This window comes from Streptococcus sp. KCJ4932, assembly GCF_004352745.1.
Classification (GTDB): domain Bacteria; phylum Bacillota; class Bacilli; order Lactobacillales; family Streptococcaceae; genus Streptococcus; species Streptococcus ruminicola.
The window spans coordinates 114,932-172,602 of record NZ_SJWW01000001.1; the positions used below are offsets into that span (position 1 = coordinate 114,932).

The following is a 57,671-nucleotide window of genomic DNA, read 5'->3' on the forward strand; positions in this document are numbered from 1 at the left end:
ACCCAGATTGAATTGTGACAAGTCAGCACCTGTTAAAAGATAAAGCCCTGATAAAACAATCAAAATCGCTATTATCGTTTTTATATCAGGCATTTTTCGAGTGACAATAGCACGTAAGGTAGGAACAATCACCACTGTCGTCGAAGCCAGAAAACCAGCCGTCGAAGCTGACGTATCAATGACCCCAACAATCAAAAAATAAAAAACAGCAAATAATAATATTCCTGCAAAAGCACTATAAGCCATCAATTTCCAAGAAAATGTTTCTTTCAAATGGCGATAAAAAATTAATACTAAAGCCAAAAAAGCTAACCCACAACGCAGAGCTACTAATTCAATGGCTGGAATTTCAGAAGCCCCAAGCGCCATAAATAGATAAGACATCCCCCACGCAAGAGGAACGGTCACTGAAAAAAGTTTAGCATGTTTTTGAACCATGAATTTCACCTCTCACTTCCTAATATCTTGTTTTATTATAAGGTGATATTGGATATAAGTAAAATTAAAGTATATAATAGAAACATAAGTTTTACTTATTGAAAGGTATCAATATGATTTCAAAATATGCTATTTTCTGCTCAGTTATCGAATTAGGGTCATTCACTAAAACCGCACAGCAATTAAACTACTCACAAAGTGCCGTTAGTCAGACCATCAAAAATCTTGAAAAAGAAATTGGGACTTGCTTATTAACACGTGGTCACGAGGGCGTCAATTTGACCAAAGACGGTCAAGCTCTCTATCCCTACTTCCAGCAAATTGTTCAGGGGGAAAAGCAGCTAACCAAAAAAATCGAGGAATTACAAGGGCTCAATAAAGCTGAAATCCGCATTGGCATCTTCACCTCTGCTAGTCGAAATTTTATTTTACCCTTTATTAAAGACTTCAAAGCCAAACATCCTGCAGTCAATTTCGTTCTTAAGCAAGGGGATTATACCAGCATTCACCAATGGCTAGATACAGGACAAGTTGATTTAGGTTTCACGCATATCGATTATGTCGGACAATTACAATCCCAAGTCCTTTACCAAGATTGTCTTTACGCTGTACTGCCTAGCAAACACCCTCTAGCAAAACAAGATAACGTTTCGCTGGCTGACTTAGCTAAGACAGAATTGATTCTACTTGACGAAGGGGAAAACAGCCTAACACGCGCTGCCTTTGCCAAGGCTAACATCACGCCAAATTTCACTTATGAAATTTATGATGACTACACTATTTTGGAGATGATTCGACAAGATTTAGGGGCTAGTCTTCTTTACGAAAATTTTCTCGATGGCTTGACACTTGATGATTTAACCATTCGTCACATTAGCGAAAAGCCATTTCGGACTATTGTGCTTGCTTGGAAAAATTGGCAAACTCTTCCTTTGGCAGCTCAGGAATTCGCTAAAACCATTTCAAGTAAAATGAACGATTAATTTGACTAAAAAGAAAAGGCTTGTGTTCCTAAACTGGAACGCAAACCTTTTTTTATTAAGCCTTTAACTTATTATTTTGTACCAAACAAACGGTCACCAGCGTCACCAAGACCTGGTACGATGTAACCATTTTCGTTAAGTTTTTCATCAAGAGCAGCTGTGTAGATATCGATATCTGGGTGAGCTTCTTGAAGAGCTTTAACACCTTCTGGAGCAGCTACTAGACAGATAAATTTGATATTAGCTGCACCGCGTTTTTTAAGAGAGTCAACTGCCAAGATTGCAGAACCACCAGTTGCAAGCATTGGGTCTACAACAAAGATTTGACGTTGATCGATATCTTCTGGTAATTTCACAAGATATTCAACGGGTTGCAAAGTTTCTTCGTCACGGTACATACCAATGTGACCAACTTTAGCCGCTGGAATAAGGCTCAAGAAACCATCAACCATACCGATACCAGCACGTAGGATAGGAACAATTGCCAATTTTTTACCAGTCAATTGTTTTTGAGTTGTTTTTGTGATAGGTGTTTCAATTTCAACATCTTCCAAAGGAAGGTCGCGAGACACTTCATAACCCATAAGCATTGCGATTTCGTTAACCAATTCGCGGAAATCTTTAGTTGAAGTTGTTGTGCGACGTAAAATTGACAATTTGTGTTGGATTAGCGGATGTGAGATAACTTGGAATTTTCCCATGATTGTACTCCTTTATACTGAATTTAGTCTAACCTTACCAATTATAGCAGAAAATAAGGAAATTTGCTAAAAATTTATGACGAATGTCACATTTTTATCCAAAATTGCCAAAAACATCACAAAAAAAGCAGGCTTCAGCCCGCTTTTCTTATTTTCCAAAGACTTCAGCAATACGCTTGCTAGCTTCCTTAATGGTTTCAAAAGGCGTCGCAGCATTCAAGCGTGCAAATGTCTTTCCTTCTTTACCAAAATGCGCCCCATCATTTAAGACCACTTTGGCTTCTTTTTGCAATTTTTCCCCAAGTTCAGGTTGCTTAATGTCATAGGCAGAGAAATCTAACCAGACCAAATAGGTTCCTTCTGGCTTCATGACCTTGATTTTAGTATGCTTTTCGAGATAATCTGTCAGATAATCTACATTTTCTTCAATCACTTTTTTGAGTTCTTCTAACCAAGGTTTACCATATCTAAAAGCTGTTTCAGTAGTAATCATACCAATGGTTGGAACTTCGTGCTGGTTATTTGCCAACTGCACACGCTGAAATTTTCGACGAAGGTCTGGATTTTGGATAATCGCAAAGCTGTTTTTAGTTCCAGCAATGTTAAAAGTTTTTGTAGCTGAGGCCAAAACAATGGCAAAATCTTTGAAAGAGTCATCAACAGTATTGAAGGAATGATGCTTGTGACCAAAGAGCGCTAAATCTTGGTGAATCTCATCCGAAATTAAAATCACACCGTGTTTGCGACAGAGGTCTCCAAGTTTTTGCAACTCATCACTTGACCAAACGCGTCCGCCAGGATTATGTGGACTACAAAAAACATAAAGTTTAACTTGATTTTCTACGATGTCTTTTTCCAGTTGATCAAAATCAATCTCAAAATGCTCATTTTTAATCTGCAAAGAATTTTCAACTAATTTACGATCATTAAGACGAATGGTTCTGGCAAAAGGATAATAAACTGGCGAATTAATCAAAACTGCATCACCTTTTTCAGTAAATGCCTGAATGGCTACCGAAATGGCAGGTACAACACCATCAATAAACGAAATATCTTCTTTATTAATTGCATAGCCGTGCTCTTCTTTTTCCCAATCAATGACAGCTTGGTAAAGAGAATCTTTAAAATAATTATAGCCAAAAATGTGTTCTTGACCGTAATCAATGATAGCTTGTTTGATTTCTGGAACTGGCAAGAAATCCATATCTGCCACCCATAACTGAAGCAAATCGGGATTGTTTTCTGAGCTCTGCCATTTGTAAGTAAATTGTTTCAAACGATTTGGTCTAGTTGTAAAATCATATTTTCCCATACTATCCCTCCAAAGCATTTTTTAAGTCGTCAATCAAATCCTCAACATCTTCGATACCGATTGACAAGCGCAGCAAATCATTCGTCAAACCATAAGATAAGCGAACATCCTCTGGAATATCGGCATGGGTTTGTGTTCTTGGATAAGTAATCAAGCTTTCCACACCACCAAGACTTTCTGCAAAGGTAATGATTTGAAGGTTATTGATGATGTGAGGAATTTTTTCTTCATCAACTACTTTAAAAGAAATCATACCACCTTTTCCAGTATAAAGCACTTCTTTAACAGCTGGTGAGTTTTTCAAATACTTCACAATAGCATGAGCATTCTCAGTAGCTTTTTCCATGCGAAGTTTGAGCGTCTTAAGTCCTCGCATCAGCATGTAAGAATCAAAAGGAGATAGGGTTGGTCCTGTCGTATTAAGGTTATAAAAGAGCTTATCATAAATGACTTGATCGCTGGTAATCACCACACCAGCCAATACGTCATTATGCCCTGCTAAATATTTCGTCGCTGAATGCACCACGATATCCGCACCAAGAGCAATCGGATTTTGGTAAATCGGACTATAAAAGGTGTTATCTACCACTAACTTAGCACCATTTGCATGAGCAACTTCAGCAACTTTAGCGATATCAAATTCAATCATCAAGGGATTGGTTGGTGTTTCAAGATAAACAATATCTGTCTCTTCGGTGATTGCATCTAGAAGCTCCGCTTGAGTATTAGCATAAGAAAAAACAAAGCGTCCTTCTTTTTCTTTGTCATTAAACCAGCGAAAAGAACCGCCATACAAATCACGCGCGGCAACCACTTTTGCTCCTACTGGAAAAATTTCAAGCGCTAAAACAATGGCACTCATACCTGATGACGTCGCTAAAGCATAATCAGCTTTTTCAATTGCTGCAAGGGTCTTTTCAAGGGTTGCACGGGTTGGATTTTTAGTTCTCGTGTAATCAAAGCCCGTTGATTTTCCAAACTCTGGGTGCTGATAGGTGGTTGAAAAATGAATCGGTGCTGCAAGAGCTCCCGTTGCTTCATCCGACTTAATACCAGCATGGGCTAAAATAGTAGCCAATCGACAGTCACTTTTCATAATAATTCCCCTTCTCATCTCAAAACATAACGTTCATTCAAAATTTATAGACTATATTCTAACATTTATTCTCAAAAATTAGTGTGCTTTTGCTATTCTAATTCCTGATAGTTAGCTATAAGAAAAAACTATAACTTATTGAATGAAAAACAGCCCAATGGGCTTGATTCGCTCCTCTATTTCTAGGCTCATGAAAAAACAGCCTACTGGGTTTAATTCGCTCCTCTATTTCTAGGCTCATGAAAAAACAGCCCACTGGGCTGTTTTTTTATTCTAAATGGAGTTTTTTACGTAGTGTTTTTGCTTTATTACCGATTAATTTATCAAGTAAATGTGTTGCTAAGGCTAAGAATCCATAGACAGCAACTCCAAGTGCTCCCATAAGAACAAGGTAAATCACACTACCAAGACGAGTGGTTGGACTGATGATAAAGTGAAGTCCAAATGTTCCTAGTGCAACAACAATTCCCATGATAGCCGTCAAAATGCAAACTAATAGAATGCCACGCCACAAGGCTTTACGATTAAACTGTGTTACAGCATGAATTTGATTGAACATCAAAATAATTGGAATCATCAAGCCAATTGCTGTTGATAAAAGTGGTCCATATGCTTTGAATAAAAAGATAAACGGCACTTGTAAAACAATCTTAACTACCAAACCATAAGCAAAATAATTGATGGCTTTGCGATTTTCAAAAAGAGCTTGTAGCATTGGTGCAAGCAAACTATAAAGAGCTAAGAAAATAACTTGAATCAAAGCTACAACAAATAGCCATAGGGCATCATTATTTGGTGCACCATAGAAAAGAGTGTAAAGTGGCTGTGCCAAAATAATAGCTCCCATCATTGCCGGCAAAAGCACCATGCACAACATCTGCAAACTATTAATCACCAAATGAGCAGCAGCTTTTTTATCTTTATTAACAAAATTCTCTGTCAAAAGCGGAATTCCTGCACCACCGATAGCAGTCGCAAGCGAGATTAAAATCATTGTTACCTTGTTTGGGTTACTTGATAAGTAAGCATACAAGATTTGCAATTCTTTCAAACTATGTGAAGTGAAAAGTTTCATTGAGTTAATGAAAGACCATTGGTCAACCAATTGGAATAATTGGATGGCTGCACCCGTAATGATAAATGGGATAGCTTCTTTTACGGTTTCAATGATAATGGCATTAGCATCAATGTCAATTTCCTCAGTTTCCTTCGCTAAAATAGCTTGAAGTTTTCCTTCCTTCCAAAGGAAGAAAATCAAAACCATGACGCTGGCAATCATTCCAATGAAAGCTGCAAATGTTGATTGAACAACCGCTGAAACGTAATCTCCAGAACCAATTTTCATAATCATGAAGGCTGTCAATAACATCCAAATCACGCGGATGACTTGTTCAGCGATTTGGCTCATGGCATACGGTTTTAAATTATTAAACCCTTGGAAGAAACCACGAAGCACACTCATTGATGGAAAAAGTAAAACTGCCCAAGACAGACTCTTCATGACGCGAATCAAATCGTCGCCACCACCACTCCAAGCAGCTTGAATTGGTGCTCCAAGATACATAATAGCCGCAAAAATAAAGCCGAGTACCAAGGTTAATTTTAAAATTTTACGTAAGAGATAATAGCTTGTCTCTTCCTGACCAAGCGTATTATACTTAGACACTTGCTTAGCTATTGCCACGGGAATCCCTGCTGTTGAAATAAGTAGGAATACCGCATAAATATTGTAGCCCATTCCAAAAAGTGCATTGGCTTGTTCAGCATGAGTCCCCATCCAAGCATACCAAGGAATAATGTAGAAGGCACCCAAGAGACGACTGATGAAGTTTGAAGCTGTTAACCAAGCAGCTCCACGCACCATCTGCTGTTGCTGTGTCACGTTTGTTTTGTTTTCAGACATAGTATTCTTCCTAATTTTAAAAATAAGCGTTACATTTTATTATAAACTTTTGCTTGTGACTTGTAAAACATAGACATTAAGTCTAAAATAGAGTGTATGATTACACTTGAAAAAACCCTCGAAATTCTGAAAAAAGACCATAATTTCCGCGAAATCATCTTCCACAATCAATACAGCCTGACTTGGAAAGAAAATCCTAGCTTTTCAAAAATCAGTTTTGACAGTCGTGATGTCGACAGTTCAACACTTTTCTTTGCTAAAGGGGCAACTTTTAAAAAAGAATACCTTGAACAAGCTATCCAAAAAGGCTTACCTTTTTATGTCAGCCAAGTTGATTACGAACTTGATATTCCTGCGATTATCGTAACAGATATCAAAAAAGCCATGAGCCTGATTGCTATGGAATTCTACGGTCACCCCGAAGAAAAACTAAAAATCATTGCCTTTACTGGAACTAAAGGGAAAACAACTGCGGCTTACTTTACTTACAACATTTTGAAACAAAGCCACAAACCAGCCATGTTTTCAACAATGAACACAACGCTTGATGGTAAGACATTCTTCAAATCAAAATTAACCACACCTGAAAGTCTTGACCTCTTCAAGATGATGGCAACTGCTGTTGATAATGGCATGACTCACCTCATCATGGAAGTATCTAGCCAAGCTTATCTTGTTGATCGTGTTTACGGCTTAACTTTTGATGTAGGAGCATTTCTCAATATCAGCCCAGACCACATTGGACCGATTGAACACCCAACATTTGAAGATTACTTCTATCACAAACGTCTGTTGATGGCAAATAGCAAAGCTGTTGTTGTCAATGCTGGTATGGATCATTTTAAAGTCGTTGCTGAGCAAGTGGCTGACCTTCCACATGATTTTTACGGTAAGGATTCTGATAATACTATCGAAAATGGCAGAGCTTTTGACTTTGACGTGACAGGAAAACTGGCTGGACACTATGACATCCAACTCATTGGTTCCTTTAACCAAGAAAATGCACTAGCTGCAGGTCTTGCTTGTCTTCGTTTAGGAACAAGCCCTGAAGACATCAAAAAAGGAATCGCTGAGACAAGCGTACCAGGTCGTATGGAAGTCATTACTCAGGCAAATGGCGCTAAAGTTTTCGTTGACTACGCTCACAACGGTGATAGCCTTGAAAAATTATTATCTGTTGTTGAAGAACATCAAACTGGAAATCTTCACCTCATTCTTGGCGCTACTGGTAATAAAGGTGAAAGTCGTCGTGCAGATTTTGCGCGTGTTATCAATGCTCATCAAAATCTCAATGTCATCTTAACAGCTGACGACCCGAACTACGAAGACCCACAAGCTATTGCAGACGAGATTGCCAGCCAAGTCAATCGACCACTTGAAATCGAAGTCGACCGTGAAAAAGCTATCGCAAAAGCTATGTCACTCACTCAAACCGCTGATGATGCGGTTATCATTGCTGGTAAAGGTGCTGATGCTTACCAAATCGTTAACGGTGAACGCACAGCTTATGCTGGTGATATGAACATCGCCAAAAAATACCTTAATTAAAACGATTACAATTACTATTTAGAATTATTCTAATTAATTAAAATTTTATAAAAATATTTTTAAAAAAGGCTTTTCAGAGGCCTTTTTTCTTGTTACAATGAAAAAACAATTCTCGATTTTTTTGAGACTTGTAACTACATTCATTTTTTCGAGAAAGGAGGCCACCATGTCAGAAATTCGTGCTAAACATATCTCTATCGCTTATGATGATAAAACGATTATTCAGGATTTATCAACCAAGATAGCTGACGGGAAAATCACTACAATCATCGGGGCAAATGGCTGCGGTAAATCAACCTTACTAAAGGCTTTGACGCGGATTCAAGCGGTAAAAACTGGGCAAATCTTAATTGACGGCAAAGCCATCGCTGACTTGCCAACCCAAGAAATTGCAAAGCAAATTGCCCTGCTCCCACAAATGCTTGAAGCTACTGAAGGCATTAGCGTCTATGAACTCGTATCCTATGGACGTTTTCCTCACCAAAGTTATTTTGGGCAATTAACCGATGAAGACAAGGCTAAGATCAAGTGGGCAATGGAAATGACCAAAATCACTGACCTTGCTAATAAAAAAGTCGATGCTTTATCAGGTGGGCAACGCCAACGTGTCTGGATTGCCATGGCATTAGCTCAAGATACTGAGACGATTTTTCTTGATGAACCGACAACTTACCTAGATATGAATCATCAATTGGAAATTTTGGAATTGCTGAAAAAACTTAACCAAAAAGCCCATAAAACCATCATCATGGTTTTGCACGATTTGAATTTATCAGCGCGTTTTTCTGATAACTTAATTGCCATGAAAAACGGTGCTATTTGCTATCACGGTCAGGTTGAAGAGGTTATGACAACTGACATTTTAAGAGATATTTTTAGCATCGAGGCACGGATCGTTCGAGATCCGATTCATAACTGTCCTATTTTGCTGACTTATCAGCTCACATAAATTTCAGGAGACCTTAGACATGAAAAAGTTTTTTGTCGCTTTAACAACATTTCTAGCAACGCTTATGCTGGTTGCTTGTCAAAATAACTCATCAACTTCAGATAGTACTGAACTATCAAGCATGCCTAAAATCACAGGATTTTCTTATCAAGGCGATATTCCTAAAAATCCTAAAACAGTCGTTAACTTTGCTTACTCTTACACTGGCTACCTTCTTGAACTAGGTGTCAATGTCTCAAGTTACTCACTAGATTTGGAGAAAAATAGCCCTGCTTTTGGAAACAAATTAGCTGACGCGGTGAAATTAACCTCAGATGATACCGAAGCAATTGCTGCGCAAGAACCAGACCTTATCATTGCTTTTTCAACTGATGAACACCTCAAGGAGTTAAAAGATATTGCTCCCGTCTTAGTCATTGAATATGGTAAGAGCGATTATCTTGAAATGATGACTAACCTTGGAAAAGTCTTTGACAAAGAAGACAAAGCTCAAAAATGGCTTGATAATTGGAAAACAAAAACCGCTAAAGCTAAAGAAGAGCTTGCACCATACCTTGATGCCTCAACAAGCTTCACTGTTATGGATTTTTATGACAAAGCTATCTACCTCTATGGTAATAACTGGGGACGTGGAGGCGAATTGATTTACGATTCACTTGGCTTTTCTGCTCCTGAAACTGTTAAAAAAGATGTCTTCTCAGCTGGTTGGTTTGGTATTTCACAAGAAGTACTTGCCGATTATGTCGGTGACTACCTTGTGCTTAATGTCAGCCAAGATACCAAAGACGCTGCTGCTTCCTTAAAAGAAAGTGATGTTTGGAAAAATATTCCAGCGGTTAAAAATCAAAAAGTACTTGAAGTTGATGAAAATCTCTTCTACTTCTCTGACCCAATGTCACTTGATAAACAATTAGAAACTTTCACAGCAGCCATTAAAAAAGCCAACAGCTGATGATTATGACTCCCTTCTCTGAAAAAGGAAATCTCATGAAAGAAGCTAACTTTCTTATTCAGAAAAATAAGCCAAGTCGTCCTTGGCTTGTTTTTTTCAGCATTGCAATACTTTTTATTCTGGGCTGTTATTTAAGCCTGCGTTTTGGGGCGGTTGCTTACACTAATCAGCAAGTCCTCAGTGTTTTAAGAGCACCGTTAACTGATTCAAGCCTCCAAGACGTCATTTTTGATTTGCGTTTACCAAGAATCTTTGCAGCAATATTAGTTGGGGCAGCTATGGCTCAAGCTGGCAGTATCATTCAAGGTGTGACAAGAAATCCCATTGCTGACCCTGGGCTTCTTGGAATTAATGCAGGAGCTGGGCTAGCCTTGATTGCTGGTTATGCCATTTTTGGTAGCATGCACTACAGCATGACACTCTTTCTTTGTCTGATTGGTGCTAGTCTTTCAGCTTGCTTGATTTTTGGGATTAGTTACCATCCTCAAAAAGGCTACCAACAAACCCGACTCATTTTAGCGGGAGCTATGATTTCGACTCTCTTTTCATCTTTAGGTCAAGCTTTCAGCTTGTATTTTGATTTGTCAAAAGCTGTGATTGGCTGGCAAGCTGGTGGACTCGCTCAGACCAATTGGAAAATGCTTGCCATCATTGCTCCTTTTATCCTAATTGGTCTGGTCTTAGCGCAGCTAATGGCTCATCAATTGACCATTCTCTGCCTTGATGAAACCGTCGCTAAAGCTTTAGGACAAAAAACGCTAGCTACTACCATTAGTCTGCTCAGCATTGTTCTTATTCTATCAGCAGCTGCTGTTGCTTTGGTGGGAAGTCTTGCATTTCTTGGTTTGATTATCCCTCATTTTTTAAAACTCTTTGTCGCTAAAGATTATCGTGTCATTCTTCCACTCACAGCATTTGCTGGCGCGACTTTCATGGTTTGGGTTGATTTGCTTAGTCGAGTCATCAATCCTCCAGCCGAAACACCTCTTAGCGCCATTATCAGCATTGTTGGGCTTCCTTGCTTTCTTTGGTTGGTCAGAAAGGGGGAAAATCTATGACGTCTAAGCAAAAACGAACAAGCCAATTACTTCTCCTTCTTCTTTGCTTGCTAATTGTTTTCCTGCTTTCTTTATCCATTGGTTACGTTAACACATCCTTTTTCAAAGTTCTTCAAGTCTTTTTAGGGCAAGCTGATACCACAATGTCTTTGATTGTTTTCAAAATCAGGCTTCCTCGTATCTTAGCTTGTATGCTTGGTGGGGCTTCTCTTGCCATGTCAGGAGTCTTGTTGCAAACCCTAACTAAAAATCCTCTGGCTGATTCTGGAATTTTGGGAATTAATGCGGGAGCTGGCTTAGTCATTGCTATGATGGTTGGCGTGCTAGATATCACAAATCTTACTAACCTAACACTCATGCCTTTCTTAGCCATGCTTGGTGGTTTCTTAACAATCAGCATTGTCTACGCCGTTTCTCACCGTAAAAATCAGCCAATTCAACCAACTCGCTTAATCATTTCAGGTGTAGGGATATCAAGTTTGCTTTCAGGTGTTATGGTGTCTGTCGTTGCCAATCTTGATATCGGGAAAACCGATTATGTTGTCTCATGGTTAAGTGGCAAAGTAAGCGGTGGAAACTGGCAATTACTGGCTATCATGTCACCTCTTCTAGGGATTATTTGGGGAGTGACTTTATGGCGCAGCTACCGTCTAAACATGATGATGTTTAGCCAAGAAACGAGCATCACTCTCGGTCTTGACCTAAAAAAAGAACGACTTTGGGCTCTTACGCTCTCAACATCTTTAGCCGCATTTAGCGTTGTGCTGGTGGGGAACATTACTTTTGTCGGCTTGCTTTCTGGTCACATCACGCGCCGCTTATTTGGAAATGACCACCGAATCGTCCTACCTGCTAGCATGCTGATTGGTATGATTTTAATGCTGATTGCAGATACCATCGGACGAAGCCTACTTGTCGGGACAGGTATTCCAACAGGACTGATTATTTCAGTAATTGGAGCCCCTTATTTCCTTTATCTCATGATAAAAACAGCAACATAAAAATCTGGGAACTCCCCAGATTTTTTTTGCTTTATTTACTTGTAAAAATCAACGTCTCTTTATCAAATGTCATGTTCAATTGGTATTTGCCTTGATCATTTTTGCGAATGTAATCCATTTTTTCCAAAGCTTCCACAAAAATATCTGGTCGTTTTTGAGCGACTTCGTCTTTTCTTGCAAATTTCAATAGAAAAGTAGTCATGTATTTCAAAGCGTATTGCGGATTAACATCTCCAAGCAAATCAAACAGAACTTCTTGTGCTTTTGACATTGGCAAATTCTCAGCTAGTTTGAAAAAGTAGTTAGAAAGCGTCAATTCATCTCGAACAATGCTTGTTTTTTCAACAAGAACCAAGTCATTTGTCTCATTGTCTAGACGTGTTTCAAAAGAAAGTTTCTTCAACTCAGCATATATTTGGCTCTCATCATCCACAAAAATCTGACTGTCTAAACTGATATTTTCAAGAGAGTTAAGCAATTCAAAACCAATTGTATAGCGTTTGTTATCACGGATAATATAACCTGCTTGGACATATTCCTCAATCAAACGATCAATTTTTGGCACTTCTTGAAATTTAGCTTTGATTTGACGCAAGGTCACATCATCTGTCTGATACAAAAAGTTAACTAAATCCTTAAAAAAAGTTTGTCGTGTTAATTTATCTGGATTAAAAATGATAATCATGTAATTCTCCTAAATATTGTAAATCCTCTGATTGCGATAGCTGGCTGGGATTGGTTCCTGCTTGATTTAAAGGCACAGCAAGTCCCAATTTATCGTAATAGGTCTGCCAAAAGTCTGAAATCACGTGCTGGTCATCCCCAAATTGCATGGGAATGGTCTTAAAAATTGGCAGAATTTCTGCAATATATTGCGAACAATAATAAGTGCCATTATCTGGATAAAAACTATCATTATAAGGTTTTCCAAGTAAAGCCTTGGCTGCCACCAGAACTTGGTCTGGATTGATTTTGGGATAGCGATAAACCGAAACAAGCTGTTCATGTGTAAGCAAAAACTCTCTAAGATTTTCTCTGACAACACCTTTATCTCTTGTCGCATGGTAAATCATTTGATTAAAATAAATCGCAACATGGCTGTACTGTCCTGTCGCCTGCTGGATTGCCTGGGACATGGCTTGATTATCGCGCATAAAAAGCAAGTCACCAGCTTGCAAGTCTTGTAGTTTCATATGTTAATTGTAACAAAAAACAAAGTGTCCTGCTATAAGAAGATTTGCTACGACATTTATGAGGACTTATCTTTAAAGAAATTTTTAAGTCTGTGCTATAATGCCAGTATGAAATTACTTATCCCTAACGCTAAAGAATTAAATACTAATCAAGACGCTTTTGCCAACCAAAACTTAGAATCAAAAAGCAGAGACATTCTTGAGACCATGCTAGATTACTCTGTAGAAGATTTGGCTAATTTTTACAAAATCAATCCAGTCAAGGCTGACCAGGAATGGCTGCGCTGGCAACGAATTGCTAACAAAGATGCCAGATATTACCCAGCTTGGATGCTTTACGACGGACTCATGTACCGTTACTTAAAGCGTCAAAATGTCAGCCAGACTGAGAAAGATTATCTCGATAAGCACCTTCGCATTGCAACAGCTTTTTACGGTCTAATCAAACCGACAGAACTGATTGCACCACACCGACTTGACTTTCAAGGCAATCTCAAAATCAACAATACCTCATTAAAACAATTCTGGCGAGAAGATTATGACAAAGACGTTCAAGATGATGACCTTATCATCTCACTTCTATCATCAGAATTCGAGCAGGTCTTTTCACCAAACATCCGTAAGCGCATGATAAAAGTTATCTTTATGGAAAATCGATCTGGCAAACTCAAAATCCACTCAACCATTTCTAAAAAAGGACGAGGACGCTTGGTTTCACTCATGGCTGAAAAGCAAATTGAAACACTTGATGACCTCAAAAAATTAACTTTCGACGGTTTCTCATTTGCCAAAGACCATTCAGATGACAAAACCATCACCTTTATCCGAGAGGAAGAATAAAAAGCAGACAAGAGAACTTGTTTGCTTTTTGTTTTGCTATTTTCTATAATAATATGCTTCTGCAGGAAAATCGACAAATTGTTGCCCAGCAATCAACCTTGATTGGGAAGAATCCGAATGATCTCCTTTGGGATTTTTGACACCAGTAGGGTAAACTTCAATAGCAAATCCACCGGGTGCACCGTTAGCTGCACCACATGCTAAGGTAACTGTTCCATAAGAACTTTCTCGTGGCGAACTAATATTCATTCCTTCAAGCATTCCTTCATCATTAAATTCAAAAGTTTGCCCTCTACCATTTTCCCATGTTCCAGCTAATGATGTATAATCTCCATTAAGTATCTGATTAACATCTAAATCATCAGAATTTGCTTGTTCAGATACTAATGGTTGCCAATCAAGTACACTAAAATTAAATGTCTCTTTATTTTTTACATCAAAGTAATCCGTTAATTCTACATCTTTACCAATCGGTACATTAGTACTTTTTACAATATCAACACCACTATTATCTCTTCTTAATTGATACTGGGTATCTTCCATTTCTGTTCCTGTTGACGTCCACTTAGCAGTAATAATCGTTCCATCTGTGTAAATATTTGCAGCTTCTCGATAACCACCACTTGATGCAACATAACTTTGTGCCAAATAGTCAGCTACTCCGTTATTATCATAATAAAGAGCCGCAAATTCAACTGTTTCCGTAGACTCCCAGTATCGTCCAGAAAATAGTTCATCCTGACCATTCCCATCGATATCATAATAAGCGTAATGCGTCGCTGGAGTATCACTTGTATCATTTCTAAGTTTTTCTAACACAACATCATAAATGCTATTATCACTAACTCTTTTTTTATCAGATGCCGAAGTAGATGAAGATGAGCCAGTATACCAATTTCCTGGTACTTTCTGATTACTATTTTTCTTAGAACATGCACCTAAAACTAATAAAGTAATAACAATTAATAGAATTCTCTTTTTCATTTATAATTTCCTTCCATGTTATTGACGATAATAATAGTAATCATTAGATAAATGATAAACACCATTCTGAGTTGGTACAATTCGTGCTTTAGAAATATCAGACTTATCTCCTGATGGATTTTTAAACCCAACTTTAAATAGTGCCAATAAACCACCAGTGAAACCATTCCCCATTCCTATATAAGGAATGCCATCATTTTCATATCTAAAAACACCTTGCAAGCTTTCTTCACCTGTGTTCCCATTTACTGTACTAGTAACAGATCCATCAGCTCGAATAACAAGAGTATCACCTTTTCCGTTACGCCATGTTCCGGCAAGCGATTCGTAGTTTTCATCCTTTATCTCTTCCAAATTAATATCATTGGCTGATTCTAGCTCAGCATCATAAGCTAATTGAGTTTTTAGAGCACCAGACCAAGCATAACATTTCTGACCATCAATATTAACTTCCCACCAAGTTGAGTTATCATCAACTGATTCTCCACTAACATAATCTAATACTTGAAGAATATCACCCTTTTGTTTTTTAGTAACAACATCAGCTGATAAGCTTGGTTTTAAACGTAAGTTCAATACATCTACACTAACAACGTAGTTAGCTTTTTCAGGTTTAGCATGAAAATAAACTTGTAATGCTGATTTTACCTCTTCATCTGTTGTTAATACTTTATTACCATCATCATTAGTATAACCATAAAGCACTACCTTGGTTTCATCTTTTACAGAATTAACGTTGCCATTAACACGTTGAAGTTCTTGAACAGGAATATCTATCGTGATTTTAACACTTGGAACAAGTTCTACTCGACTAGGTTCTTCTCCATTTACAGTCATATTTCCTGATGTAACATAAGTTTGTACAGTATTAGAATCCTCATAATCTTCGATTGTATACTGTCCTTTTAAAGGATTTCCAGCATTAAATGCCATCAATTCTGCGCCAGCTCTACATAAAGTTGCAGTACCATCATTATTCAAGACTATCCCACATGTCATCAAGGTTGAAGCATTTGATGCAACATAATAATAACGATAATTTAAAAACCAATCAGAATAATCTTTTTTCTCTTTTGTTACATTCTTAGACTCGACAACTTCTCTTGTGCCATGGCTTGTTTTTCCTTTACTATCATTTGATTGTTGATGACACCCAATTAAAATAAAGCAACAAAATAAAAAGATGACTTTTTTCATATTAATATCTTTAATTTTTTATCTCCTCAATATACAAAGCATACAAAAAGGCGACTTACATCGCCCTTTTGTTATCCTATCACTTTTGATTAAGCGTTAAAGCTTTCTGTCAATTGTGGAACAACTTGTTTTTTACGTGAAACTGCACCAGCAAGGAATGCGTGGTTGTTTTCAAGTTTGAAGTTGAAGGCAGCTTCAACTTTATCCATATTAGCACCAAGTGCCAAAATTTCTGAGTTTGAGTTAAGGATATCAGTAATCATAAGAACAAAGTCAGAGTAACCGTTAGCAGAGATAGCAGCAGTCATTGCAGCTTCGATTTCTGCTTGACGTTCAAGAACTTCGTTGATATCAACTGTGTTAACTTGTGCAACACGAACTTGGTTTCCGTTAAGTTCGAATGATTTAGCATCGATGTCGATCAATTCTTCAGCAGATTTTGTTGCCAAGTTTGTACCAGCTTTAAGCAATGCCAAACCGTATTCTTCAAGGTTAACACCTGCGATTTCTGCCAAGTCAGCAGCAACAGCTGGGTCAGTTGCGTGAGTTGTTGGTGATTTAAGAAGAAGTGTATCTGAAATCAAACCAGACAAAAGCAAACCAGCCATTTCTTTAGGAATAGCAACACCGTTTTCTTTGTAGAGACGGTAAACGATTGATGAAGCTGAACCAACTGGTTCTAAACGCATGTAAAGTGGGTTAGCAGTTTCAAAGTTAGAAACACGGTGGTGGTCAATAACTTCAACAACTTCAACATCGCGGATATCTGAGATTGATTGTTGGAATTCGTTGTGGTCTGTCAAAATAACTTGGTCAGCACCTTCAGCTTTTGCTGATTCGACAACGCGTGGTGCTTCTACACCAAAGTAGTTCAATGCAAAAGTTGTTTCTTCGTTTGGAGTTCCAAGAGCAACAGCTTCAGCATCTACACCAAGTTCACGTTTCAAGTATGCGTATGCGATTGATGAACCAAGCGCATCAGAGTCTGGATTTTGGTGACCAAAAACTAAAATTTTAGACATGTTTTTTACCTCATAATAATTATTTATTCTTATTTTAGCAAAATTTAAAGGAGATAGCAAAGCTAGCAGGCTCTTTTAAGCCATTATTCCAACAAAAAAGCACCTTTATCAACAAGCTCTAGTACTTAATGATAAAAATGCTTTCATTTTTAGTCTATTTCTTTCGTTTCTTTTACAGAATCTTCCTGAGTATTTTCTGAATCTGTCGTAAGAGTTTCTGATGTTTTTTCAGAAACATGGTCTTTTTTATCTAACTTTTCCTGTTCTAAAGCAAGACGTAAAAGACGTTCTTCTTCCTCACGATTTTCTTGATTGCGAATAGCTTCTTGGCGTTTGCGGTAAGCCATATATTTTCGGCTATTATCCACAATGTGCAAATTCTTAATGCCTTTAACTAGTAAGCGCCAGATAACAGAAATCAAGGATTCTAGTAAAAGTAATAATTCAATCACAACCACACCAAGCAAACTCCATGCCATAAAAAGTGTGACCAAAAGTTGTGAAAAAATCTTCTTTAGATTTCCTAAGTCGTTATTATGAATGGATAAAGTTTCCAAGAAAAGATTAAGAATGCCTTGTAAAAGCCCAGACTTAACAGATTTATCACTACTTATATCCATTTCTCCTTGGCTTGGCATCACTAAGACAATATCACCATCTTGGATATAATCAACTCTATCCCCTAGTGCGATATCAAAATCAAATAAGTCACGCGCTAATTTTTTAATCTTGCCATCTTGCGTTAAATAAACGAAGTGATCGTCAAATTTTAAAACTTTGTAACTGTTCATAGTGTCCACCTTGTGATAGAGCTTATCAAAGATTCATCCCAATGTCAATAGTCAACCTGTCTAGTGATGAATGCGTTTCATGTAGTCTGTGTAAGACTCCGTGTGCATAAGCTTTTTGGCATTTTGGACACGTTCTCTAGTCGGTGGTTTAACTCCTTCAAGGGTATAAGGAATTCCCAATTCACGCCACTTGAATTCACCTAGAGTATGGTAAGGCAAAATTTCAAATTTATCCACATTTTTTAGCGTTGCTACAAATTTTCCTAGCTCAATTAAGTCTTCATCAAAATCGGTCAATCCTGGAACCAAGACATGACGAATCCAGACTGGGACACCTTTATCAGACAAATAGCGTGCAAAAGCTAGAATATTAGTATTGGGTTGACGTGTTACAACAATGTGTTGTTTAGGATTGATTTCTTTTAAATCTAAAAGAACTAAATCCGTCACAGCTAGTAACTTATCCACAATTTCGTGATATTCAGGCGTATCTCGGAATGTAAACCCACACGTATCAAGCGTGCAATGAATTCCTAATTCTTTAGCTTTGGTAAAAAGGGCTGTTACAAACTCAATTTGCAACATGGCTTCACCACCTGAAACGGTAATCCCACCATTTTCACCCCAGAAGTGTCGGTAACGCAAGGCTTCTGCCAAAACATCGTCAACAGTGCGTTCACGAGAATTATTCGTCTCTAATGCCCAAGTATCTGGATTGTGACAATATTGGCAACGCATCTTGCAGCCTTGCATAAAAATGACAAAGCGAACACCAGGACCATCCACAGAACCAAAACTTTCTGTTGAATGAATCATTCCTGTCACTTTTCCGTAATCTATTTCAGTCATTTTCTATCATCCTTTGTAACCGTTTTTCTAATTTTCATTATACCATTTTCCAGAGAAAAGATGGTGATAAAAAAGCCAGTAAAACAGCTCTTATATATCAGTTTTTTAAGTCAATCAAGGCGTTAAGCCATCACATCAATCTATTGAAAAAAGACTAAGCTAAAAGCTCAGTCTTCCTCAGGAGTCTGTTCTATATCAGAAATCACAACTTTCAATTTCGTCACACGACCATCTTTTACTTTATCATTTGTTAAAACAAGGTGTTTTTCTTTTGAATCAACTTCAAAGCTTTCACGACTATCCTGACTTGGAATGTTACCAACCCCTGTCAAATAGAATCCAGCAATAGTATCGACATCATCACTGTCTAAATCAAGGTCAAAGTAATCATTGAAATCATTCAAGGTCATTGTTCCAAGGACAATATACGTATCCTCACCAATTTCACGAACACATTGTTCTGCTTTATCTGTCTCATCGTCAATTTCACCGACAATTTCTTCAAGCAAATCTTCAAGGGTTACAATCCCAGCAACACCACCGTATTCATCAAGCAAGATTGCCATTTGATTTTGAGTGTTTCGCAATTGACGCAACAAATCATCAACGAAAATCGTTTCAGGAACAAACAAAGGTTCTTGCAAGATTTTACGCAAGACAATATTGTCAAATCCTTCGCTGAAACCAGCAGCTAACAAACGTTTTGTGTGAAGGACACCAATAATCTTATCCTTGTCATCATCATAGACGGGAATACGTGAAAAATGTCTTTTCAGAATTTCTTGAATGTTTTCTTGCGTGTCATCATTGATGTCAATCATGAAAGCATCTGTACGTGGTACCATAACTTCACGCGCCATCAATTCATCAAGTGAGAAGACACCTTGAAGCATTTCAATTTCTTCTGCATCCAAAGTCTCTTCACTATTTGTCAGCATGTATTCAATCTCGTCACGTGTCATTTTTTCATCGGCATCGTCAAATGTCATTGGTGTGATACGTGACAAAAGATTGGTTGAGGCTGATAATAACCAGACAAATGGGCTAACCAATTTCCCAATAAGGATAATGACTGGAGCTGAAATAACCGCCAAGTTTTCCTTAAGGTTCATGGCAATACGTTTTGGGTAAAGTTCCCCAAGAACGATCGAAATATAAGTCAAAAAGACAAGTGAAATCACGCTACCAGCTGTTTTTGCCCAGACATAATTTCCAAACCAAGAGGCAATCACGCCACCAAGTGATGCTGACAAACTAGCCCCTTGCAACAGCCCAATAAAAGTAATCCCAACCTGAATCGTTGATAAAAAGTTATTTGGTTTTTCTAGGACAGACAAAAGACGGATATATTTTTTATTTCCTTCTTCTGCTTTTTGTTCAACACGTGAACGATTTAAAGACACTAAAGCCATCTCAGAAGCTGAGAAAAAGGCGTTTAATAAGGTCAAAATTAACAATAAAACAAATTGCAATACTAAATTCTGACTCGGGTCTTCCATATAAATCTTACTCCTCTTCTATCTCAAATAGGTTTTAATCACCTATATTCTATTCTTAATACAGTGACTACATTATAGCATATTTTCGAATTAAAGTACCAAACAAATACTGCAAGCATCGACTATCTTTCTTCTATATAAAAAACCCAGTTACATAAACTGAGTCCTTTTCATATTTCCTTAGTTCAAGGTCAACACATCATCACCAGCTTGTACGGTTGTACCAGCAGGAGCTTTCATCACAAAGTCATTAAAGACATGTGAATTTGTGACAGTGACAATAACCGTATCATCAAGTCCAGCTTTTTTGATTGCTGGATCCCAGAATTCAATCAATTTATCACCTTTTTTAACATGGTCTCCTTCAACCACATAAGAGACAAATCCTGTTCCTTTTAGTTTCACGGTTCCAATACCAATGTGAATCAACAAGACAATACCATCTTCAGAAACCAAACCAACAGCGTGACGAGTGGTAAAGACTTGACGAACCATTGCATCAAAAGGCGCATAAACACAACCATCGCTTGGTTTAATGGCAAATCCTTTACCAAGCCCTTCTTTGGCAAAGATTGGGTCATCTACATCTGATAAGTCAATCAATTGACCTGCAATTGGAGCTGAGATGTTAAGACCACCATCTGTTTCGACCTCGTCTTCGATGTATTCATGTCCCCAAGTACGTTCAAGTTCTTCAACAATTTCAGCGTGTTTTTCTTCAGTTAATTTAACACGGAAGAAGAAAACCAAACTACTTAAAATAATCAAAGCAAATGGTAAAGCAAAGACATGAAGTTTGAAAGAAATGATTCCTGCTTTTGTAATGGAATCAGCTGTCGCACCCGTTGTCATCCCAGCAGCAACCGCTGCTGCACCAATGACAAGGTTTGAAATAGCCCCGCCAAATTTATCCAACAAAGGACGAACTGACAAGGTCAAAGCTTCATCACGGTGACCAAGTTTCCATTGACCATATTCCACACAGTCTGTGATAATCATCAAGACCACTAGAAAAACAAGAGGTTGGGGAATAAAGAATAATTCAGCAGCAAGTAAAACAAGAGCTAGTGATGTTCCAGCTACTGAAAAGAGCCCAATACCACAAAGCATCACAGCGATACAAGCAAAGAACAAATTACGACGATTCAATTTTCCAGCTAATTGTGGGAAAAGAGAAACGGAAAGCAAACCGACAACTGTATTAATCGTACCTAAGATTGAAAATTGAGCGGCGTGTCCCATGATGTAAGTGAAGTAATACAATTCAGACGCATTTAAAATACTAATCCCAGTTGTATACAAAACATATGACAAAGCAATCGCCATTAATTGGTCGTTTTTAGTTAAGACTTTAAGAACATCTTTAAAGCTTGTTTTTTCGGTATTTTTACGAAGGTCAGACTCGATTTCATGTGTACCAAAGGCTACGGCAAGTACTGTCAAAACACCCAGCAAAGCCACAATAAAGGCAAACCAGAACCAACCACGGTTATCTCCCGCACCACCATTACGATGAAGTGAGAAGAAAAGAACGATTGGCATAATCACAACACCGACAATATTAGCACCGATTGTTGAACCAATACGAGCAAAAGTTGCTGTTTTTTCACGTTCTTCAGAGCTAAATGATAGTGCTGGAACCATTGACCAAAAACCAATATCTTTAAAAGAATAAAAAATATCCATCGTGATATAGATGAAAGCAAAAATAATCAAGTAAAGCACTGGATTTGTCTTGTTAAGTCCACCCATATCAGTAAATAAAATCAATAAAGCAAGTGAGCTGATTGTACCACCAGCTACTACCCATGGTTTAAATTTTCCCCAGCGTGTCTTTGTATTGTCAATCATATTTCCAATAAAAGGGTCAATAATCAATTCAACAATACGCAAACCTGCGATAATCTGAGTGATATACAAAACCATGCGATTATTTTGTGCTGCATCACCTGTATTAAATAAGTGTGAGGTAATAAAAGTGATGAAGTATGTTGACAAGGTCGCATAAAAAATATCGTGACCAAATGCCCCAAAAGCATATGAAATGCGTGAAGTAGCTGCAGATTTTTTCAAATCTTTGCTTGCATGAGTCGTTTGATTCATAGAACTCTCCTTCTTCTAACAACTTTGTTTTTTGATTACATGATTATAGTAAACGCTTTCCTAAACAAAGTCAATAAGTTTTAGTAAAGTTTTACTAATTTTTAGTTTTATTTATCAAACTATTTCAGAAATAAATATCTAAATTTTCTGAAAAATGATATAATAACTATCAAATACTTGACGGAGGTTCTCCTATGATTCAACTTTCTTTAACCAATGTTAGTCTAGAACGACAGAATAAAAAACTCTTGAATAATGTCACTTGGCAAGTCAACAAGGGCGAACACTGGGCAATTCTTGGACTTAACGGCTCTGGCAAAACATCCCTTCTAAAACTCATCACAGCAGAATATTGGACCAGCCAGGGAAATGTGGAAGTTCTTGGAAATCAATTTGGCGGCACAGATATCAGTAATATGCGTACCAAAATTGGTATCGTTGGCTCTTTCATCGCCGAACGACTCTCCCCACACATGCTAGCTGAAAAAATCGTCCTAACCGGAAAATACAAATCAAGCATTCTCTACACAGAATACGGCGAAAAAGAACTTGAAGAAGCTAGACAAATGCTCATCTCAATCGGAGGTGAACATCTGCTTGGACGTATTTACGCAAGCCTTTCACAAGGTGAAAAGCAACTTCTTCTCATTGCTCGCAGCCTTATGGAAGAACCTGAGATTTTAATTCTCGATGAAGCAACCAGTGGACTTGACCTTTTTGCACGCGAAAAATTGCTGACGCAAATTGAGCAAATCACTAGTTTGCCAAATGCGCCAACTATTATCTATGTTACTCACCATGCTGAAGAAATCACACGTTCTTTTACCCACGTTCTTCTCCTCAAAAAAGGAAACATCATCGCCAAAGGACCAAAAAATGAAGTTCTGACTGAAAAGATTTTATCTGATTTTTATGACCAACCAGTCTCAATCGTACCGCTCGGTGATGACCGCATTTACATCAAACCTGAATTTAAGTAGTGAAAAACCTCTATGAGTAATCATAGAGGCTTTATTTATTAACGTAATTTTTCAACCATTACCAAAAATGGTGGTTGGTGAATTTGGTTAAGAGGTTTGTAAAGCATGGTTGCAAACTCTTTTTGGTCGAGCGCTGAAATAAACTCTAGCACTGCGTCTTTTTCCATGTCTCCACCTTCGTGACCATAATAAATCATGATGGCTAAACGCCCACCGATTTCAAGACGTTCTAAGATTTTTTCAATCGCTACAAGCGTCGTATCTGGTTTGGTAATCACTGTTTTATCAGCACTTGGCAAATAGCCCAGATTGAAAATCGCTGCGCGGATAGGCTCACCAACGTACTTGTCAAGATTTTGATGCCCATCAAGAATCAACTGTGCATTTGAAATAGCTTGTTTTTCTAAGCGTTCTTTGGTACTTTTTAAAGCTTGTTCTTGCACATCAAAAGCATAAACCTTTTTAGCATGCTGGGCTAAAAAAGCTGTGTCATTACCATTTCCCATTGTCGCATCGACAGCCACGGCACTAGTATCTAGCACTTCTGCCAAAAAATCATGCGACAAATGTAAAGGTCGTTTAATCATGATTTAGACTCCTCTTCTACCTTACAGCCTTGATAAGAGCCACGGCGTTCCATTTCTTTATCAATGGCATTCAAGACTTCCCATTTTTTGAGACTCCACATTGGACCAATCAACATATCACGCGGAGCATCTCCAGTAATACGGTGAATCACGATATTTTTCGGAATAATCTCCAATTGGTCACAAATGATGTTAACGTACTCGTCCATACTGAGCAATTTCAAACGCCCTTCATGGTAATCACGTTGCATTTTCGTACTTGTCATCAAATGAAGCAAATGAAGTTTGATACCGTCAATCTCGTTATCAGTCACACAACGTCGGACATTTTCAACCATCATCTCATGTGTTTCCCCTGGAAGTCCATTAATCAAGTGAGAAACAATCTCAACCTTAGGAGCCAATTCACGAAGACGTTTCACCGTTTTAACGTAAAGCTCATAAGTATGAGCACGGTTAATGATTTTAGACGTTTCATCATAAGTAGTCTGCAAACCAAGTTCGACAGTCACATGCATACGCTCAGACAACTCAGCAATGTAGGCAATGGTTTCATCTGGCAGACAGTCGGGACGTGTCCCGATATTAATCCCAACAACACCAGGTTCGTTAATAGCTTGTTCATAGCGTTCACGAATCACATCAACCGTGTCATGGGTGTTGGTGAAGTTTTGGAAATAAACCAAGTATTTCTTAACTTCTGGCCATTTGCGGTGCATGAAATCTATTTCTTTATAAAATTGGTCACGAATTGGAGCGTCTGGAGCCACGATAGCATCACCAGAACCTGATACCGTACAGAAAGTACAGCCACCATGCGCTACCGTTCCATCACGGTTTGGGCAGTCAAATCCTGCATCAATAGGAACTTTAAATATTTTTTCTCCAAAAATCTCGCGATAGTAATCATTTAGAGTATTGTAACGTTTTTTCATAGCTTTTATTATAACACTTTCTAAGCACGAGACAAACTCAAGTCACCTTAAAAAGACGACCTATCGGTCGCCTCTTTAATACTTAATCTTGCTTTCCTTGGAAACGCCATTCAAAACGCTTCTTATCATAAATTGGGTATACAGCTAGAGAGATAGCAAGAGCTAGCAACCAGCCACCCAAAATATCTGTTGGGTAATGGACACCTAAGTAGATACGAGAAACAGCTGTTAAAAGAGCAAGTACAACAACCAATACTTGTAGCAGACGCTTAGCCACTATTTTTGTCAAATGTTGCTCGATAATAATCATCAAACTAATAGCCACAATCATACTGGATGCCGCATGCCAACTTGGGAACGATGGCCCCATTGGTCGTTTAACCAAGAATTCCAAACTTGGTCTTGGACGATTATAAAGATACTTAAAGACTGTTGAAAAAGCCCCCATTAAAACCAAATTGCCAGCTAAAAGAAGGCCTTCCGTTTTCCAATTTTTTCGGAAATAGAAAAAGGCTGCAATGGCAAATGTATAGACAAAGACAAGCGCTTCATGACCAAAATTTGTGATGACTTTAAAGAAAGCAGTCAGATGAGCTGGTAAATCTCCACGAACGCTTAATTGAATACTTGAATCAAGTCCTGTTACAGCTTCAGGATAAAATTTTACAACATAGCCCAACATCATAAAAATCACGAGAAAGGTTGAGCCAAGTGTAAAATAGGTTTGTTTATGTTTCATGTTAATACCTTTCACAAGAATTTAGTGCAACAGTATTATTATAACGCAGTTCATTTTTTAAGCCTAGCCAAAGCCTCTAAATTCTGTGGCAAAACTGTGGCAGTTTAAACAAATGTTAAGTTCATTAGCAGATTAACTAAAAAGCCTAGGACTATGTCCCAGACCTGTCATATATTTATTTTGTTAAAATCGGTTTTAGGCATGTCCATAAGATAAAGAAGGAAATAGAGAAAATCACTCCTTCAATCAAGTTAAATGGGACAACCATTGCAAAAAGGTAATTTCCTAAACCTAGAATAGCTGAAATATCAAAGTTTGCAAATTGGGCATAAAGTGGCACCGCGTAGATATAGTTTAATACCAACATAGCCACGGTCAAACCAATCGTTCCCACAACTGAAGCCAAAACAAAAGTTTTCAAACTTGGTTTTCGATTCCAAATGAAAGCCATCGCTAACAAGAAAACTCCTAAAGCGACCACATTCATTGGCATACCAATCAAGGTGGTAACACCACCATTATTTAACATGAGTTTTAGAAGTGTTCGCAAAATCAAAATTCCAAGCGCACTTTGCAAGTCAATCATCACAAGACCAACTAAGACTGGTAAGATTGAAAAATCAAATTGCAAGAAGCTAGCTGATGGAATCAGCGGAAATTGCAAATACATCAACAAGAACGAAAGCGTCGATAAAATGGCAATATGCGCCAATTTACGTGTGTTAGTCATAGTTTCAGGCATAAAAAAGTTCCTCCAATTTTCTCAAATTGAAAGAAGGCGTTCGAGTATATTGCTGTAGCCAAAAAGCCTAAGCAAACTCTTGGTCTTCTCCCATCCAGACTTTACTGTCGGTTCTGGAATCTCACCAGATCAACTGCCAAGCAGCTCGCGGACTTTTACATTGCTCTCGTTCTCATAGCAAACAACGAGAGGCAACACCGCCGGTCGGGAATTGCACCCTGCCCTGAAGACACCCTTAGAATATCAAAAAAAATCAAGCTCTGCAATGTTTTTGGCTGAAAAAGCTTGATTTTATGCCGATTCTCCTCACTTTTTGGACTTTTATACGTCAAAAAGCAGTCCTAAAGGACTACTTTTCTTTTATTTTAGTTTATCATGCTCGTAAGTGTGGCTGAGTTCCAAATTTGAAAATGCTTGTTGGCGAAGAGCTTCGTAAACAATCATGCAGACGGTATTTGACAAATTCAAGCTGCGCACGTGTTCATCATTCATCGGAATACGAAGAGCTTTCTCTGGATTTTCTCGCATGAAGTCTTCAGGAAGTCCTTTATCTTCACGACCGAAAAGGAAATAATGATGGTTGCCATCATTGTAGTTTTCGTCAGAATAAACTTTTTCAGCGAATTTACTAATCAAGTGAACTTTCCCATCACATTTTTCCATAAATTCTTCAATGCTATCATAGAATGTCACATCAAGTTTGTCCCAGTAATCAAGCCCTGCACGTTTCATTTTGCGGTCATCAATTGGGAATCCCATCGGACGAATGATGTGTAGTGGTGTATTGGTTGCAGCACATGTTCTAGCAATATTTCCTGTATTTTGTGGAATTTGTGGTTGAAAAAGAACGACATGATTGACAGCCTTAGTAGCTTCTTCTTGGTAATCAAGTTCTTCGATATTCATAACTATTCCTCTCCGTTTTTTGACATAAAAATAAACCACACTGCCCGGAGTCAAGCTCAGCAAACAGCGTGGTTGGCGGCGATTCATTAACTTAAATCATAACAGGTTTGATTTAAACTAACGAATTCTTGTAAATTATTATAACACTTTAACATGCAAAGTCAACGTATTTAACGCGAAAATGTCACGTTTTTACAGCTTTTTTCAATGTTTTTTCGATGTAAGCCTTTTCTTTCAAAAAATTAAAAGAAGCCTTGATATGAAAGGCTTCTTAAAGATTTATTATTTCTTCAAATGATATGAATAAGTTGCAATGATAATGTCTTCATACCAACGTAAACGCGCACGGATACGTAGGCTCATTTGGTTGTGAAGCATGTTTTGCCAACTGTGTTTTGGAATGAATTTTGGAATAATAACCGTCATCGTGTGATTATTTTTCTTAGCTTCATGATTCATTTTTTGAACAAACATCATGGTTGGTTTCACAATATCACGGTAATTTGATTCAATATTGACAAAGGTAACATCTGGGAAATAGTGTTTGAATTCTTCTTCAACTTCTAAGTCTTTTTCACGTGTTTCCAAGGTTGATACGTGCATGGCAACAACCGTTTGTCCAATGCTTTTAGCATAGTTGATAGCACGAATACTTGCTTGTGTCATATTGCCGACCAAAATCAAAACCGTATTACCATCATAATGGATATTCTTAACATCATCAGTCAAACGAAGTTGCATGGCAACATTCTTGTAGTGATTCTTAATAGAATGGAACAAGAACATCAAGACAAAGATGATTGGGAAGAATGGCCAGATTTCACCAATTCTAAAAATCAATAAAATCAAAATGATGAGGTAACAAATAATTGCTCCCAAGATATTAGCCACAGAATGTTTCAAATAGCCTTGACCAAATTTGCGTTTCCAGTGAATGACCATCCCCGTTTGTGAAAGGGCAAATGGGATAAATACCCCAATGGTATAAAGCGGAATAAGACGCTCAGTTGAACCGTTAAAGATACAAAGAAGCGCAATCGCTCCAACTGCTAGGGTGATGATACCATTTGAATAGCCAAGACGTGCCCCTTTTTCCATAAAGAGGTGAGGCATGTATTTGTTCTTAGCCATGTTGAAAGATAACATTGGAAAGGCAGAAAAGCCAGTATTTGCAGCAACCGCCAAGATTAAGGCTGTTGATAATTGGAAAATGTAGAACAAAGCATTTCCGATTGTTGAATCACCAAAGATACGTTGCGCAATTTGAGCCAAAATCGTTACATGAGCTGATGGCGTAATTCCTAACCAGTAGTTTAGGAAAGTAATCCCTGCAAACATAATCCCAAGAATTAGTGACATGATGGCAAGGGTGCCAGCTGCATTTTTTTCTTTTGGTTTCTTGAAAAATGGCACCGCATTTGAAATAGCTTCAACACCAGTAAGTGAAGCTGAACCGCTGGTAAAAGCTCTCAGCAAAAGAATGATAGACACTCCTGGAACCACTTTACCAATGTGTGCTGTTGCCGTATAAGCCAAATGCCCAGTCAGAATTTGAAAAGCACCATATGCAATCAAGAATAAGATACTTACAATGAACAAATAAACTGGAATCATCAAAGATTTTGCCGATTCGCGCAAACCACGCAAATTCATAAACATCAAAGCCAAAACCAGAACAATCGAAATTTCTAAATTAAATTCCTTAATGGCTGGAAAAGCTGATGTAATCGCATCGGCACCAGATGACACCGAAACAGCTACTGTCAACATATAGTCAACCAACAAACTACCACCCGCAATTAATCCCATACTTGGTGATAAATTTTCCGTAGATACCATGTAGGCACCACCACCTTTAGGGTAAGCATGGATAACTTGTTGGTAAGAAATCGTTAGGCTTGCTAACAATACCAAAACCAAAAGTCCAATTGGTAAAGACCACCAAATTGCCGCCGCAGAAATAGTTGTCAAAACTAAGATAACTTGTTCTGGACCATAAGCAATAGATGAAAGGGCATCGCTGGACAACATGGCCAAGGCTTGTGATTTGGATAGCAGATGATCCTCGTCAGTCTCGCCAGCTGATTCCAGGGGATTACCAATAAAAACATTTCGTAACTTTTCAAGCATTGAAATTTCTCCCTAAAATTAGATAACGACTCATTATAGTTCTCTCACTGACATTTCGCAAGCGTTTTGATGATTTGTAACCTAATTTTAACAATCATTGTTAGCTTTGATAAATCAAGCTTAATCCCTTGTTAGCAGTTGGAATGGCTAGTATTTTTAGGAAAAATAGAGTAATATAGATACGATACATTTCGGAGGTTAAAATGAAAATAATTGTTGTCGGCGGAGGTAAGGTTGGTACCGCACTTTGTCGCTCTCTTGTTGAAGAAAAACACAATGTCGTCTTAATTGAAGAAAAAGAAGCTGTTTTAAAAAATATTACCAAACGTCACGATATCATGGGAATCGTTGGTAATGGTGCTAACTTTAAAATTCTTGAGCAGGCTGATGTTGCTAACTGCGATATCTTCATTGCTCTGACTGATAAAGACGAAGTTAATATGATTTCAGCCGTTCTTGCCAAACAAATGGGTGCCAAAGAAACGGTTGTCCGTGTTCGTAATCCAGAATACTCAAACGCTTATTTCAAAGATAAGAATTTCCTAGGCTTTTCTTTGGTTGTCAATCCTGAATTGCTTACAGCGCGTTACATTGCCAATACAGTTGACTTTCCAAATGCCCTTTCTGTAGAACACTTTGTTAACGGTCGTGTCATGTTAATGGAATTTGTGATTTCTGATGGCAGCAAACTTTGCCACATGAGCTTGAGCCAATTCCGTAAAAAATTTGGTAACTTAGTTATCTGTGCTATCGAACGTCGCGGAAAATTAATCATTCCTGATGGTGATGCAACACTACAAACTGCTGATAAGATTTTCGTTACAGGAAATCGTATTGACATGATTCTTTTCCACAATTCTGTAAAAACCAAATCTATCAAGAACATGATGATTATTGGTGCTGGACGAATTGCCTACTACTTGCTCAACATTCTTAAGAACACTAAGATGAATCTTAAGGTCATTGAAAATAATCCTGAGCAAGCTCAAATGTTCAGCCAAGAATTCCCAAACGTCCATGTCGTCCAAGGTGACGGTACGGCTAAGAGTGTTCTCCTAGAAGAATGTGTGGAAAACTTTGATGCAGTCGCAACACTAACAGGGGTGGATGAAGAAAACATCATCACTTCTATGTTCCTTGAAACACTTGGCGTTCGAAAAAACATCACTAAAGTTAACCGTACAAGCTTGCTTGAGATTATCGATACTAGCCAATTTTCAAGTATTGTCACACCAAAAAGTATTGCGGTTGATAGCATGATGCACTTCATTCGTGGTCGTGTGAACGCCCAAGACTCAAACCTTGATGCCATGCACCACGTCGCTAATGGTCGTATCGAGACCTTGCAATTTGAAATTCGTGAAAACAATAAAATGGCAGGTAAGAGTCTGTCATCACTAAAATTCAAGGAAAATATTCTTATCGCCGCGATTATCCGCAAAGGTAAAACCATTTATCCAACTGGTGAGGATGTCTTTGAAGTTGGTGATAAGATTGTTGTCGTAACCTTCTTAAAAAACATCACGCGTATCTACGATTTGTTAGCGAGGTAAGTTATGAATAAAAGTATGGTTCGTTACCTCCTTTCAAAATTACTCTTAATCGAAGCCTCTTTGATGTTAGTGCCTGTGATTGTGGCTTTCATTTATCATGAAGATATGCGCGTGATTAACAGCCTGGTCATCACGATTGGAATGCTTGTCATCATTGGACTTCTTGGGGTTGCTTTCAAGCCAAAGAATTACCATGTTTACACCAAAGAGGGACTCTTAATCGTTGCTCTATGTTGGATACTCTGGTCATTCTTTGGAGCGCTGCCATTTGTACTTTCAGGACAAATTCCAAGTATCATTGACGCTTTCTTTGAAATGGTTTCTGGATTTACCACGACTGGTGCTACTATTTTACCTGATGTTTCGGTGCTATCACACTCGCTACTCTTCTGGCGAAGTTTCGCCCACCTTATCGGTGGTATGGGAGTGCTGGTGTTTGCGCTAGCCATTATGGAAAATAGTAAAAATAGCCACTTGGAAGTCATGCGTGCTGAAGTGCCTGGTCCTGTCTTTGGTAAAGTGGTTTCTAAACTGAAAGAAACAGCGCAAATTCTTTATGTCATTTACCTCAGTATGTTTGCCATTTTAATGGTTATTTTGATGGTAGCTGGCATGCCTGCCTTTGACAGTATTATCACTGCAATGGGTTGTGCTGGTACTGGTGGTTTTGGCGTCTATAATGATTCTATTGCTCATTACAACAGTTCACTAATCACAAATATTGTCTCAATTGCTGTACTCCTTTTTGGGATTAACTTTAACTTGTACTACTTCTTATTACTTCGTAAGTTTAAAGCATTCTTTAAAGACGAAGAACTAAGAACTTATATTGGGATTGTTGTGATTGCAACAGCTCTAATCTGGTTGAATGTCAGTGGCCTTTACCCAAGCGCTGGTAAGGCTTTGGAAAATTCATTATTTGAAGTGGCTAACGTCATGACAACAACAGGATTTGGAGTAACTGATTTGACCGTTTGGCCTTTGTTTGCTCAGGTTATTCTACTCTTTCTCATGTTTGTCGGAGGATCTGCTGGATCAACTGCAGGTGGTATTAAGGTCATGCGTGCACTGATTCTAACGAAAATCGCAAGAAATCAAGTGCTCTCAACCCTTTATCCAAACCGTATCATGACTATTCATATCAACGAGCAACCACTTGATAAGGAAATTCAACACGGTGTCCTTAAGTATTTGACGCTTTACGTTTTCTTACTTATAGGATTGACCTTGATGTTATCGCTTGATAATAATAACTTTATGGTTGTTGTCAGCGCAGCAACATCAACCTTTAACAACATCGGACCAATGCTCGGCACAAGCCAAACCTTTGCCATCTTTAGTCCATTTTCAAAATTACTCATGTCATTTGCCATGATTGCAGGGCGCTTGGAAATTTACCCAATGCTGCTCCTCTTCATTCCAAAAACATGGTCTAAATATTAATACACAAAAAGAGGAAAGCTTAGCTTTCCTCTTTCTTTTTACGATAATCTTTATTGCGTCGAAGCGTAAAATAATCAGGCACTGGATCATCCCCACCTTCTACAAAGGGATGGCAACGCAAAATCCTTGCCACTCCCATAATGACACCCTTTAGCCCATGCTTTTCAATCGCCACAATCATGTAATTCGAACAGCTTGGTCGATAACGACACGATGGTGGTGTCATGGGTGAAATCCGTTTTTGGTACCATTTGACAAGGGCAATAAGTAGTTTTTTAATCATTTTTGTTTGTTAACAGCTAAATTATGTAACTGGCTGATTTCTTTTTTGCTCAAACGACGTGATTCACCTGGGCGAAGACCTGATAGATCCAAAGTCCCAAAGTTCGTACGAGACAATTTATCTACCAAAAGTCCAACTGATTCGAACATTTTCTTAACTTGGTGGTTACGTCCTTCATGGATAGTCAATTCAACCACTGAACGATTTTTTTCAGGATCTACTTTGATGATGTTGTAACGAGCTGGTTTTGTCTTTTTACCATCGATAACAACACCACGTGTCAATGGACGAAGATTTTCTTTTGTCGCAAGTCCTTTAACACGAGCTAAGTAGACTTTGTCGATTTCGTTACGTGGGTGAATCATTTCATCTGTGAAATCACCATCATTTGTCAAAATCAAAAGTCCAGTAGTATCCCAGTCCAAACGTCCAACAGGGTAAATACGTTCTGTAACATTTGGTAGCAAGTCAACAACCGTTTTACGGCCTTTGTCATCTGATACACTTGAAATCACACCACGAGGTTTATTAAGAAGGTAATAAACTTTTTCTTCGTTATAGATTGGTGTCCCTTCAACTTCAACAACATCACCAGCTTTAACCGTTGTAGCTAGTTCTGTGACAACTTTACCGTTGATGGTTACCAAACCTCTTTTAATCAAATCTTCAGCTTTACGACGGCTGGCAATTCCCGCATGGGCAATGTATTTATTAATTCTCATATTCTTTCCTTTAACTGCTTTTTAGCTATTTTACATCATTTCATCAGTTTTAGCGAGTTCTGTTTCTTCTTGGGCTAATTCTGGCTCTTCAAAAAGGGTCATTTCTTCATCAACCACTTCGATATTTGACACGTCAATCAGCTCACTTAGGTCATTAATTCCCATAAAATCTAGGAAATAATCTGTTGTCGCATAAAGATTTGGTCGACCAATCACTTCTTTTTTACCAGCTTCGCAAATTAAACCTAAAGCCATTAATTTACTGATAGCACTGCTCGAATTAACACCACGAATATCATCAACTTCAATACGTGTTATCGGTTGTTTGTAAGCAATAATGGATAAAACTTCCAAACTGGCACGTGATAAACTTTGATTGACTGGAGCTTTTGCAAAATCACGAAGCAAATCAGCAAAAATCTCTTTAGTCACAATTTTATAACAACCTGCTGTCTCAATCAAACAAAGACTTGATGAGTCGTCAGCTTTGTATTTCTGTGCTAATTTTTCCAGTTGTTGTTGGAGCGCCGTTGGTGTTAAATTAACCATACTAGCCAAATGACGTAAGCTCAAGCCTTCTTCACCTGCTACAAAAAGAAGGGCTTCAATCTGAGCTAAATAGTTCATATAACTTCCTTTCTTAAGTTTGTTTACCAAGGGTTATCGTTTTTTCACTCAACTAACACTTCGTAAAACAATATCTCCAAAGTTTTCCTCTTGTTCTACTTCCACCTCATGGACTTTAATCAATTCTAAAGTCGCCAAAAATAAGGTAATCATCTCTGGAATAGATTGACATTCTTTGAAAACCTTGTTCAAAACAAGTTTTTTAGACTGACTGAGACGTTCTGAAATAACCGTCATCATGTCTTCAATACGATAATCATCACGCTCAACAACCGTATGACTATTTTTCAATTCTCTTTGCTTTTCAGCCATAACATGTGAAAATGACAAGAAAAGATCCATAATCGTCTTGTCATGAGCTAAAACCGCATCTTCAAAAATTAATTCTTGTTTTGGTTTTGAGTAAAATTTAGCACGTTCATCGTGCTGGGCTGACATTTCCTCACTAATCGCCTTGAAGCGACGATATTCTTCGATTTGTGTCAACAATTCTTGTTCAGGGTCATCTTCTTCTGGCTCTGCTTCAACAATTTTTGGAAGTAGCTTACGGCTTTTAATCAGCATGAGCTGACTGGCCATAACCATATATTCACCAGCCACTTCTAATTTCATGGCTTGTAAGGTTGAGATATAAGCCAAATACTGCTCGATAACTTCCACGATTGGAACGTCGTAAATATCCATCTGATATTTAGAGACCAAGTGCAAAAGCAAATCCAGAGGCCCTTCAAAATCTTTTAATTTAATATCCATTAGTTATAAAATTTCTCTAAAGTCACTGGACTCTTAAGCCCTAAATTGCGACTAACTTCTAATAAAGATTTTCCTGCTGCTTTTTGATGTAAAACATATTGACGGCGCATATCCTGCGCTGATAAGTCTTCCAAACCCAAAGAAGCCAAAAATGCTTTTAATTGATTAAAGAACCATTGTCTTGAATAAGATTTACCTTGATTATCAAAAAGATAAATCTGTTCTTCAGACAAATTGGCAGTTATGTAATCAAGCAATTTTGCAGGAACTTCTAGCACTCTGACCAAGCCAGCTTTTTGCACGCGCAAAACAGCAAAAGTCCTATCCAAATCAGCAACTTTTAAGCCTTGAAGGTCACTAGACGACAAGCCCAGTTCAATCATCAAAAGCGCAATCAACTGACCAGCTTGATAAGAACTTTCTTGATAAAAAGCCGAATAATCCAGCAACTCCTTACTAACCGGTTTCGTGGCCAATTTTTCTTTATTGCTTAATTTATAAAAACGATCTAAGCGCTCAGTATCATACAAAAAATACAAAAACTGATTTACCGCTGAAATCTTACGCTTTTTGGCTGAGGTTTTTAAAGGTGCCAATGAATGCTCATAAAGCGCCAGCTTTTCTTTGCTGACTTTGCCATCAACAGCCTCAACAAACTGCTGCAAATCATAAAAATAAGCATTTCTAGAATTCTCTGAGAGAGACTTACTGTCAATAAATTCTTGGATAAAATCAATCATCTTTCGGGGTAATCGTATAATAATCAGTGAAATCGTGTAAGAGACTATTAACAGCCTTTAGAATCGATTTACGTGTAATAATGCCTAGGAAGTGGTTATTTTTATCTAAGACTGGCAAGAAAGGATAGTCCACTAACAAATGCATAATATCCGTTAAGCTTGAAGTATCACTAATGGTTTGTAATTTGGTATTAACCATCTTACCAATATCAGTCTGAGCCAATTCCCAATCGGTCAATTGATTTTTAGCTTGATAAGACATAATGTCAGCAATGCTGATAGTTCCAACGTATTCTTTATCTTTGGTGATAACAGGAACACGTGAATAACCATTATTAGCTAAAAGCAACACAGCGTGGTCTGAATTATGCGTATCAATAAAAATCGCCAAATCTTCTGCCGGAATCAAGTAATGATCCAAATGGCTAAGAAGAAATTCTTCAAATTCTTTTGCTATCATCTGTCAAATTCCTTTGAAAGTGCCGGATAGAGTTTGTGGTCACGTGTGTAAAAATCAACCTTAATCTTGTCTTTAGTGATAATTACTTTAGCATAAAGCTTTTCTTTGACATCACCACGAGGTTGAAGAACACTACCTGGATTGATAAAAACAGTTTTACCATTACGCCAAGCTGCTGCTCGGTGCAAGTGCCCATAAAGGCAGATATCTGCATCTTCTTCTTGAGCAAATAAATCCAATCTATCCCATGTAAAATTAATGTTATAAAGGTGTCCGTGAGTCTGTGCTATGACAATATCGTCAAGATAAGTTGTCAATCTTTCAGGATAACCATTATCGTAATCACAATTACCACGAACCACTTTGATACCATCCCAAATGGGATCTGAACTTGGTAGCTCAGAATCTCCATTATGGAAAATGGCATCAACTTCGCCTTGATAACGTTGTTTAATGTTGCTAATAATCTCACGGTCACCGTGAGAATCACTCATTACAATTATTGTTCTGCTTTCCATACTGGGAATGCCTCCATTAATTTCTTAACAGCCAACCCGCGATGTGAGATTTCATTTTTTTCATCTGCTGTCAATTCAGCAGCGTGACGTCCAGTTTCACCAACTAAGAATAGTGGGTCATAACCAAAGCCGTTGTCGCCTTTTGCTTCCATAGCAATGTAGCCAGGCCAATCTGCTTCAACAACCAAACTTTCCTTATCTGGTGCAGCAACCACAAGTGTTGTGTGGAATTGCGCTGAACGGTCTTTCATATCAAATACCATTGCTAATTCATGAAGTAATTTAGCATTGTTTGATTCATCTGTAGCGTCTGGGCCAGAGAAACGAGCTGACCATACACCAGGAAGACCACCAAGGACATCAACTTTCAAGCCAGAATCATCAGCAAGAACCATTTTCCCAGTTAATTTTGAAATCGTTTCAGCTTTCAAGCGTGCATTTTCTTCAAAGGTCATTCCAGTTTCTTCCACTTCAGGCAATTCTGGGTGGTTATTTAGGTTTTCAACTTTGATGCCTAGTTGATCAAACATTTTACGAAATTCTTTGGTTTTACCTTCATTGCGTGTAGCAATCAAGATTGTATCACCAAATGCATTTTCAGATGATTTTCCAAAAAAGGCTGACGCAGCAACACCGTCTTCTGGTAGATGCACAAATAACAATTGGTCATCCTCAGTAACCACAACCGCACCCGCACGTTGTTGCACTTCTAAATGACGATTAGTTTCTTCGTTAATCATGCCAACAACAAAGCGAATCAATTGAAAATCAGATGATTTTTTAACAACAGTGACGTTGTAGCCGTTAAATTCGTCTTTATGGCAGCCGCCTTCACCGTGTCCGTGACATTTGCCACAGCATTTACTTGCAACAAGTTTTGCGACTTGTTGGCTCAATTCATAAAGATCGTCACCACAGACATTTCCAAGACCTGAAATGGCATTGAAGCCACCCCACTCGCCAAGGAACCAATTTTCTTTATCTTTATACTCATAAATTTTATCAGCCATTTATTACCATCTCATTTCTATTTGTTCAACTTTTCCAAATCAACATGTTGCACATCAATGTCAGTTCCTAGCCAGTTCACCGCAATTTCTTTAAAACGCTGACTACTTGCTGTTGTGTAGAAATGGTGATCTACAGCATTTTCCGTGCGACTATGATTAATTTCAAAGTAATTTAATAACACTGACACATCTCGAATACATTCAGCACCACTATCGATTAATTTAACATTAGGTCCCATCACATTTTGAATGATTGGACGAAGTAGTGGGTAATGCGTACATCCAAGAACCAATGTGTCAACTTTACCAACAAGCGGCGCTAAACTTTCGTAAACAACTTTTTTAGCAACACTTGACCCCATTTCATTTGACTCAACGATTGGAACAAACTTGGGACAAGCTAGACCGCTAACTTCCATTTTGGGTGATAATGATTTTATCTTTTCAGGGTAAACTTCTGAATTAATGGTCATCGGAGTTCCGATAATCCCAATTTTACCGTTACGTGTCGATTTAATCGCGGCACTAGAACCTGGTAAAATAACACCAAGAACAGGAATATCAAGTTTCTCTTTAACTTCTTTCCAAGCAACTGCTGTCGCTGTATTACAAGCAAAGACAATCATCTTAACATTTTTAGTTAACAAGAAATTAACCAATTCCCAAGTGTATTCTCTAATTTGCTCAGCAGGTCTAGGACCGTAAGGAGCTCTTGCTGAGTCTCCAATATATACAATTTCTTCATGTGGTAGTTGACGCATCAATTCACGTACAACTGTTAAACCACCAACTCCAGAATCTAAAAAACCAATTGGTCTATTATCCATAGAATCTTCTTTCTAATAAGGGAATTAGACTTAGAAAAAACCCAGTTGGTGAGCCAACTGAGTCATTCATTTCTGAGCTCTGTGCTCGAAAACGTTTGTTAAAGACTGACTTGTATGTAAGGTCAAAAACTATCAAACAATAAGTCATCCGCCTTTAGCATTTTTCAAACCAAAGCGTAAAGATTATTTTTTAGCTTTTGCTGCAGCTGCTTTTGATTGTTTGATAATGTTACGGTACGTTTGTTGAATTTTAGCTTCACTAGGTTTTTGACCCATTTGGCTCATCATTTCACGGATCGCATCAGGCGTCAAGCGTGGGTGTTCACCGATTTCCTTTTCAAACTGTTTACGAGCGATAAAAACGCCACCAACAAGGCCACCAAACAAAGCAACCAAAACTAACAAAATCCAAAGAAATGTTGTCATGAATATTTTCTCCTAAGTTTTTTACATAATTTATTATAGCAAAAATGGAAAGAGTTTACAAATTCTTGAAAGCTTTTTCTTAATAAAAAAACAGCTAACTAAAGGCCATCTGTAGTCCTTAGCTAACTGCTCTTATAACTTATTCAAAATCAAATCCTTTAATGGTTGCAAAATAATCTTCTGGTGTTTCGGCACGGCGGATTAAACGTGCACTGCCATCTTCTTGGTAAAGAATCTCAGCTGAACGTAAGCGACCGTTGTATTGATAACCCATTGAAAAACCGTGTGCTCCTGTATCATGAATGACCAATGTATCACCGACACGCGCTTCAGGTAATTCACGCTGTTTAGCAAATTTATCGTTATTTTCACAAAGAGAACCAACCACGTCGACCACTTCAAGTTTTCCATTTGGATTAGTCATGTTTGTGATGTGATGGTAAGCATCATACATGGCTGGGCGCATCAAGTTAACGGCTGAGGCATCAACACCAATGTATGTGCGATAAGTTTGCTTGCGGTGACGAACCTTGGTTACAAGCAAACCATGCGGCGCTAACATGAAACGACCAAGTTCAGTAAAGATTTTCACATCCCCAAGTCCAGCAGGAACCAACACCTCATCAAAGACACGGTGGACCCCTTCACCAATCGCCGCAATATCATTAGCTTTTTGTTCTGGACGGTAGTTGACTCCAACACCACCAGATAAATTGATAAAGTTAATCACGACGCCAGTTTTTTCTTTCACTTCAACAGCTAATTCAAATAATTGACGGGCTAATTCTGGGTAATAATCATTGGTCACTGTGTTTGAAGCAAGAAATGAATGAATACCAAAGTTTTTGACGCCTTCTGCTTTCAAATCTTTAAAACCTTGAATCAGCTGGTCTTTGGTCATCCCAAATTTTGATTCTTCTGGATTGTCCATAATATCTGTTCCAAGCGAGAAAACACCACCTGGATTGTATCGAAGTGACACAGTATCTGGTAAGCCTGCCACCTCTTTTAAAAAGGCGATATGTTCGTAAGCATCAAGGTTGATGGTTGCACCGATTTCTCTAGCGTACTTGAATTCACGCGCTGGCGTATCATTTGATGAGAACATGATATCAGTAAAGCCTAGCTTGTGGCTCATCAAAAGTTCCACTTCTGTCGCACAATCCACCCCGCAATTTTCCTCTTGTAGAATCTTCAAGATAGCTGGTGTTGGGGTAGCTTTTACGGCAAAATATTCCTTAAACCCTTTATTCCAAGCAAAGGCCTTGTTCAAAGCACGAGCCTTTTCACGAATCCCTTTTTCATCGTAAAGGTGAAATGGCGTTGGAAATTCATTCGTAATGTTTTGAAGCTCTTTGGCTGAAATAAATGGTGTTTTCATAATTAATTCCTCGAATTTTCAAAATATTAGGACTATTATAACATAAAGACAAGAAATGACCAATGACCTTGGTCTGAAAAACGAAAAAAACTAGCGCAAACAAAGTTGCACTAGTTAATTCATTAATCATCGCTTCCGAACAAGCGAAGCAAATTCAAGAATAAGTTGATAAAATCAAGGTAAAGACTAAGTGCCATTGAAATAGCCCAGCCATCACCAACTTGACCACCTGTCACTTCATAAACACGCTTAATCATTTGATTGTCATAAGCGATAAGCCCTGAGAAAATCAATACTGAAATAATACTGATAACAAAGCTCATCATCCCTGAGCCAATAAAAATATTGACAAAGCTTGCAATGATAATACCAATCAAAGCTGCCAAGGCTGCTTTTGCAAAGCCAGACAAATCTTTTTTAATGACAAAACCAAGGACTGACATCACACCAAAGACTAAGGCAGATGAGACAAAGGCTTGTAAAACCGTTGTTTGTGTGTAAGCAACAATGATGAAACTTAAGGTAAAGCCATTCAGAGCTGAATAAAATAAAAACAAAGGCAAAGCAGATGGTGTATTTTTACGAGCAGCACCACTAGCTAAGAAAACCAAAGCCAACTCTAAGAAAACTGCACCATAATAAATAAATGGGTGATTAGTCATGATGTTAATCATATTGTCAGTAAAGACATAAAGCATCAAGAATGAGACAAAGGCTGACAAGCCGATTCCCATACCAACTAATCCATAAATTTTAGCAAAAAAACGATTCAAACCACTATCGGTCTGTGTGTAAATAATATCGTTCTGATTCAAAAGAATCTCCCTTCCTGATAAATTCTATCCATTAACGATGGTTACTTGGTAACATCTTACGGCTGTAGCGTCTTTTCTTACCAAAACGATTGCGAAATGGTGTAATGGCTTCTTTGACAGCCCAATACTTATCGACCATCGTCACAATGTAACCTTCTTTATAACGCGGCGGAGCAATCGTTGCCCCCCACATGTGTTTTAAAATGATATCTTCTTCACGCTTATTTAAAGTCGTTAATTTTCTAGCGTTTCGAACAGCAATTCTTGGATGTACCCACGCATGCCCCTTATTAAACTTGGTTTCTCGCCAATCATAATAAAAGAAATCATGCAAAAGACCTCCACGCGCAGTGGCTTTTTCATCCCAACCTAGTTTTTTAGCAATCTTATAACTCGTATAAGCCACATTAATTGAATGTTCCATACGGGTTGAATAATGATGCTGCGGAATTTTATCTAGCTTCTGAAAACGGGGGTGTTTGATGAGATGACCAACGAGTTCCATGAACTCTTTATCTTTTTTATATGCACCCATTAGAATCACCTTCTTTCACCCTAATTATAGCATATCAACTTAAAATAGACTGAAACGATGACTAAAAAATTCAAAGTATGAAAACGTTTAAGATTAAATTAAACTAAAGAGAACAATCCCTGTTGCCACAGCAACGTTCAAACTTTCTGCTTGTCCAGGCATAATGATGTGGGCCAAGATGTCAGCTTGTTTTGTCATTTGCTCTGAAATGCCATTTCCTTCATTTCCCATGACAAGAGCAAACTCACCTTTATGCTCAACAGTCTTATAATCAACAGAATCTTTTGAAAGCGTCGTAGCAACTAATGGCACACCAAGACTTTGCAATTTTTGGCAAGCTTCATAAACATTGGTACGCCAAACTGGCAAATGAAAATGACTACCTTGCATTGAACGAAGAGTTTTTTGATTGTAAATATCTGCCGTTTTCTCAGAAATCAATACCCCATCCAAACCAGCAGCATCAGCCGTACGAATCATGGTTCCGACATTCCCAGGGTCTTGAACATCTTCTAATACCAAGTAGCGACCAGCTTTCAAGTCAGCTAGCGGCAAGCTTGGCATCACCACTTCTGCAATAATGCCTTGTGGTGTCTTAGAGTCTGTTAATTCTTTTAATACCTCTGGCGTCACATAAGTTACATGAGATAAGCCCTCAACGCGGTCTGAAAACTCTTCAAGAACAAAAATGTTCAAGAATTCTGCATCAGCTTTTTGAGCTTCTTCAAACAAGTGCCAGCCTTCAATTAAATAAGAATGCTCACGGTATTTTTTTTTCAATAATTTTTTAGTCTTTTTAATGAGATTATTTGATTTAGAAGTTATAATAGTCATAAGAAGATTATAGCATATAATAGGAGGAATTTGAGATGAAAAAAGTTCGTCTAATTGTCTCAGGCCGAGTTCAAGGAGTAGGTTTTCGTTATTCGACTTTCGCCCTTGCTCAAAGCCTAGGTGATATTTACGGTCGCGTCTGGAATAATGATGATGGTACCGTTGAAATCCTCGCCCAGTCCGACGATTCCGCTAAAATGGCAAAATTTATTCAAGAAATTCGCAAAGGACCATCTAAATGGGCAAAAGTAACCTACGTCGACGTCAAAATGGCAAATTTTAAAGATTACACTGATTTCCAAATTGCCAACTAATTCTATAAATAAGACTACAGACGTATTGAGAAAATACAGAAAAAACAGTAAAATAATAGGGTATTATAATAAAAGGAAACAATCAATTGAAAAAGAAACTAAATCGCGTCCTCTTTTCAGGACTAAGCTTATCGTTATTGTTCTTACTAAGTGGTTGTGTCAGCCGAGATTCACATGGTAACCCAACAGGGACTATTTGGCACTTGCTCGGTGAACCAATGGCAAAACTTATCCAATACTTTGCCAACAACATGGACCTTGGATTTGGCTTAGCCATTATCTTAGTAACAATCATTGTTCGTTGTATCATTCTTCCGCTTGGACTTTACCAATCATGGAAAGCAAGCTACCAATCAGAAAAGATGGCTTACTTAAAACCAATCTTTGCACCAATCAACGAACGCATGCGTAATGCAACTACTCAAGAAGAAAAATTGGCTGCACAAACAGAATTAATGGCTGCACAAAAAGAAAACGGCATTAACATGCTTGGTGGTATGGGATGTCTTCCACTTCTTGTTCAAATGCCATTCTTCTCAGCTATGTATTTCGCAGCTCAATACACACAAGGTGTCGCTGAAAGTACTTTCCTAGGAATTGACCTTGGAAGCCGCAGCATGCCGCTTACAGCTGTCATCGCTATTCTCTACTTCTTCCAATCATGGTTATCAATGCAAGCTGTTGCTGAAGAACAACGTGCAGCCATGAAAGGAACAATGTACGTGATGCCACTCATGATGGTCTTCTTCGGTATGAGCATGCCAGCAAGTGTTCTCCTTTACTGGTTGGTCGGTGGTTTCTTCTCAATCATTCAACAATTGATTACAATGTTTATCATTAAACCAAAACTTCGTAAACAAATCGCTGAAGAATTTGAAAAGAACCCTCCAAAAACTTACAAATCAACTAAACGCAAAGACGTAACACCAACAGCTACTACTCAACTTAACAAACCTAAGAAAAGTAACCGTAACGCTGGTAAACAACGTCACCGTAAATAATTCATAAACTAAAACACCAGAAAATTATTTCTGGTGTTTTAGTTTCCTTTTAATAACAGAACAAACAAAAAAGGCTTAACAGCCTTTTTTATGATTAAGCAGTTTTTTCAACGCTAATGATTTCAACATCGTAGTTTCCAGCAGGTGATTCGATTGTCACGATGTCACCTGTTTTTTTACCAATCAAAGCTTGAGCGATTGGGCTTTCGTTAGAGATACGACCTGAGAAGATATCAGCACCAGCAGCACCAACGATGTGGTAAACATCTTTATCAGTTGTTCCAACTTCTTGAACAGTAACTGTTTTACCGATAGCAACTTCATCTTTTGCTACAGCATCGCTATCAATGATTTCAGCATAACGGATTTTAGTTTCAATGATTTGGATTTGACCTTCAACGAATGCTTGTTCGTCTTTTGCTGCATCATACTCAGAGTTTTCTGAAAGGTCACCGTATGAACGAGCGATTTTAATACGTTCAACAACTTCTGGGCGACGAACTAATTTTAGTTCTTCTAATTCTTGTTCAAGTTGTTCTTTTTCAGCAAGGGTCATTGGATAAGTTTTTTCTGCCATTTTCTATCTCTTTTCTAAAAATTTATTTTTTGGATAATCTACAAATACAAACATGATGTTAGTCACACCATGTTTGTCATCAATTATTCATTTATTTGACTATTAACATATTTTTCAACATTAGCTTTGTGGTCATCAAAGTTTTCTGAGTAGTAGACCTTACCTGTCTTAACATCTGCAACGAAGTAATAGTAATTCGTTGAAGCAGGGTTAACGGTTGCTTCGATAGCTGATAGGCTAGGAGCGTCTACCGGACCAGGCATCAAACCAGTGTTGGTATAAACATTATACGGTGAATCAATCGATGTGTCAATACTTGCATCAGCCGCTAGACTCGTCTCTTCACCAAGTTTACCCATTGCATACAAAATAGCAATATTACTTTGGAGTGGCATGTTATTATTCATGCGATTATAGAAGACACTAGCAATATTTCTGCGATCATCATCAGTTGAACCTTCTTTTTCAACTAATGATGCAAGTGTTAAAACATCATTAACTGATTTTCCACTTGCAGCAATAGTATCGTAGTACTGAGACATGTAAGAATCCATTGTTGAAATCATGTCCTCAACAATATCTTCCATACTTGTCTTTTCATAGTAGCTGTACGTTGCTGGGAAAAGGTACCCTTCTAGTCGATAAGTTACTTTATCAGCCTCAGGAAGACTACCTAAAAGTTTTGGATACTTAGCTGCCATTTTTGAAATAAAGGCATCATCTTGAACGACTTTCAAGAAATCATCAGCCGTATATGGCGTTGAAGCGTGTTTCTTAGCTGAATTTTTAGTCACAGCTTCAGAAATTTGCTTGATCGTATAACCTTCAGTTACCAAGATTTTACCAAGTGATGGTTTTTCTGGTTGAGGTGTTCCACCTTCTTTAAGTTGTTTACAAATCTCATCCAAATCCATGCTTGGTTGCAAATTATAGTATCCACTTTGAAAATTGCTGTAATTTTTAAATTTTGTGTAGTAATTAAAGACAATTGCACTCTTAATCACACCAGATTTTTCAAGGATTTGCCCGATGTATTTGTTCCCAGATCCTTCTGGAATATCAACCGTAATGTACTTCTTTGATGAACTATCAAGTGGCTTAATAGAACTATCAACATAGCGGTATACAAAGAAACCTGTTGCGATTAAGGCAATGATAATTGCTGAAATTAAAACTAAGGCAATTTTTCCTGCTAGGCTATTTGTCTTTTGACGTTTTCTTCTGCGTTTTGTTCCCACTTTATTCTCCAAGTCTGTCTCTGTTTCATCTGATTGGTCAGAATCTTGCTCAAATTGAAGATTATCTTTTGATTCAGACTCACCTGAAGGGGTATCAGAAATATCTGGATTACCATCATAACCTACACCATCTGTTGCTCTCACAAGATAACTTTCTTGTTCATCATCAGCCTTAGCTGACTCTGCTCCATCAGGGTTAAAGGTCTGATCGATATTTCTCAGTACGTCTTTAATTTTTTGATTATCTATTTTGGTTTCAATCTGATTCTCAGCTAAAGCAGTTTTCGCTTTCTCTTCAAGGCGACGTTTTTCTTCTCGAATCTTAGCCTCTTGACGCTCTCTTCGATCTTCTGCTTCGTATTCAGCCATTAGTTCAGCCGTTCGACGCGCAAATTCTTCTGCTTCTTTTTCCTTTTGGCGAAGTTCTAAATCATGTTGCTTGCGTAAGCGATTAGCTTCTTCAAGTTCAGCTAAAATTTGCTCCTTAAAACTTTTTTCTTTTTGAGTTTTTGGCTTATCGTCGTTAAATTCGGTCAAAGCTTATCCTCCTACTCTTAATCAATCGCCATTATATCCTAAAATATAGTGAAAATCAACTCGCAGCAGTCTTTGTTATCTATTCTTAACAATCACTTTGTCACTTCTTACGCTACCGCTGGAGACTCCCAAACCATATTAAACCAAGTGGTTCCACCGTGTGCTGAGTCTGCCTCTCCTTCATCGATAAAACCATTTCTCTCATAGTAAGGGATAAGCTGCTCATGACAGGTCAAGGTGAGACCTATGCACTTTCTAGCAACAGCTAAATCTTTCATCGTAGCAAGCAAAGCCATCCCGATACCTTGATTCTGAAAATCAGGAGCAATCGAAAGACTCGTAATAGCAATAAAACCTCCGTCTCCGTGGTCAGGATTTTTAACAACATGATGGAATAAATCATCTGTTAAGTAACGTTGTCCGATCACCGGTCCTTCAATGTAACCACAAATCTCCCCATCAAGCTCAGCTACCAAGAAAGTATCTGGGATGGTCAAAATGCGCTCTTTCATATCTTCTTGACTTGCTGCTTCTTGCGCAGAAAAATTCTCACGCTCAATAGCTACGATAGCCTCTAAATCCTCAAGGCGTACATTTCTGATAATCATAAAATCCCCCACAAAAGAAAAAGAGCTTTCGCTCCTTTTCAAGATAATTGGTTATTATTGTGTGTTGTTAGCCAAGCTTGCCAACAATTCTTCAAATGAACGTTCATACATTTGGATATCACCAGCACCCATGAAGACGTAAACAGCATTATCATGGTCAAGTAATGGTGAGACATTATCAAGGCTGATAACTTTAGCTGATTTATTAATTTTAACAGCCAAGTCTTCAACTTTAACATCACCGTGGTCAACTTCACGTGCTGAACCATAGATTGGTGCCAAGTAAACTGAATCAGCTTGATTCAAAGCATTAGCGAATTCATCCAAAAGTGCAATTGTACGTGTGAATGTGTGTGGTTGGAAAACAGCCACGATTTCTTTACTTGGGTATTTTTGACGTGCCGCATCAAGTGTTGCAATGATTTCAGTTGGATGGTGTGCAAAGTCATCAATGATAGTTGTGTTGTTAATCACTTTTTCAGTGAAACGACGTTTAACACCAGCAAATGTCTTCATGTGTTCTGCTACCAATTCCATATCAATACCTGCTACGTAAAGGTTAGCAATAACAGCTGTCGCATTCAAGATATTGTGACGACCAAATGCTGGAAGGTGGAATGAACCAAGTTCTTCTTCACCATGTTTTACTTTGAAAGCAGATCCATTTGTTGTACGAACAACATCATAAGCCATGAAATCATCGCTATCTTTAAATCCATAGTAGTAAATATCTGCATCAGATGTGATTTTACGAAGATATGGATCATCACCGAACAAGAACAAAGCTTTTTGAACTTGTTTTGCGTAATCATTGAAAGCATCAAAAACATCATCAATGCTCTTGAAATAATCAGGATGGTCAAAGTCGATGTTTGTGATGATTGAGTATTCTGGGTGGTAAGGCATGAAGTGACGTTGGTATTCGTCAGATTCAAAGACAAAGTAATTGCTGTTAGCTGAACCACGTCCAGTACCATCACCAATTAAGTATGATGTATCTGTAATATTTTTAAGAACATGTGCCATCAAACCTGTTGTTGATGTTTTTCCGTGTGCACCTGCTACACCAAAGCTTGTGAATTGGCGCATGAAATCACCGAGGAATTCATGGTAACGTTTGAATTTGAAACCATTTTTGACAGCATAGGCAATTTCGACATTGTTATCTTCACGGAAAGCATTACCGGCAATTAATTCAACATCTGATGTGATGTTGTCTTCAGAAAATGGAAGGATTTCAATTCCTGCTTGTTCTAAACCACGTTGTGTGAAATAGTATTTACTAACGTCACTTCCTTGAACTTTGTGTCCCATTTGGTGCAACATCAAAGCAAGAGCACTCATACCAGATCCTTTAATTCCGATAAAATGATAGGTTTTAGACATGTTTTCTCCTCTATATACAACTGCAGTGCAGTTTATTTTGCATCGTCAAAGCGTGTTAAATTCAATTCTTGAGCCACTTTGTGTTCTCTTTGACTTTGCAAGACTTCCTTATTATAAATTTGACTTTCTTTTAAGAAGTCATAATTATTTTTCTTAGGTTTAGTTGTTGATGAATTATCTGGCTTTTTATAAGTTACGGGAATTTCTGCCAAGATATAATCATCTTGATGCAACCTTTCGGTTAAATGACTCAGACTGCTTGTAGGCTTTGCTGTTTTCTTAGGCAATGTTGCCTTAAGCTGTTGCTGTAAAGCTGCCTTAGAAGGCGCTTTAACTTCTTTTGAAAGATAAGCTTGACGTTTTCTTCGGATATCACGTCTTGCTTCTTCACGCGCTAACTCAGCATAAGATTTACCTTGAGTCACCGATTCTATGCGGCTGGCATCTTGTTCATCTTTGCCAACAAAATTATAGTCTCTAGTAACATCATCATAGTTTTTATCTTGATAAGCTCCGTGAATATTGGTAATCAAATCTTCATTTTCATATAAAGCCATTACTTTGGGTGGATTGCTTACTGGCTCCCCGTCTGCAACAAGCGGAAAGCGTCTTTGATTTCTAATCACAGCGTCACATCCTCTCTTAACGTATTATGTTTATTAATTATCATCACTCACTAAGAAATATGGGGAACTTATCCTTGACAACCCCTCGTCCTAGTAACTAAATGCTAGCGCTTAAAAACTAGGCCTAAGCCCCTAACTTTTTAAACGTAGCTCCAACTTTGTAGCATTTTTATTATAAACTAATTCATTCCATTTTTCAAAGTTTTCATAAAAAGAAAGTCAGTCTCCCTTAAAGGTTAGACTGACTTAAATCTTAATGCTCTAATCCAAGGATTTCCTTGATTTCTTCGATAGTCATGCTTGCTCTTGTTTCATTACCATCAAGAACTGTCGTGACAAGATTTTTCTTGCTTTCTTGCATCTCAAGGATTTTTTCTTCAATAGTCCCGCGCGTAATCAAACGATAGACTTCAACATTTTCTTTTTGACCAATACGGTGAGCACGGCTGATGGCTTGCATTTCCACCGCTGGGTTCCACCAAAGGTCAATCAAAATAACTGTATCAGCCCCTGTTAGATTCAAACCAACTCCTCCTGCTTTCAAAGAAATCAAGAAGGTATCTTTTGAACCATTGTTAAAGGCACGAGTCATTTCTTGACGAGCATTAGCTGGGGTCGAACCAGTAATCTTATAAGAAGTTAAACCTAGTTCTTCAATCTCTTTTTCAGCAATGTCTAGCATGCCACGGAATTGTGAGAAGATAAGTGCTCGGTGACCATTTTCTTTGATTTGCGTTAACAAATCACGAAGACTATCAAGTTTTCCACTTTCTCCTTGATAATCCATAAAGAGCGCTGGGGTATCACAGATTTGACGCAGGCGTGTGATTCCTGATAAAATCTCGATTTTACGACGATTAATATCCGCATCTGAAGCTCCAGCAATGGTTTCTTGCATTTGACGGAGCTGTGCAAGATAAATGGCTTTTTGCTTGCGGTCAAGCTCATTTGGATAATTGATTTCAATCAAATCTGGCAACTCTGGCAGAACTTCTTCTTTGCGACGACGCATAATAAACGGCTTGATAAATCGTGCGACTTGTTTGGCATCCATTTTCAAAAAGCGTTTTTTATCTGGTAATAAACCTGGCAATACGATTTGGAAAATTGACCAAATTTCAAGGAGTTTATTTTCAATTGGCGTTCCTGAAAGGGCGAAGCAATTTTTAACTTCAAATTGACGCAAGTAATGCGCAATCTTCGTTTGGGTGTTTTTCATCACCTGGGCTTCATCCAAAATCAAATAATCAAAATTCAACTGATTGTATTCTGCAAAATCTTGGCGGAAAGAAGAATAGCTTGTAATCACCACCTGATGATTTTCAGCGATAATCTCATCACGTACAGCTTTTAAACCATAAGAAACAGCCACGTCAATCTCAGGCGCAAAGCGAGTGAATTCGTCTTTCCAGTTATAAATCAAACTTGATGGTGATAAGATTAAAATACGCGTTTCTTCTTTTAAGTGCGAAGCTAGAAAAGCAATGGTTTGAAGGGTTTTACCCAGCCCCATGTCATCGGCTAGAATACCACCAAAGCCGTAGTGGTCAAGCATGGACATCCAACGAACACCAGTCATTTGGTAATCACGCAATTGTGTTTGTAGAGGTGGCAAAGTGACCTCGAATTCTTCTGGATGTGTTAAATCATGTGCTAATTGTTCAAATTCTTTTGAGAAGGAAATGCGGTCATTTCCTTGGAACAAATCTGAAATTTGGAAAGCTGAAATAGCATCTAGTTGCAAATGCCCATTATCCAGTTGTTTGGCACGTAAGTTTTGAAGAGTGCTACTAACACGCTGAGTTTCTTCATCAAAGACAACTAACTTACCAGCTCCATTGACAAAATAAGGTTGATTTTTAAAGAGTGCTTCTAAGGCATCATCAATATCATTTTCAAAAACCGTTGAAAAATCAAATGAGATATCTAGCAAACCACCTTTAGTATGAACAGAAACCTGTGGTTCTTCAAATTGACGCATCTCTTCAAGCTCATCAGACAAAGTAACCTGACCTAGTCGTGCTAATTGTCCCAAAGTTCGTGTGAAGAAATCGTACAAATCCTTATCAGCTAGCGGCGCATGATAAGACGAGAATGAGGCTGAAAAACCATTAGCTTCCAAAGTTCTAAAGACTTTTTCCTCATGTTTAAAATGACTGGCAAACGGTAATTCTTCAAGCTCACGTTTGCTATGAACAGTCACATTGCCATAATCAAAAGAGACGTGCAAAGCAACTTCTCGGTATTCATTGAGTTCTAAATAAAAAGTTACTTTGAAATCACGAATATCAAAACTCTTCGGCGCTTCAACCTTACCCAGTTCTTTAAAATCTAAAAGACTAGCAGCTAATTTTGCTTGGTCGTCTAAATCAAAGAACAAATGTTTTGCCAAATCAGCCTCAATTGGCAAACTACGAATAGCCGTTAAAATCTTTTGTTGCTTCAAATTCAAACTGAAAATAAACCCATTTGTGAACAAAAAGGCATTATTAAAGAGCGGTTGATATTCTTTTTCACTAATGATTAATTCAATTGATTGACGATGAACCACCACTTTAAATTGAATTAAGTCTTCTGAACCACTTAGTGGTCTAAAAATCAGCTGCCCATAAGTTTGATGATTGTGTTCAAATGAAAAATCATAAAGGTCATTAAAGAGGTTGATACCTTCTTCAAAAGTTCCACTTGTCAATGAAAGATTTCGACCATGATTTGGTAAGATGTAGTCAACATCAAGATGATCACCATCTGGAATCACTCGCCATAAAAATTGAATCAATTCCTGACTGGCTTCATCAAATTGAATCAATGACAAAGGTTCAAAATAATTTTTCCCAATCTGGTAATATCCCTCGTTTTTAACAGCGTTCAAAAAGGCTTTAATGTCTCGGACAACATAAGCGCGGTCATCTGGCAATCGATTGATTTTTAAGGTCCACCAATAATCTGATGAATAGGGGCTTTGATTACCATGAGCTGCCAAACGATATTTTGTGGTATCGTCATCATTAATCACCAAGCCATCCAAAAAAACACTACCAAAAGAGGTATTTTTCTTAGTTTCTTGCTGTGTTTCTTGGTGTGAGCTCAATTCATCTGATAACTCTTTTCCTTCCGTATTATTCTTGAGATAGTATTCTACGGCTGCTAAATGCTCACAATATTTTTTCTTGGCAAAAAAGTCACAGTCACACCTAACTTGTTCATCTTCTAGCGAATATTGAAGATGGTGTGTGCCCACCTTTGCCTGAATTAAATCTTCTCGCTTACTAATGATATCAACCAAACCTTGTTCGTAAAGTTCTATCCCTTGATTGCGAATTCGACCTGGAATCATTCTACCCAATCTAAGCCACCACCTTTTTCCTTATCCTTTAATTATATCAAATTCAACCCTGTTTAGCTTGAAAAAATGATTAATCAGTTTTATTTTTTATTATTTTCTATAAGGTATATCAAAAAAAGCACCCTTTAGAGTGCTTTTTAATCTTATTTACGTTTGCGGGCAATCAAGTTGATTGGTGTGCCTTCGAAACCGAAAGCTGCACGGATTTGATTTTCTAAGAAACGCATGTATGAGAAGTGCATAAGCTCTTCTTCGTTAACAAAGATAACAAACGTTGGTGGTTTAACGGAAACTTGTGTGCCGTAGAAGATTTTCAAACGTTTACCTTTATCTGTTGGTGTTGGGTTAATAGCAATCGCATCCATGATAACGTCGTTAAGAACAGCTGATGGAATACGTTTGTTTTGGCTTTCGCTGATTTTCTTAATCATTTCAGGCAATTTGTTCAAACGTTGTTTTGTTGCTGCTGATACGAAGATGATTGGAGCATATGACAAGAATTGGAATTGATCACGAATATCTTCTTCCCATTTTGCTACAGTGTGGTTATTTTTTTCGATGGTATCCCATTTGTTAACAACGATGATAATCCCTTTACCAGCTTCATGTGCAAAACCAGCGATACGTTTATCATACTCACGAATACCTTCTTCAGCGTTAATAACCATAAGAACAATATCTGAACGGTCAATAGCACGCATTGAACGCATCACTGAGTATTTTTCAGTATTTTCATAAACTTTACCAGATTTACGCATACCAGCGGTATCAATCATTGTGTATTCTTGACCTTCGCTGTCAGTAAAGTTTGTATCAATAGCATCACGTGTTGTACCAGCAATTGGACTTGCGATAACACGTTCTTCACCAAGAATTGCATTAATCAAGCTTGATTTACCAACGTTTGGACGACCAATCAAACTGAACTTGATAATGTCTGGATTTTCGTCTTCTTCTTCCACTGGAAGGTTTTCAACGATTGCATCCAAAACATCCCCTGTACCAATCCCGTGAACAGATGAAACTGGGTATGGATCACCAAGACCAAGTGAGTAGAAGTCGTAGATATCATTACGCATTTCTGGGTTGTCCACTTTATTAACAACTAAGATAACTGGTTTATTGGTACGGTACAAGATTTTTGAAACGTACTCATCAGCATCTGTAACACCTTCTTTTCCTGATACCACAAAGACGATAACATCTGCTTCTGTCATCGCAATATCAGCTTGGTGTTTGATTTGTTCCATAAATGGTGCATCAACATCATCGATACCACCAGTATCAATCAATGAAAACTTGCGGTTAAGCCATTCACCTGTTGTATAGATACGGTCACGAGTAACCCCCTCGACATCTTCAACAATTGAAATACGCTCACCTGCGATACGGTTAAACAAAGTCGATTTGCCGACGTTTGGACGTCCGACAATAGCAACTGTAGGTAAAGCCATAATTCTTAATACCTGTTCGTTAAAACAGCTCAGCGCTACTTTAAGTGACTACTTGCCACACGAAAACATCTTGGATGTCTTCGCCGAAATTCCTTTCACATTCTTTTATCTATTTATCACTTTTAATGATTTATACAATTAACGTCGATTTTCACCTTGGAGATGAATTTCTCGAGCTAAATAACGGATACGTTCCATAACACGCTTGGCTTGCCAAGTTTCATCACCAGAACGTGAGATTGAGAAGTGTTCTTCAAGTCCTTTAAAATCAAGGTTAGAAGTGAAGAACGTTAGCAGATTTTCTTGCATACGATACTGAAGAATCACTTGGAGCACATCATCACGAATCCAAGAACTTTGTTGTTCAGCACCAATATCATCCAGTACCAAAATCTCAGATTGCTTAATTTGGTCAATCTGCTCTTTCACAGTACCAGTATTAATGGCATTCTTAATGTCAACACAGAAAGTTGGAAAATGCAAGAGAGTTGTTGACTTACCATACTTAGCTGACAGGCGATTTGCCAAATAAGCCATCAAGTAAGATTTACCGACACCAAAGGTTCCAAAAACATAAAGTCCCTTTTGTGGTTTATCTTCAAGATTTTTAATATAATCATTCAAATAATTATAAATCTCAATACGATTAGGATCCCCAAGGTCAATATCATCAGTTGAAATATGCTTCAGACTTGTTGGCAAACCAATCAAGGTCACACGGTTTTTAATATCTTGACGTTTTTTAGCTTCTACCAACTCGCGAGTCTCTAAATAAATGACATCAGCATATCCTTCATTCATGCTAAGAGCTGGCTTATAACCTTTTGCCACATATGAAGCATCTTGATTTTGAAACTTCTCGCGTTCAACCATAAATTGGTTAAACTTAGGGAGGCTACGATTAATCTGCTCTTGAGTCAAGCCATTTGACGTGATAAAATCAGCAATTTCCTTATCCGCTAAAATAGCTTGAGTCAATTCATTAAGATCAGTTCGACTTTGGCGAAGCTGTTTAGCCAAGGTTTGTCCGATTTTTTCCATCACTCACTCCTTAATCTTCTAACATGCTACGTCTAAGCTCTTCAAGTTTTGCCTTTTCTTCAGCTGTCGCAACATGTTTGTATTCTTTTGCTGTCCATTCTGGAACATTAGTTTTAGTCACTTTTGCTTTAGCTTTGCGTTCTTTATTTCGTTGCGTGAAACTACGCATCTTAAGAACAGCCGCTTCTGCTGTCGTAATTTTTTGGTAAGCAAAATCATTTGCCACCTTCATGATATAAGGTTTGTTGATATTGGCTGACTGCGTTTTATTCAAAGTGTAAAGAACCATCACATTAATGACTTCATCTAGGAAATCCATATTAGCCAGTTCTTCTAAAACTTTGCGCTCACTTTCAGTAACCACAGCACGACGTGGCGCTTTGATTTTTTCAAGAAATTCCTTGGCAGATGCTTGCTTAGCTTCTCGGATAATCACTTGTTCTTTAGCATCAAATTGCTCTTTGATTTGGTTATTAGCTGTTTTTTTCTGCTCAAGCTGTACCGTCATTCGTTGTGGCGAAATTTTGCCATTAATAGCCGTACTTTTTGCCAATTGATAAATGTCAAACCAATTCATGCTGTATTTATCAGCTAGACTATAAATCTTAACTACATCAGTTTTTTCATCTTTGAATTGCAAACCATCACGTAACATTAAACGCTCAAAACTGTCCAAATCGAAATGGTTTTTTGATACTGTCTTAGGCACTTTTGGATTTTCATCTACTGAAAAAATATCAGAGAACTTCTTAGAAACATCACGCGCACCATCAGGCAGAACCACATCCAACTCAGCCACCGCAACATCACCAATCCTTTGTTCTAATAAACGACGGTAAATTGCATTGGCTAAGAACGTTTCGCGATTTAAGGCAGGTTGTAATTTCAAAACATAAGCATCTCGTGTTTGGTATAAAACCAGTAAGTCTACTGCGGTTAAGATAGCCAGAGCTTCCTCGACTTCTTGCATGCTCAACTGTAAGTGATTCAAAATCTCACTAAACTTATGACGTTTGATACCATCATCAAAGAAAGCAAGCAGATACTCATACAAAAGCACCGCATGGTTCCCGATAACAGGATGATATAGCTGACTTAGACTATCAGAATCCAACAAAACCTTATTGTTTTTGACATAAGAAAATTCATCAATCGGTCTCATTTAGCTTACTTCTTTTCTTCTTGCTACGCACACGATTCGTAATTTGCTGCAAAAGTTCCTCAATCTCATCAACATCTTTAAATGATTTATAAACTGAGGCAAAACGAACATAAGTAATTTCATCAAGTTCTGCCAGCTCATCCATGACCAGATTACCAATCACAGTACTCGGAACTTCACTTTCGTATTCGCTACGAATTTTTTGTTCAATACGAGACACCACCTGTTCAATATCATCGCTTGATACTGGACGTTTTTGTGCGCTTTGAAAAATTCCATTTAGGATTTTTTCACGAGAAAATTGTTCACGCGTTCCATCTTTTTTAATGACTAACAAGGGTAGTTCTTCAACGCGTTCAAAGGTTGTAAAACGCGCATGACAATTTTCACATTCTCGGCGTCGTCGAATCGTATTACCATCTTCTGCTTGACGGCTATCGATGACACTCGATTTATTATAATTACATTTTGGACAACGCATACAAACACCCCATTCTACCAATTATTCTAATACTTAATTTTAACATAAATTCACTCATTATGAAAGTAATACCAGTCCAAGCCGGTTCAGTTGTCGCTTTCCCTTTTCTAACAAAATATCATGACATACTTCATTAGAAAAACGAACAGACCGAGAAGAGAGCTCAGTCTGTCTTTTAATGTTATTTTGCCATAACCCTAGGGATAACTAAAGTAAACTCAGTTCCCTCGTCAACCACACTGCTAACGCTAACTTTGAGGTTATAAGCATCTACGATTTGCTTAAGAATGGCTAAGCCAATTCCAAGCCCACCTTGTGTCGAAACACGATTACGTGACTTATCTGTGCGATAGAAACGCTCAAAGATGTGATTCAAATCTTCCTGCGAGATTCCTTCACCCTCATCTCGAACTTTTACAATCGCATTCTCTCCTAAAACATCCAAAGTCACATGAATATTTCTACTACCTGAAGAATATTTTACGCCATTATCAATCAAGATTAAAATAGCTTGTTCAAAATGATGCTTGTAAATCTCTGCATAAATACAATCTTCAACCGTTGAAACGAGTGAAAAACGGAAATCAGGATACAGAATGCGGAAATTTCCTAAAACAACGTCAATGGATTGTTTTAAATCTGTAACCTCTCCCTTATGAAGATCAAAACTTCCTTGAACACGAATCATATCTAGCATGTCATTTACCATAATTGACATGCGATCCGCCTCATGATAAGCGGCATCAAGACTCTCGCATAAAACTTCTGGGTCATCTTTTCCCCAGCGCTGCAACAAGCCTAAATGCCCCTTGATGACAGCAATCGGTGTGCGCAATTCATGGCTAACATCACTAACAAAGCGTGTTTGCCGCTTAGCAAATCTCTCAATTTGCTCTAAAACACTATCAAAAGTTTGTGACAAATCTTCAATTTCATCACCAGATTGAATATCCGAACGTAAAGCTAATTCACTTGGACTTTCAGCGAGTTTATCAACAAATGTTTGAAAGTCACGAAGTGGCCTCAACGTCCTATGCGATACCGCAAGAACTAAATAAAAAATCACACAAGCTTCGACAAGTTCACATAGCAAAGCAATCACTACAAAAGTATGACGCGCCATAAAATACGAAGCAATACTTTGGTAGACGGTTACGTAACCAATAACTTTTCGACTATCTTTGGAATAAATTTTTTCACTCTGGTAAAAACCAGTAAAAGCTGGCGAACGGTACATCACCGTTTCACCAACTTTTCCAATTTTCATTGTCGATAGTACTTTATCGGTTGTCAAAACTAATTGTTTATCTTTATTAAAGACAGAAACTTCTTGATTATCAAAAATCAATTCGTCAATGCCGCCTTGCCTATCAAGAATATACTTCTTATCGTCATTTTCGACAAGCGAGCCTGAAGCACCATATTGATTCAACAAATCTAATAACTTCTCTTGCGAAAGAGAAGTTTCTTTAGATAAAAATTCACGAACAACTTCTGTGGATTGCTCGGTGTTATAACGATCTTTTGAAAGAAAA

At 37.9% G+C, this 57,671-nt stretch carries 57 protein-coding genes and 1 riboswitch (2 of these 58 running past the window's edge); of the genes, 12 read left to right on the plus strand and 45 right to left on the minus strand.

The window, feature by feature from the left end; genetic code table 11:
• Window positions 1–438 carry the beginning of an EamA family transporter gene (locus E0E02_RS00620; protein WP_133017548.1) on the minus strand. 456 nt of this gene lie to the left of the window's left edge, so the window shows 438 of its 894 coding nt (coding positions 1–438); the start codon lies at window positions 436–438; its stop codon lies beyond the left edge, outside the window.
• Between the two features lie 113 nt (window positions 439–551).
• Between E0E02_RS00620 and E0E02_RS00625 the strand changes: the two genes are divergently transcribed.
• On the plus strand, window positions 552–1,421 hold the full coding sequence (locus tag E0E02_RS00625) for a LysR family transcriptional regulator (RefSeq protein ID WP_133017549.1): 870 nt from the start codon (window positions 552–554) through the stop codon (window positions 1,419–1,421).
• 71 nt (window positions 1,422–1,492) lie between these two features.
• On the opposite strand, the gene upp is transcribed toward E0E02_RS00625, so the two are convergent.
• The 4 genes from upp to E0E02_RS00645 form a co-directional block, all read right to left on the minus strand.
• The gene (gene upp, locus E0E02_RS00630; protein WP_021142946.1) at window positions 1,493–2,122 is read right to left on the minus strand and encodes a uracil phosphoribosyltransferase; all 630 of its coding nucleotides are present in this window, start codon (window positions 2,120–2,122) and stop codon (window positions 1,493–1,495) included.
• Window positions 2,123–2,270: 148 nt separating this feature from the next.
• Window positions 2,271–3,434 (minus strand): MalY/PatB family protein, encoded by a 1,164-nt coding sequence (locus E0E02_RS00635; protein WP_133017550.1) that lies wholly within the window; start codon window positions 3,432–3,434, stop codon window positions 2,271–2,273.
• A 1-nt stretch (window position 3,435) separates the two neighbouring features.
• Window positions 3,436–4,530 carry a cystathionine gamma-synthase gene (locus E0E02_RS00640; protein WP_133017551.1) on the minus strand — a complete coding sequence of 365 codons (1,095 nt, stop codon included), beginning with the start codon at window positions 4,528–4,530 and terminating at the stop codon, window positions 3,436–3,438.
• A 268-nt stretch (window positions 4,531–4,798) separates the two neighbouring features.
• The gene (locus E0E02_RS00645) at window positions 4,799–6,433 is read right to left on the minus strand and encodes a polysaccharide biosynthesis protein (RefSeq protein ID WP_133017552.1); all 1,635 of its coding nucleotides are present in this window, start codon (window positions 6,431–6,433) and stop codon (window positions 4,799–4,801) included.
• A gap of 96 nt (window positions 6,434–6,529) precedes the next feature.
• Here E0E02_RS00645 and E0E02_RS00650 point away from each other — a divergent pair, with 96 nt between their 5' ends.
• From E0E02_RS00650 to E0E02_RS00670, 5 genes are all read left to right on the plus strand, one after another.
• A complete protein-coding gene (locus E0E02_RS00650) occupies window positions 6,530–7,981 on the plus strand; it encodes a UDP-N-acetylmuramoyl-L-alanyl-D-glutamate--L-lysine ligase (protein ID WP_133017553.1) in 1,452 nt (483 codons plus the stop codon).
• A gap of 166 nt (window positions 7,982–8,147) precedes the next feature.
• Window positions 8,148–8,930, plus strand: coding sequence for an ABC transporter ATP-binding protein (locus E0E02_RS00655; RefSeq protein ID WP_133017554.1), 783 nt, complete (start codon window positions 8,148–8,150; stop codon window positions 8,928–8,930).
• Between the two features lie 19 nt (window positions 8,931–8,949).
• Window positions 8,950–9,882: an ABC transporter substrate-binding protein gene (locus E0E02_RS00660; protein ID WP_133017555.1), complete on the plus strand. Its 933-nt coding sequence runs from the start codon at window positions 8,950–8,952 to the stop codon at window positions 9,880–9,882.
• A 35-nt stretch (window positions 9,883–9,917) separates the two neighbouring features.
• Complete coding sequence (locus tag E0E02_RS00665; protein WP_133017556.1) at window positions 9,918–10,940, plus strand: iron ABC transporter permease; 1,023 nt, start codon at window positions 9,918–9,920, stop codon at window positions 10,938–10,940.
• Complete coding sequence (locus E0E02_RS00670; RefSeq protein WP_133017557.1) at window positions 10,937–11,941, plus strand: iron ABC transporter permease; 1,005 nt, start codon at window positions 10,937–10,939, stop codon at window positions 11,939–11,941. The genes E0E02_RS00665 and E0E02_RS00670 overlap by 4 nt, the downstream gene beginning before the upstream one ends.
• A 31-nt stretch (window positions 11,942–11,972) precedes the next feature.
• On the opposite strand, the gene E0E02_RS00675 is transcribed toward E0E02_RS00670, so the two are convergent.
• Both E0E02_RS00675 and E0E02_RS00680 read right to left on the minus strand, forming a co-directional pair.
• A complete protein-coding gene (locus E0E02_RS00675; RefSeq protein ID WP_133017558.1) occupies window positions 11,973–12,626 on the minus strand; it encodes a DUF1803 domain-containing protein in 654 nt (217 codons plus the stop codon).
• Entirely contained in the window at window positions 12,610–13,134 is a 525-nt protein-coding gene (locus tag E0E02_RS00680) for a YiiX/YebB-like N1pC/P60 family cysteine hydrolase (RefSeq protein WP_133017559.1), read from the minus strand. The genes E0E02_RS00675 and E0E02_RS00680 overlap by 17 nt, the downstream gene beginning before the upstream one ends.
• A gap of 108 nt (window positions 13,135–13,242) precedes the next feature.
• On the opposite strand from E0E02_RS00680, the gene yaaA reads away from it, so the two are divergent.
• Window positions 13,243–13,974, plus strand: a complete 732-nt coding sequence (gene yaaA / locus E0E02_RS00685; protein WP_133017560.1) for a peroxide stress protein YaaA — start codon at window positions 13,243–13,245, stop codon at window positions 13,972–13,974.
• A gap of 36 nt (window positions 13,975–14,010) precedes the next feature.
• Here the strand turns inward: yaaA and E0E02_RS00690 are convergent, their stop codons facing one another.
• From E0E02_RS00690 to E0E02_RS00720, 7 genes are all read right to left on the minus strand, one after another.
• Window positions 14,011–14,958 (minus strand): DUF6287 domain-containing protein, encoded by a 948-nt coding sequence (locus E0E02_RS00690; RefSeq protein WP_133017561.1) that lies wholly within the window; start codon window positions 14,956–14,958, stop codon window positions 14,011–14,013.
• Between the two features lie 18 nt (window positions 14,959–14,976).
• Window positions 14,977–15,939: a DUF6287 domain-containing protein gene (locus E0E02_RS00695; RefSeq protein ID WP_240789003.1), complete on the minus strand. Its 963-nt coding sequence runs from the start codon at window positions 15,937–15,939 to the stop codon at window positions 14,977–14,979.
• 305 nt (window positions 15,940–16,244) lie between these two features.
• On the minus strand, window positions 16,245–17,177 hold the full coding sequence (locus E0E02_RS00700) for a manganese-dependent inorganic pyrophosphatase (protein ID WP_074564277.1): 933 nt from the start codon (window positions 17,175–17,177) through the stop codon (window positions 16,245–16,247).
• 149 nt (window positions 17,178–17,326) lie between these two features.
• Window positions 17,327–17,968 carry a hypothetical protein gene (locus E0E02_RS00705; protein WP_133017563.1) on the minus strand — a complete coding sequence of 214 codons (642 nt, stop codon included), beginning with the start codon at window positions 17,966–17,968 and terminating at the stop codon, window positions 17,327–17,329.
• 60 nt (window positions 17,969–18,028) lie between these two features.
• Window positions 18,029–18,817, minus strand: a complete 789-nt coding sequence (gene pflA / locus E0E02_RS00710; protein ID WP_133017564.1) for a pyruvate formate-lyase-activating protein — start codon at window positions 18,815–18,817, stop codon at window positions 18,029–18,031.
• A gap of 167 nt (window positions 18,818–18,984) precedes the next feature.
• Window positions 18,985–20,316: a hemolysin family protein gene (locus tag E0E02_RS00715; protein WP_074560788.1), complete on the minus strand. Its 1,332-nt coding sequence runs from the start codon at window positions 20,314–20,316 to the stop codon at window positions 18,985–18,987.
• Window positions 20,317–20,496: 180 nt separating this feature from the next.
• Window positions 20,497–22,419, minus strand: a complete 1,923-nt coding sequence (locus E0E02_RS00720; protein WP_133017565.1) for a PTS sugar transporter subunit IIA — start codon at window positions 22,417–22,419, stop codon at window positions 20,497–20,499.
• A gap of 194 nt (window positions 22,420–22,613) precedes the next feature.
• Between E0E02_RS00720 and E0E02_RS00725 the strand changes: the two genes are divergently transcribed.
• Window positions 22,614–23,399: an ABC transporter ATP-binding protein gene (locus tag E0E02_RS00725; protein WP_133017566.1), complete on the plus strand. Its 786-nt coding sequence runs from the start codon at window positions 22,614–22,616 to the stop codon at window positions 23,397–23,399.
• Window positions 23,400–23,437: 38 nt separating this feature from the next.
• Here the strand turns inward: E0E02_RS00725 and E0E02_RS00730 are convergent, their stop codons facing one another.
• The 6 genes from E0E02_RS00730 to E0E02_RS00755 form a co-directional block, all read right to left on the minus strand.
• The gene (locus tag E0E02_RS00730; protein WP_133017567.1) at window positions 23,438–23,986 is read right to left on the minus strand and encodes a class I SAM-dependent methyltransferase; all 549 of its coding nucleotides are present in this window, start codon (window positions 23,984–23,986) and stop codon (window positions 23,438–23,440) included.
• Window positions 23,983–24,921: a TIGR01212 family radical SAM protein gene (locus tag E0E02_RS00735; RefSeq protein WP_133017568.1), complete on the minus strand. Its 939-nt coding sequence runs from the start codon at window positions 24,919–24,921 to the stop codon at window positions 23,983–23,985. Before E0E02_RS00735 ends, E0E02_RS00730 begins: the two co-directional genes overlap by 4 nt.
• An 82-nt stretch (window positions 24,922–25,003) precedes the next feature.
• Entirely contained in the window at window positions 25,004–25,660 is a 657-nt protein-coding gene (locus E0E02_RS00740) for a phosphatase PAP2 family protein (protein WP_133017569.1), read from the minus strand.
• 175 nt (window positions 25,661–25,835) lie between these two features.
• On the minus strand, window positions 25,836–26,402 hold the full coding sequence (locus tag E0E02_RS00745) for an ECF transporter S component (protein WP_039696401.1): 567 nt from the start codon (window positions 26,400–26,402) through the stop codon (window positions 25,836–25,838).
• Between the two features lie 78 nt (window positions 26,403–26,480).
• Window positions 26,481–26,637: riboswitch (FMN riboswitch) on the minus strand.
• A 125-nt stretch (window positions 26,638–26,762) separates the two neighbouring features.
• Window positions 26,763–27,308: a tRNA (cytidine(34)-2'-O)-methyltransferase gene (locus tag E0E02_RS00750; protein WP_133017570.1), complete on the minus strand. Its 546-nt coding sequence runs from the start codon at window positions 27,306–27,308 to the stop codon at window positions 26,763–26,765.
• A gap of 282 nt (window positions 27,309–27,590) precedes the next feature.
• Complete coding sequence (locus E0E02_RS00755) at window positions 27,591–29,438, minus strand: APC family permease (RefSeq protein WP_039696399.1); 1,848 nt, start codon at window positions 29,436–29,438, stop codon at window positions 27,591–27,593.
• A 203-nt stretch (window positions 29,439–29,641) separates the two neighbouring features.
• On the opposite strand from E0E02_RS00755, the gene trkA reads away from it, so the two are divergent.
• Both trkA and E0E02_RS00765 read left to right on the plus strand, forming a co-directional pair.
• The gene (gene trkA, locus E0E02_RS00760) at window positions 29,642–30,991 is read left to right on the plus strand and encodes a Trk system potassium transporter TrkA (RefSeq protein WP_074560797.1); all 1,350 of its coding nucleotides are present in this window, start codon (window positions 29,642–29,644) and stop codon (window positions 30,989–30,991) included.
• Between the two features lie 3 nt (window positions 30,992–30,994).
• The gene (locus E0E02_RS00765; RefSeq protein WP_133017571.1) at window positions 30,995–32,434 is read left to right on the plus strand and encodes a TrkH family potassium uptake protein; all 1,440 of its coding nucleotides are present in this window, start codon (window positions 30,995–30,997) and stop codon (window positions 32,432–32,434) included.
• Window positions 32,435–32,453: 19 nt separating this feature from the next.
• Here E0E02_RS00765 and yidD read toward each other — a convergent pair whose 3' ends face one another.
• The 14 genes from yidD to E0E02_RS00835 form a co-directional block, all read right to left on the minus strand.
• Entirely contained in the window at window positions 32,454–32,717 is a 264-nt protein-coding gene (yidD, locus tag E0E02_RS00770) for a membrane protein insertion efficiency factor YidD (RefSeq protein ID WP_074482454.1), read from the minus strand.
• Window positions 32,714–33,439, minus strand: a complete 726-nt coding sequence (locus tag E0E02_RS00775) for a pseudouridine synthase (RefSeq protein WP_003066095.1) — start codon at window positions 33,437–33,439, stop codon at window positions 32,714–32,716. Before E0E02_RS00775 ends, yidD begins: the two co-directional genes overlap by 4 nt.
• A 30-nt stretch (window positions 33,440–33,469) precedes the next feature.
• Window positions 33,470–34,066 (minus strand): SMC-Scp complex subunit ScpB, encoded by a 597-nt coding sequence (gene scpB, locus E0E02_RS00780; RefSeq protein WP_133017572.1) that lies wholly within the window; start codon window positions 34,064–34,066, stop codon window positions 33,470–33,472.
• A gap of 48 nt (window positions 34,067–34,114) precedes the next feature.
• Entirely contained in the window at window positions 34,115–34,819 is a 705-nt protein-coding gene (locus E0E02_RS00785; RefSeq protein WP_039696395.1) for a segregation/condensation protein A, read from the minus strand.
• Window positions 34,819–35,559, minus strand: coding sequence for a site-specific tyrosine recombinase XerD (gene xerD / locus E0E02_RS00790; RefSeq protein ID WP_133017573.1), 741 nt, complete (start codon window positions 35,557–35,559; stop codon window positions 34,819–34,821). The genes E0E02_RS00785 and xerD overlap by 1 nt, the downstream gene beginning before the upstream one ends.
• Entirely contained in the window at window positions 35,552–36,019 is a 468-nt protein-coding gene (gene cbpB, locus E0E02_RS00795; RefSeq protein ID WP_133017574.1) for a cyclic-di-AMP-binding protein CbpB, read from the minus strand. The genes xerD and cbpB overlap by 8 nt, the downstream gene beginning before the upstream one ends.
• A complete protein-coding gene (locus tag E0E02_RS00800; protein ID WP_074482457.1) occupies window positions 36,016–36,537 on the minus strand; it encodes a metallophosphoesterase in 522 nt (173 codons plus the stop codon). Before E0E02_RS00800 ends, cbpB begins: the two co-directional genes overlap by 4 nt.
• On the minus strand, window positions 36,519–37,547 hold the full coding sequence (locus E0E02_RS00805) for a nucleoside-triphosphate diphosphatase (protein ID WP_006532897.1): 1,029 nt from the start codon (window positions 37,545–37,547) through the stop codon (window positions 36,519–36,521). Before E0E02_RS00805 ends, E0E02_RS00800 begins: the two co-directional genes overlap by 19 nt.
• Before the next feature lie 17 nt (window positions 37,548–37,564).
• Window positions 37,565–38,374, minus strand: coding sequence for a glutamate racemase (gene racE, locus E0E02_RS00810; RefSeq protein ID WP_014335198.1), 810 nt, complete (start codon window positions 38,372–38,374; stop codon window positions 37,565–37,567).
• 183 nt (window positions 38,375–38,557) lie between these two features.
• Window positions 38,558–38,800, minus strand: coding sequence for a YneF family protein (locus tag E0E02_RS00815; RefSeq protein WP_006532899.1), 243 nt, complete (start codon window positions 38,798–38,800; stop codon window positions 38,558–38,560).
• A 139-nt stretch (window positions 38,801–38,939) separates the two neighbouring features.
• Complete coding sequence (locus tag E0E02_RS00820; RefSeq protein WP_165937123.1) at window positions 38,940–40,181, minus strand: diaminopimelate decarboxylase; 1,242 nt, start codon at window positions 40,179–40,181, stop codon at window positions 38,940–38,942.
• Window positions 40,182–40,303: 122 nt separating this feature from the next.
• Window positions 40,304–40,996: a Bax inhibitor-1/YccA family protein gene (locus E0E02_RS00825; protein ID WP_133017576.1), complete on the minus strand. Its 693-nt coding sequence runs from the start codon at window positions 40,994–40,996 to the stop codon at window positions 40,304–40,306.
• A 31-nt stretch (window positions 40,997–41,027) separates the two neighbouring features.
• The gene (locus E0E02_RS00830) at window positions 41,028–41,531 is read right to left on the minus strand and encodes an HD domain-containing protein (protein ID WP_133017577.1); all 504 of its coding nucleotides are present in this window, start codon (window positions 41,529–41,531) and stop codon (window positions 41,028–41,030) included.
• Window positions 41,532–41,624: 93 nt separating this feature from the next.
• A complete protein-coding gene (locus tag E0E02_RS00835) occupies window positions 41,625–42,365 on the minus strand; it encodes an RNA methyltransferase (protein ID WP_074564297.1) in 741 nt (246 codons plus the stop codon).
• Between the two features lie 35 nt (window positions 42,366–42,400).
• On the opposite strand from E0E02_RS00835, the gene E0E02_RS00840 reads away from it, so the two are divergent.
• A complete protein-coding gene (locus E0E02_RS00840) occupies window positions 42,401–42,679 on the plus strand; it encodes an acylphosphatase (protein ID WP_020917345.1) in 279 nt (92 codons plus the stop codon).
• 86 nt (window positions 42,680–42,765) lie between these two features.
• Window positions 42,766–43,680, plus strand: coding sequence for a membrane protein insertase YidC (yidC, locus tag E0E02_RS00845; RefSeq protein WP_074602729.1), 915 nt, complete (start codon window positions 42,766–42,768; stop codon window positions 43,678–43,680).
• A gap of 94 nt (window positions 43,681–43,774) precedes the next feature.
• Here yidC and greA read toward each other — a convergent pair whose 3' ends face one another.
• The 11 genes from greA to E0E02_RS00900 form a co-directional block, all read right to left on the minus strand.
• Window positions 43,775–44,257 carry a transcription elongation factor GreA gene (gene greA, locus E0E02_RS00850; RefSeq protein WP_020917348.1) on the minus strand — a complete coding sequence of 161 codons (483 nt, stop codon included), beginning with the start codon at window positions 44,255–44,257 and terminating at the stop codon, window positions 43,775–43,777.
• An 83-nt stretch (window positions 44,258–44,340) separates the two neighbouring features.
• A complete protein-coding gene (gene mltG, locus E0E02_RS00855; protein ID WP_133017578.1) occupies window positions 44,341–46,032 on the minus strand; it encodes an endolytic transglycosylase MltG in 1,692 nt (563 codons plus the stop codon).
• A 107-nt stretch (window positions 46,033–46,139) separates the two neighbouring features.
• Window positions 46,140–46,640, minus strand: a complete 501-nt coding sequence (locus tag E0E02_RS00860; RefSeq protein WP_133017579.1) for a GNAT family N-acetyltransferase — start codon at window positions 46,638–46,640, stop codon at window positions 46,140–46,142.
• Window positions 46,641–46,694: 54 nt separating this feature from the next.
• Window positions 46,695–48,026, minus strand: a complete 1,332-nt coding sequence (murC, locus tag E0E02_RS00865; RefSeq protein ID WP_133017580.1) for a UDP-N-acetylmuramate--L-alanine ligase — start codon at window positions 48,024–48,026, stop codon at window positions 46,695–46,697.
• Window positions 48,027–48,058: 32 nt separating this feature from the next.
• The gene (locus E0E02_RS00870) at window positions 48,059–48,652 is read right to left on the minus strand and encodes a hypothetical protein (RefSeq protein ID WP_074564304.1); all 594 of its coding nucleotides are present in this window, start codon (window positions 48,650–48,652) and stop codon (window positions 48,059–48,061) included.
• A 253-nt stretch (window positions 48,653–48,905) separates the two neighbouring features.
• Window positions 48,906–51,998, minus strand: coding sequence for a DEAD/DEAH box helicase (locus tag E0E02_RS00875; RefSeq protein WP_133017581.1), 3,093 nt, complete (start codon window positions 51,996–51,998; stop codon window positions 48,906–48,908).
• A 143-nt stretch (window positions 51,999–52,141) separates the two neighbouring features.
• Window positions 52,142–53,452 (minus strand): ribosome biogenesis GTPase Der, encoded by a 1,311-nt coding sequence (der, locus tag E0E02_RS00880; protein WP_039696382.1) that lies wholly within the window; start codon window positions 53,450–53,452, stop codon window positions 52,142–52,144.
• Window positions 53,453–53,590: 138 nt separating this feature from the next.
• Complete coding sequence (dnaI, locus tag E0E02_RS00885; protein WP_074560813.1) at window positions 53,591–54,493, minus strand: primosomal protein DnaI; 903 nt, start codon at window positions 54,491–54,493, stop codon at window positions 53,591–53,593.
• 10 nt (window positions 54,494–54,503) lie between these two features.
• Window positions 54,504–55,655, minus strand: a complete 1,152-nt coding sequence (locus E0E02_RS00890; RefSeq protein ID WP_133017582.1) for a DnaD domain protein — start codon at window positions 55,653–55,655, stop codon at window positions 54,504–54,506.
• Window positions 55,642–56,136, minus strand: a complete 495-nt coding sequence (gene nrdR / locus E0E02_RS00895; protein WP_074560815.1) for a transcriptional regulator NrdR — start codon at window positions 56,134–56,136, stop codon at window positions 55,642–55,644. The genes E0E02_RS00890 and nrdR overlap by 14 nt, the downstream gene beginning before the upstream one ends.
• A 181-nt stretch (window positions 56,137–56,317) precedes the next feature.
• On the minus strand, window positions 56,318–57,671 hold the 3' portion of the coding sequence (locus E0E02_RS00900) for an ATP-binding protein (protein WP_240789004.1). It continues 50 nt past the right edge of the window; the window shows 1,354 of its 1,404 coding nt (coding positions 51–1,404); its start codon lies beyond the right edge, outside the window; the stop codon is at window positions 56,318–56,320.

Bases quoted from the DNA above. Each gene is read 5' to 3' on its own strand.
- E0E02_RS00645 (WP_133017552.1), bottom strand. From the start codon at position 6,433: ATGTCTGAAAACAAAACAAACGTGACACAGCAACAGCAGATGGTGCGT.
- yidD (WP_074482454.1), bottom strand. From the start codon at position 32,717: ATGATTAAAAAACTACTTATTGCCCTTGTCAAATGGTACCAAAAACGG.
- yaaA (WP_133017560.1), top strand. From the start codon at position 13,243: ATGAAATTACTTATCCCTAACGCTAAAGAATTAAATACTAATCAAGAC.
- E0E02_RS00820 (WP_165937123.1), bottom strand. From the start codon at position 40,181: ATGAAAACACCATTTATTTCAGCCAAAGAGCTTCAAAACATTACGAAT.
- dnaI (WP_074560813.1), bottom strand. From the start codon at position 54,493: ATGGAAAAAATCGGACAAACCTTGGCTAAACAGCTTCGCCAAAGTCGA.
- cbpB (WP_133017574.1), bottom strand. From the start codon at position 36,019: ATGATAGCAAAAGAATTTGAAGAATTTCTTCTTAGCCATTTGGATCAT.
- E0E02_RS00635 (WP_133017550.1), bottom strand. From the start codon at position 3,434: ATGGGAAAATATGATTTTACAACTAGACCAAATCGTTTGAAACAATTT.
- E0E02_RS00775 (WP_003066095.1), bottom strand. From the start codon at position 33,439: ATGAGAATTAATAAATACATTGCCCATGCGGGAATTGCCAGCCGTCGT.
- E0E02_RS00755 (WP_039696399.1), bottom strand. From the start codon at position 29,438: ATGCTTGAAAAGTTACGAAATGTTTTTATTGGTAATCCCCTGGAATCA.
- E0E02_RS00785 (WP_039696395.1), bottom strand. From the start codon at position 34,819: ATGGATATTAAATTAAAAGATTTTGAAGGGCCTCTGGATTTGCTTTTG.
- E0E02_RS00750 (WP_133017570.1), bottom strand. From the start codon at position 27,308: ATGAATATCGAAGAACTTGATTACCAAGAAGAAGCTACTAAGGCTGTC.
- E0E02_RS00690 (WP_133017561.1), bottom strand. From the start codon at position 14,958: ATGAAAAAGAGAATTCTATTAATTGTTATTACTTTATTAGTTTTAGGT.
- greA (WP_020917348.1), bottom strand. From the start codon at position 44,257: ATGGCAGAAAAAACTTATCCAATGACCCTTGCTGAAAAAGAACAACTT.
- E0E02_RS00800 (WP_074482457.1), bottom strand. From the start codon at position 36,537: ATGGAAAGCAGAACAATAATTGTAATGAGTGATTCTCACGGTGACCGT.
- E0E02_RS00700 (WP_074564277.1), bottom strand. From the start codon at position 17,177: ATGTCTAAAATTTTAGTTTTTGGTCACCAAAATCCAGACTCTGATGCG.
- nrdR (WP_074560815.1), bottom strand. From the start codon at position 56,136: ATGCGTTGTCCAAAATGTAATTATAATAAATCGAGTGTCATCGATAGC.
- pflA (WP_133017564.1), bottom strand. From the start codon at position 18,817: ATGACTGAAATAGATTACGGAAAAGTGACAGGAATGATTCATTCAACA.
- E0E02_RS00745 (WP_039696401.1), bottom strand. From the start codon at position 26,402: ATGCCTGAAACTATGACTAACACACGTAAATTGGCGCATATTGCCATT.
- E0E02_RS00655 (WP_133017554.1), top strand. From the start codon at position 8,148: ATGTCAGAAATTCGTGCTAAACATATCTCTATCGCTTATGATGATAAA.
- E0E02_RS00835 (WP_074564297.1), bottom strand. From the start codon at position 42,365: ATGACTATTATAACTTCTAAATCAAATAATCTCATTAAAAAGACTAAA.
- E0E02_RS00830 (WP_133017577.1), bottom strand. From the start codon at position 41,531: ATGGGTGCATATAAAAAAGATAAAGAGTTCATGGAACTCGTTGGTCAT.
- E0E02_RS00675 (WP_133017558.1), bottom strand. From the start codon at position 12,626: ATGATTATCATTTTTAATCCAGATAAATTAACACGACAAACTTTTTTT.
- E0E02_RS00765 (WP_133017571.1), top strand. From the start codon at position 30,995: ATGAATAAAAGTATGGTTCGTTACCTCCTTTCAAAATTACTCTTAATC.
- trkA (WP_074560797.1), top strand. From the start codon at position 29,642: ATGAAAATAATTGTTGTCGGCGGAGGTAAGGTTGGTACCGCACTTTGT.
- E0E02_RS00720 (WP_133017565.1), bottom strand. From the start codon at position 22,419: ATGAATCAAACGACTCATGCAAGCAAAGATTTGAAAAAATCTGCAGCT.
- E0E02_RS00860 (WP_133017579.1), bottom strand. From the start codon at position 46,640: ATGATTATCAGAAATGTACGCCTTGAGGATTTAGAGGCTATCGTAGCT.
- E0E02_RS00625 (WP_133017549.1), top strand. From the start codon at position 552: ATGATTTCAAAATATGCTATTTTCTGCTCAGTTATCGAATTAGGGTCA.
- E0E02_RS00650 (WP_133017553.1), top strand. From the start codon at position 6,530: ATGATTACACTTGAAAAAACCCTCGAAATTCTGAAAAAAGACCATAAT.
- E0E02_RS00840 (WP_020917345.1), top strand. From the start codon at position 42,401: ATGAAAAAAGTTCGTCTAATTGTCTCAGGCCGAGTTCAAGGAGTAGGT.
- E0E02_RS00705 (WP_133017563.1), bottom strand. From the start codon at position 17,968: ATGAACAGTTACAAAGTTTTAAAATTTGACGATCACTTCGTTTATTTA.
- E0E02_RS00670 (WP_133017557.1), top strand. From the start codon at position 10,937: ATGACGTCTAAGCAAAAACGAACAAGCCAATTACTTCTCCTTCTTCTT.
- E0E02_RS00680 (WP_133017559.1), bottom strand. From the start codon at position 13,134: ATGAAACTACAAGACTTGCAAGCTGGTGACTTGCTTTTTATGCGCGAT.
- E0E02_RS00740 (WP_133017569.1), bottom strand. From the start codon at position 25,660: ATGAAACATAAACAAACCTATTTTACACTTGGCTCAACCTTTCTCGTG.
- E0E02_RS00725 (WP_133017566.1), top strand. From the start codon at position 22,614: ATGATTCAACTTTCTTTAACCAATGTTAGTCTAGAACGACAGAATAAA.
- racE (WP_014335198.1), bottom strand. From the start codon at position 38,374: ATGGATAATAGACCAATTGGTTTTTTAGATTCTGGAGTTGGTGGTTTA.
- E0E02_RS00715 (WP_074560788.1), bottom strand. From the start codon at position 20,316: ATGGAAGACCCGAGTCAGAATTTAGTATTGCAATTTGTTTTATTGTTA.
- E0E02_RS00735 (WP_133017568.1), bottom strand. From the start codon at position 24,921: ATGAAAAAACGTTACAATACTCTAAATGATTACTATCGCGAGATTTTT.
- xerD (WP_133017573.1), bottom strand. From the start codon at position 35,559: ATGATTGATTTTATCCAAGAATTTATTGACAGTAAGTCTCTCTCAGAG.
- E0E02_RS00730 (WP_133017567.1), bottom strand. From the start codon at position 23,986: ATGATTAAACGACCTTTACATTTGTCGCATGATTTTTTGGCAGAAGTG.
- E0E02_RS00805 (WP_006532897.1), bottom strand. From the start codon at position 37,547: ATGGCTGATAAAATTTATGAGTATAAAGATAAAGAAAATTGGTTCCTT.
- E0E02_RS00640 (WP_133017551.1), bottom strand. From the start codon at position 4,530: ATGAAAAGTGACTGTCGATTGGCTACTATTTTAGCCCATGCTGGTATT.
- E0E02_RS00665 (WP_133017556.1), top strand. From the start codon at position 9,918: ATGAAAGAAGCTAACTTTCTTATTCAGAAAAATAAGCCAAGTCGTCCT.
- E0E02_RS00815 (WP_006532899.1), bottom strand. From the start codon at position 38,800: ATGACAACATTTCTTTGGATTTTGTTAGTTTTGGTTGCTTTGTTTGGT.
- E0E02_RS00660 (WP_133017555.1), top strand. From the start codon at position 8,950: ATGAAAAAGTTTTTTGTCGCTTTAACAACATTTCTAGCAACGCTTATG.
- E0E02_RS00890 (WP_133017582.1), bottom strand. From the start codon at position 55,655: ATGAGACCGATTGATGAATTTTCTTATGTCAAAAACAATAAGGTTTTG.
- der (WP_039696382.1), bottom strand. From the start codon at position 53,452: ATGGCTTTACCTACAGTTGCTATTGTCGGACGTCCAAACGTCGGCAAA.
- upp (WP_021142946.1), bottom strand. From the start codon at position 2,122: ATGGGAAAATTCCAAGTTATCTCACATCCGCTAATCCAACACAAATTG.
- scpB (WP_133017572.1), bottom strand. From the start codon at position 34,066: ATGAACTATTTAGCTCAGATTGAAGCCCTTCTTTTTGTAGCAGGTGAA.
- murC (WP_133017580.1), bottom strand. From the start codon at position 48,026: ATGTCTAAAACCTATCATTTTATCGGAATTAAAGGATCTGGTATGAGT.